The sequence below is a fragment of the Paenibacillus uliginis N3/975 genome, assembly GCF_900177425.1.
Taxonomy (GTDB): domain Bacteria; phylum Bacillota; class Bacilli; order Paenibacillales; family Paenibacillaceae; genus Paenibacillus_AQ; species Paenibacillus_AQ uliginis.
In genome coordinates, this window is record NZ_LT840184.1 from 4,588,361 (window position 1) to 4,646,031 (window position 57,671).

A 57,671-nucleotide genomic window follows, 5' to 3' on the forward strand; every position below is an offset into this window, starting at 1 on the left:
CCTTACACTGTTTAATAAAAAGGAGTGTTTCCCATCATGAACAGCTTTGACTTAACAGGCAAAACCGCATTGGTTACCGGAGCTGCCCGCGGGCTTGGTCAAGGTATTGCTACTGCTCTTGCCGCTGCAGGTGCAGATGTTGTTGCCGTATCCTACAGTTCGAGTGAAGAAACCTTACAAATCGTCCGGTCACATGGCAGACAAGGTGATGATATTATAGTTGACCTGAGTGATCATTCCAAGCTTCAGGAAACTTTTGATCAGGCACTTAAGCTTACAGGACATATTGATATTCTCGTTAATAACGCCGGCATCATTCGCCGGACACCGGCAAAAGATCATAGTGCTCAAGATTGGTTCGATGTTATTGACCTCAATCTGAACAGCGTATTTCTTCTGTCACAAATCGTCGGAAACCACATGATTGCCCGAGGCAGCGGAAAGATTATTAATATTTGCTCGATGCTATCTTATCAAGGTGGAATCAATGTACCGGGATATACTGCAAGTAAACACGGGGTTGCAGGTCTTACTAAAGCATTTGCTAACGAGTGGGCTGCAAGCGGTGTTCAAGTTAACGGTATCGCTCCAGGTTACATCGAAACCGAAAACACAGCGCCTATACGCCAAGATCCGGAACGGACACAGTCGATCACAGACCGTATTCCGGCTGGTCGATGGGGCACGCCGAAGGATATCGGAGGTCCTGCTGTCTTCCTGGCTTCTTCCGCATCCGATTACATAAACGGTCACGTCCTATGTGTCGATGGTGGCTGGATGGCCAGATAACCATTTCGGAAACCAGCATCCTTATATTTAAATAGTAATCATCTTATTCTTAAAAAATCCATCATCAATTATGTGACTTCATCTTAAAGCTTAATCCGCCCCGGTCTTCCGGCGCAGATTAAGCTTTTTTTGTTATGGGTTCCCCTCGATAGAACGAATACATCGCGATGTTTAGGATAACCTAATCCTTAACTATGGATCGGACTCAATCTGGAAAGGATGGATGAAATGGGTGGACGACATTATTCCATAAAAACATTGCTGGTTGTGATTATTCTATTGCTTGCACTTCCGGGGTGCGGTCAGAAAAGTTACGACAGAGTTCCAACCCCAAATATGGGTGTAGATCCGCTTCGGGTTAAAACCGGAGGCCTCCTGCAAAACGCAGCATTACGAGACACACTTCGTATCGGGACAGAAGGCAATTATCCCCCATTCAGCTATCATGGAACGGGCGGGCGGTTGACCGGCTTCGATGTCGAGATCGCTGAGGAAGTTGCCAGACACATGGAGATGAAAGCCGTCTTTGTGGAAGCTGAATGGAAGGACCTGCTATCGGGTTTAATAGAAGGGAAATATGACACCGTTTTTAACGAAGTAGCCGACAACAAGAACCGTCGTGCCTTATATGATTTCTCTAATGCGTATATGACCTCTACTCCAGTTCTGGTAGTGCGATCGAATGAGAAGAAAATCCGAACCTTCACTGATCTGAAGGGAAAGACGGCCGCCGTTGAAGCGGTCGGTGAGTATCAGCAGATCGCAGCCAAATATCAATCAAAAGCAGTAGTAACAAAAGATTTTACAGAGGCAGCTAACCTGCTTGTGAATCGTAAAGTGGATGCCGTTCTCACGGATAGTTTATCTATATTAAACCTGCGCCAGCAAACCCCGGATTTGCCTGTGAAGACGGCTGATTCCCTGAACTATGTTAACCAGGTGTGTGCTGTCTTTGTGAAAGGAAACTCCGACCTTGTGGCTGCGGTAGATAACGCGCTGGAGACCATGCAGGCGGATGGTAGCTACTTGACTATATGGAAGAAATATTTCGGTGATTCTCCGTCAACACAAAGGAATTATTGACCGTGAGAAATAGGTCTCAGCAATAAAAAGCCCTCCGGTTTATTCCGGAGGGCTGAATTATAAGTCCGTTTTCAGCTTTTTATCTCGCTTGCTTCTTCCGCCTTTTCATCGTTAGCCTGAGCTGCTTCTACAGCGCGCGGAATATTAACAGAGGCAAGAACCTCTTCACTAGTTGCACCCAATGTTATACCTGAGGGAAGTTTAAGATCAGCAACAGTTAGCTTATCGCCAATCTCCAGCCCGGAAACATCTGCTTCAATCGTTACCGGAAGGTCTCCTGGCATTCCTTCTACTTCAAGCTCTGTTTCCTGAATTTGCAAAATACCGCCACTTTTCGTACCTATGGCTTCTCCCTGATACTCCAGAGGAATTGTAACACGAACCGACTTGTTCATCGAAATATGTAGGAAATCGACGTGTATTACTTTTCCTCCACGTTTCTGAACATCTTTGATCAGAACGGGAACCGGGTCTGATCCTGGAATGTTAAGGTCAAACACTTCCGAACGTCCTGTCTGAAACAGTCTTGCTGTTTCTTTTAGATTAACGGACACCGGAATGCTTTCCGAGTCCGAGCCGTATACAACTCCGGGAAGCCCTCCATTTTGACGAATGCTGCGGCGTGCAGCCCGCGTAAATTCATTCCGAATTTCAGCTGCTAGTTGAACATTGTTTCCTTTTGACGACATGATTAACATCCTCCTTATTATGAAAACAAAGTCTAACTAATCATTACCCTATTTCCTTGGTAGTGAAACAATTATTTTTTCTTTGTAGACTTCTTCTTATCTCTAAAAAGGAGCCTTCCAGTTACCGGAAGGCTCCTTTTGCTTAGTTTAACTGGCTAAATCTGAAAGGGAACTCCCTTCTCCGCTTCCGCTAATCACCTTGATCTTCAACAACTTCTCCCCTGGAGGAAGCACGATAAAACGGTCTTGGTCCCACTCTCGCGCTTCCCAATCGTTCAAGCGGACAATACAACCGATCCGATTCACATCGGATGCCGCACGGATAATAGCTGTAACTCCTCCATCATCCTTTTGTGTAAAATCAATCTTACCATCCTTCACACCTGTACCCCATACCCATAAGTTCCATCCGTCATAGTTGTCATCTGCACGCTCATATTCCAATTCGATGGTGACAAGATTTTTTTTCGGCCGCTGCTTATCTGCACGTAGCACCATCATTGACAATCCCGGAACAGCAATCTCGGAAGTGTCGACTGTCATAAGAGTCTCTACTCCTGCTTTCTTCTCATTCACTACAACATTCCAGCCATATGGTGAAGCTGGCAGCTCCAATATGGTTTCGTTGCAACCTCCATTAACGATGACAACAATATCGCTCCAACTGTCTCCATTGGCATGATTATTCAGGTGGTAAGCCACCGTCTGACCGCCGCATTGAATAATCTCCATATGATTTTCAATCTGCTCACGGTTGCTCATCCTGAAAGCAGAATGTGTCCTTCGCAGTTCCAGCAGTCCTTTATAATATTGATAAACAGGAAGAAAACGCTCTTTGTTTATCCAACGAATGGCATTAACGACATCTCCACTCCGGTAGCTGTTATGATCGCCAAACTTGCTTCTCAGCAGTTCGTCACCTGCGTGAATAAGCGGAATTCCCTGAGATACAAGCACAATACTGTTGGCGAGCAAACTCCGGCGCACCGGCTCTGAGGTCATGATATCGTGATCCGAAACAGCGAAATAAGGCCGGCAATCGAACACTTTTTCCAAAATGTCCTCGCCATCTGCAGGAGCTCCGTTATTCATGTGAAGTAATCCCGCTTCATGTCCCTTCCCCATGGAGGTGAGGACCTTATCCCACAAATTTAAATTATCATGCACAGTCACGTAGTTGATTGTCTCAGAGGCATCGTGGGCAAAATCGTGGATCGATCCCATCATGCCTTCAGCCACAGCTCCCTCACACCAAGGTTCCCCGGTAGCAAACCCTTTGCCACCTCCGTCATTGTCACCTTTAATCGCATGACGATAGTTATCGTTAAACACGGCGAAACCTTTCCCCCGCTGTGTTCCCTTGACCGTCTTATTAGGCAGCGGGCTATCTCCTCCCGTCCAAGGCTCTCCATAAATTAAAATAGACGGATTTACCTCACGGCGAAGCTCTTCTACGATCTCATAAATGGTCGTCGTGTCTATTAGAGCCATGAGATCAAACCGGAAGCCGTCCATGTGATATTCCTCAGCCCAATAGCGCAGTGAGTCTTTAATATATTTTCGTACCATCGGCTTTTCAGTCGCCAACTCATTACCTACTCCCGACCCGTTTGACAGGCCCCCGCTCCCATTTTGACGGTAGAAGTATCCGGGAACAACCGGTTCGAACGGTCCATCATCCACTGTATAGGTATGGTTGAACACCACATCCATAATGACTCTAATACCCTTCTTGTGAAATGCCTGTATCATTTCTTTACATTCTCGGATACGAACCTCCGGCTTTGTCGGATCGGTTGAATAAGAGCCCTCCGGTACGTTGTAATTTTGCGGATCATAACCCCAGTTGTATTCTGTTCCCTCAAGCTCATTAACCGTCTTAAAATCAAATATGGGCAGCAAATGCACATGCGTTACGCCCAGCTCAGCAAGATGGTCAATCCCCAAGCTGTTACCATATTCATCACTTAAACCCGTTTCTGTAAACGCCTTGTACTTCCCTCTATATTTCATACCGGAATCCGGTGACATGGAAAAATCCCTTACATGCAGTTCATACAGCACTGCATCTGTCGGCTGTATCAATGGAAGTCGCTTATCGAGATCCCAGTCCTTCGGACGGCAGACTTCTGGATCAACGATCGCTCCACGGTACCCATTTGCTGACACTGCCGTCGCATACGGATCTACAGCAAACCGGTATTCACCATAATCCTGTTCTATTTTGTAAAGATAGTATTTGCCCGACATATCTCCGGCAATAATGAAAGTCCAAATCCCCTCATCTCCACGGGTCATCCGGTTTTCTTGTCCGCCATCATGATTCGTGACTGCTCCGGATTCATCATAATTCCCGGCATCCTCATACAATACAAGGAATACCGTGCGGGCTGTAGGTGCCCACAAGCTGAAGAAGCTTTGATTCTTTCCATAAGTTACTCCAAGTTTTATATCCGTAATAGGATTGATCATGTCCATACTCATCATTATCACCGTCACTTTTAAAGTAGATTCATTTAATAGTATTGGCGCCTGATTCATAAGACAGACCTCTTTAGGCTGATAAATCGCTTACACTTTCAGTTTATGCTAGGCGGCACCATTCGGTTTGGGTTTCAGTCTACAATTAAAAAGAGCACCCGTCTATAAAAGACGGATGCTATGAAATACCCTTGATAAGATTTCAGAAACCTTGATCATTCATATAACTTGTTCATTGCTTATTTAGCAGTTACTTGTCTCACGAGCTCAACAACTTCTTCCGCTGTGCGCATATCCAGCGCTTTTACCGCAAGTTCTTGCATTTCTGCACGAGACAGGCGGGAAATCTGGCTGCGCGCCGGAAGGATCGAGGTTGCACTCATGCTGAACTCATCCAGACCTAGACCGAGCAGCAGTGGAATCGCAATCGCATCCCCTGCCATCTCACCGCACATGCCAGCCCAGCGGCCTTCACGGTGAGCAGCATCAATAACCATTTTCACAAGACGAAGAATAGCTGGATTGTACGGCTGGTACAGATAGGATACCCGTTCATTCATCCGGTCGGCAGCCATGGTGTACTGAATCAGATCATTGGTTCCGATACTGAAGAAGTCCACTTCCTTCGCGAACTGATCAGCCATAACAGCCGTGGATGGAATCTCCACCATGATGCCCAGCTGAATGTTCTCCGAAACAGCCGTACCTTCAGAGATCAGCTTGCTCTTTTCTTCTTCCAGAAGAGCTTTCGCTTCGCGGAATTCACCCAGTGTAGCAATCATCGGGAACATGATCCGCAAGTTGCCATGAACACTTGCCCGAAGCAGTGCCCGAAGCTGGGTTCTGAATATATCCTGACGCTCCAGACATAGACGTACAGCCCGGAATCCAAGGAACGGATTCATCTCTTTTGGCAGATCCAGATAAGGCAGCTCTTTGTCGCCGCCGATATCTAGCGTACGGACAACGACAGGCTTTCCTTCCATCTTCTCAAGTACTGTCTTGTAGGCATTGTACTGAATTTCTTCGGAAGGCAATTTGTCGCGTCCCATATACAGAAACTCCGTACGATAGAGACCTACAGCTTCGCCACCGTTATCCAGAACGCCGGCTACATCATTTGGCGTACCGATGTTAGCGGCAAGCTCAACATGAACTCCGTCTTTCGAAACCGTAGGCTCATTGCGAAGCTTTCTCCACTCTTCAACCTGCTTCGCATAAGACTCCTGTTTGCTGCGATATTCCGCAACCATTGCCTCGGAAGGGTTAATCAGTACATTCCCCTCAAGTCCGTCAACGATGATCAGATCACCGTTTTTCACCAAGGAAAGAACGTTCTTCGTTCCAACGACTGCAGGTATCTCGAGTGAGCGGGCCATGATTGCCGAGTGTGAAGTGCGTCCGCCAATGTTTGTTGTGAAACCCTTGACATATTTACGGTTCAGCTGTGCAGTATCTGATGGTGTCAAGTCTTCAGCAATGACAATAACTTCTTCATTAATCTCAGACGGACTTACATAGTTCAGTCCAAGCAAATGCTTAAGTATACGCTTAGTTACATCACGCATATCAGCTGCACGCTCTTGCAGATAAGCACTCTTCATGTTTTCAAACATCTTAATAAATTGCTCAGCTGTTTCATTCAGTGCGTATTCTGCAGTAACCGATTCAGCGGCAATTTTATCTTTAACCGGAGTGATAAGCTCTGGATCGTCCAGGATCAGAAGGTGAGATTCGAAAATCTCAGCCTTCTTCTCACCCAGCTCTTGACGGGTCCGTTCCTTGATTGCTTCCAGCTCAGTACGGGATTTATCCAGCGCGGCATCCAGCTTCGCAATCTCACCGTTAACGTTCTCCGCCTTTTGAGTTGTTACGGTGTAATCCGGATGCTCCAAGGTAAATGCACGGGCAATGGCAATACCTGCCGATGCCGCGATTCCCTTAATATTATTCATTGAGTTCGCCCAGCCCTTCGTTAATCATAACGTCCGAAAGTGCGGACAGCGCGTCGTTCTCACTTGCTCCTTCCGAGATCAGCGTAAGTGTATCGCCTTGCTCCAGTCCCAGAGACAGAACCCCTAGAATTGATTTTAAAGTTACTTTTTTACCATTAGCCTCAGCAAAAGATTCTGTATCCTTAAATTTATTAGCTGTGTTCACCAATGCTGTAGCTGGGCGTGCGTGGATTCCATCCTCGTCGATAATTCTGAAAGTTTTTTGCATGTTTTTCATCCCTCTTTCTTCATTTTTAAATAATTACCCAAATAAACTATTTAATCGTAATGATATTGGGTTCACCTGATTTAACGACACCTGTTTTATTGAGCGTCACCGACACTCCCTCAGGAAGATTGGAGAAGATGATCGGAGAAATAATCGATTTAGCATGCTCTTTCACATACTCCAGATCTACTTCCATAATCGGCTGACCAGCCGACACAAGGTCGCCTTCGTTAACGAGCACTTTAAAGCCTTGTCCCTTTAACTTAACCGTATTTACACCAATATGAACAAGCACTTCTTTACCGCCGTCCGACATGATGCCAATCGCATGTTTGCTTGGGAACACATTGAATACTTTACCGTAAACCGGCGATGAAATCATTCCATCATGTGGCAGTACTACAAATCCGTCACCCGTCATCCGTTCAGAGAATACCGGATCAGGCACGTTGGAAATATCCATCAATTCCCCGTTAACCGGAGCAACGATATCTTCCATGATAACAGCATCGCCATCCTGTGCTGCCAGCTGTTCCACAACAGCTGGTTCCTCCTTGGCTGTGGTCGCAGAAGGCGCAGGCGTAATACCTGACATGATGTCTTGAATTTGCGATTTAATCGTATCCGAACGGGTACCAAAAATCGCTTGAATGTTATTGCCTACTTCCAGTACACCAGAAGCGCCCAACTTTTTCAAATGAGCTTTATCCACATTCCCCTTATCCTTTACTTCGACACGGAGACGTGTGATACAAGCATCGAGATGCGCAATGTTCGGTTGTCCGCCAAGTGCGTTCAGGATATTGTAAGGCAATTCATCCTTACTGCCTCCACCTGATTCACTGTGCTCTTCCTGCTCGGTGACTTCCTCACGACCAGGTGTCTTCAGATTGAACCTGCGGATGACAAAACGGAAGCCGAAGTAGTAGATCACGGCCATAACCAAACCAACGATGATAACATTCCACCATGGTGTACGGTTTGGAATAACCCCAAAGATCATATAGTCGATCAAACCACCCGAGAAAGTCATACCAATCTTTGTGTTCAGAATGTGCATGGTCATAAAAGACAGACCAGCAAACACAGCGTGAACCGCAAACAGAAGCGGTGCTAAAAAGAGGAATGAAAATTCGAGCGGCTCTGTGATCCCTGTCAGGAAAGAAGTCAGAGCTGCGGAGCCCATAATACCCGCAACATATTTCTTGTGTTCTGGTCTGGCCTCGTGGTAAATCGCAAGTGCTGCAGCCGGAAGACCGAACATCATAAACGGAAACTTACCAGTCATGAAAGTACCTGCGGTAAATTCAACACCATCTCGGAGCTGGGCCATAAAAATATTCTGGTCCCCACGTACTAATTGTCCAGCCTGGTTTACGTATTCACCGAACTCAAACCAGAACGGAGAATAGAAGATGTGATGCAACCCGAACGGAATCAATCCACGCTCCACAACGCCGAACACAAACGCAGATAGTGTTAAATTCTGCTCCAGCATGAAGTGGGAAGCGGAATTCAATCCCATTTGGATTGGCGGCCAGATTACCGTCATCAGCAAGCCCAGTAATACCGAAGTAGCTGCTGTCATGATCGGTACGAACCGCTTACCCGCAAAGAAGCCCAGGTAGGATGGCAGTTCGATTTTGAAAAATCTGTTGTACATGCTGGCTGCTAATATACCGACAAGGATACCGCCGAATACTCCGGTTGCCAGTGTTGGAATACCGAGCACGCTTGCATAAGCATTATCGGTACCGATCATGGACGGAGTAACACCGATCACCGTTCCCATGGTCACGTTCATGACAAGATAACCGATAATTGCGGCGAGACCCGCAACCCCTTCACCCCCAGCCAATCCGATGGCTACACCGACGGCAAACAGCAGTGACAAGTTCGTAAATACGATCTGTCCGGCGTTCATCATTACGGTTGCAACAGATTGAACCCAGTCTGCATCGAGCCATGGCGCATATTGGAGGAAGTCTGGATTGACCAGCATATTGCCCAGTCCAAGCAGCAGCCCCGCCGCTGGCAGGATGGCAACTGGTAGCATGAGAGCCTTACCAACTCTCTGCAAAACGCCAAAAAACCGTTTAAACATAAAATTTCTCCTTCCATCTAGTTGTCGAATCAAAGGTGTGGAGACAAAACTTCAAACCAAAAAAAGGCATAAGCATACACCAGGATTCGGTTAATTCTAATTCTTTATGGGTTAGATTACCCATAAAGGAGTAGAAACAACCAAAAATGACCTGTTATATACTCATGCCTGATCGAATCAGTTACACGTTGATTTGTAGTTCTGTTAGTTTACTGTCCGTATTGTAACACCCATAATGTCAGGTTTCAAGTCCATTAGACACACCTCACAAAATATTCACCAATTATTCACCTTGCTCTTTTCTTTGAGCAAGTCTCTGCAGATGAATACTCAAATACCCCGCTTCTGCCGGATAGATCGGTTTTTTCAGACGCTGTTCCATCATCTTGGTTAGCTTCCAGGCGAGAGCATACATTTCAGGATATTCTCGCTTGAGGAGGCTGTCGAGCCCACCCGCTTCTTCGACAGATTCTCCACGCCGTATTCTCTCCAAAGCAAAACGCAGATGAGTAATCAATCTGGAATAATCAAGAGAATCCCGAGGGATGACATATTCCAGCTTATGTTCAACCATCTGTACGAGATCAGATACAAGTTCGGAGTACTTCCTCACCTCTGAGATATGCTGATTTGTCAGTGCTCCGTGAAAGTGAAGAGCAATGAAGCCAACCTCATCTTGCCCAAGATCCACACCAAGCCGCTTCTTAATGGTCTGCACCGCATATTCAGCCATCTCAAATTCTTTAGGATATAATTCCTTTGTCTCATACAAAAAAGGATTATGTATTAGAAGACCTTGTGCATGGCGTTTAATAGCAAATGCAATATGATCGGTCAAAGCAATGTGTATATGCTCGTTCAGCGGCCCACTGCCAGATTTCGTGGCATGGAGGATAATATCATTCATGGCTTCAATTAACTGTTCATCAATCTGGGGTACCAGCTGTTTATACTGCTCCTGTTCCTCAGGTTTGGTCAGAATAAACATCTTCTCTACGGCTGAGAGCGGTATCATATCATTCGTCTTACGGTTAAAACCGATCCCTTTGCCGATTACAACAACCTCATCATGTTGAGGATGTTTTGCTATGATTACATTATTATTCAATACTTTAGCCACTCGTAAGCTGCTCACATCCGCACCTCATTTGATAACACATATATCTCGCTAATTCTAACAGATAACTGCCGATTCAGCAAAAACAAGTGTCTTCCATTTTTCTGGAGGTGGCACGATTGGAAACGATATCGAAAAACGGACAGCTCCATAGTCAGAGCCGTCCGCTGATGATCATTGTTCTTCTTTAGCTGCGCCCACTTCCATCGTTACCCGCTCTGGTTCAATTGCAACCGGCTTCTGGGCCGGAGCCGCAGGACGTTTCGTCAAGCTTTGAATCAACTGCTCGACATCGATTCCCGATACACTTTTCAGCATTTCAGGAGCGGTCGACATCAGTTCTGTTACATAATTGCTCACACGAGCCGCTCCTTCGCCCTTACCGGTATCAACAACCGTCAGTTTATCAATGGAAGCAATTGGCTGGGCGATTTTGCCGGCAAGCTCAGGCAGCATCTTGACAATAATGTCGAGCACAGCCGCTTCTCCAAATTTTTGGAATGCTTCAGCCAGCTTTTCTTTTGCATCTGCTTCTGCCAAACCGCGCAGACGGATAACTTCTGCTTCCGCTGTACCTTTGGCGCGTTCGGCATCTGCCACTGCTTGACCTTCCAACCGTTTCTGCTCAGCAGAAGCTCTGGCCTGAGTCTCGATAGAATATTGTAAGGCATCAGCTTCACGCATTTTGCGTGCTTTATCCGCCTCCGCAGCCTGCTCAACCGCGTAGCGGTCAGCGTCGGCTTTTTTCTTCACTTCCGCATCATACTGCTTCTGACGAACCACAATTTCTTTGTCCTGAAGATCGATTTCCCGCTCTTTTCGGACGAGTTCCACCTTCATTTGCTCTTCCACCATCGTCTGTTTGGCTCTGGCTTCTTGAATATGGTATGCCTGGTCGGCTTCCGCTTTCGCGGTATCCTGATCCCTCTTAAAGGAGGCTACTTTCAGTTCTTTCTCTTTAGCCGCCTCGGCAATGTTCGTATCGCGCAGCAGTTCGGCCTTCTGTCCTTCTTCTTCTGCACGTGCTTTTTGAATACGAGCATCCCGAACTGCCTCAGCTTCGGCGATTTCCGCATCACGTTTTACCGTTGCGATCCGCGGCTTACCAAGCGCCTCCAGGTAACCATGCTTATCGCGTACATCCTTGATGGTAAAGGATACAATTTGCAGGCCCATTTTTTTCAGATCGCGGGCAGCCACGCCCTGCACTTCCTGAGCAAATTTATCTCGGTTACGATATACTTCCTCGACAGTCATCGAACCGAGGATGGCACGCAGATGACCTTCCAGCACCTCCTGGGCTTCACCCTTCAGCGCTTCAATCGGTTTACCTAGGAACTGCTCGGCTGCTGTCGCCACATCTTCAATGGAGCTTCCAATCTTGATAATCGCCACCCCATCCGCCAAAACCGGAACACCTTGCTCCGTATAAACCTCTGGCGTCATGACATCAAGCTTGTGGGATAAAAGTGAAACAAATTCCGATTTCTGAAATACTGGTAAAATAAAAGCACCGCCGCCGCGGACGATTTTGATTCTACGCCCGGACTCATCTTCTGAAATATTTTTACTGCCAAGAAACGACCCGGTTACGATCATCGCTTCATCCGGACTAACCGTTTTGTAACGGGCCCAAAAAGCCAGACCCAATACGATAATGACCCCTACAACAATGGACGGTATGACCAAATACTCAGGAATGTTCATAATCATCTCCCTTTCGCTCTTCCAGCTCAGATACTCTCAGGATACCATCGGCCACTTCCACGACAACTACCCGGACCCCGGCAACCAGCGGCGTTTTGTCAAAACTGGAGGCAATATGTAGTGTATTGCCTGCGCCTACTCTCACCATAACTTCACCATAACCTTCAGCTGGCAACGGAATCGTAACTTCCCCGATTCTTCCAGCCAACTCCTTTATGGAAAAGCCAGTAGAGTTTTCACTGTTCTCCATCGGCCGCACATAACCGAAATACACTGCGATCGATAACAGAATAGCAACAAGCAAAGATATGACCACCTGCGGCATTGAGGACAGGTCGGTGTACTTTACCAGCATGATGCCTGTACCTCCAAAAACAGTGATTCCCGCTGCCAGTACTACTGGCTTAAAGAAATCAACGGACAGAAAATCCAGCACCCCGTCCATCGCTCCACTTAGAACATCTCCAAGCAGCACCGTCACAACGGCAAACAATACCCCACCGATCAGACATCCCCAAAACAGCGCCTCCATTTTGACTGCCTCCTTCAGAATCCCTCACTGTATATAACAAGTAATACGGAATAAAGTTAACTTCGTTTCAAATATTTACCTAGCTTTACATGATTCTCACTTTATTCTTATTCGATTTATAGCAACAAAAAACCTGCTCATGTTGAATGAACAGGTTTTCCAATATTTAAGTACTAAAGTGACATTTTATATATTTCTACCGCATCTTCCCGCTGCAGCTTGCGGAAATTTCCAAACGGACCAAAGCGTACTGCTTTATCTGCCATCACTTCAATATCACTTCCGTCGATATCATAATCAGCCAATGTGCTTGGTGCCCCGATAGATGTCCAGAAGTCACGGAGAGCCTGAATTCCCTCGAGACCTGCTTCCTTATCTGTTTTACCTGCTTCATCAACACCGAATACATTTACAGCCAGACGTTTGAAACGCTCTGGATTGACATCGATATTATAAGTCATCCAATTCGGGAACAGAATCGCAAGACCTCCACCATGAGGAATATCGTATACCGCAGATACGGCATGCTCGATGTTATGAGTGGCCCAGTCGCCTCTGAGGCCCATACTGATCATATCGTTCAGTGCCATCGTTCCGCAGTACATAATCGTCTCACGGAGTTCGAAGTTCTCTAAATCATCAATAAGTTTAGGTGCCGTTTCGATAACTGTCCGGAGAATTGTCTCACAGAAGCCATCCTGAATCGGAGTATTGGTATCCAGGTGAAAATAGTGCTCGAGTACATGAGACATGATATCCACCATACCGTATACCGTCTGGTCTTTCGGCAAGGAAAACGTATGTACCGGGTCAAGGATGGAGAACGCTGGGTATGCCAGTTTGCTGCCCCAGCCCATCTTTTCCTTCGTTGCTTCATTGGTAATGACCGAACCACCGTTCATTTCCGAGCCGGTAGCTGCCATCGTCAACACTGTGCCAAGAGGAAGGGCATTCTGAGGGACCGCCTTACGCTCCACAAAATCCCACATATCGCCTTCGTATTTTGCACCGACAGCAATTGCCTTGGAGCAGTCCAGAACACTTCCCCCGCCGACAGCGAGAATCAGATCAATATGATGCTTGCGGCATAACTCTACGCCCTGGTGAACTGTCGACAGGCGCGGATTGGGTTCGACTCCGCTTAGTTCAGTGACTTCGGCTCCGCACTCTCCAAGCAGAGATACCACTTGGTCATACAACCCACTGCGTTTAATGCTGCCTCCACCATACACGAGAAGTACTTTTTGCCCGTATTTCGGTACTTCTGTCTTTAGAGTACTCAGTTTTCCTTTACCAAAAAACAATTTGGTCGGATTATAAAATTCAAAAGGTCCCATGCCATTTCAACCTCCAATAACTTAATCTTGTAATGAAATAACGATTTAATTATACTCTCCTGTTCTTTCAAAACCAAACAGCCGCAGTTCCGGACAGGAACTGCGGCTGGTCACCATTTCGTTATATCATTATTCGGTAAGTCATACCGCTGAATATCCCGTACTTTCGAGGAAGCGACAGAATGCCTCACGGCCCTCGGCTGTATGCTTATAGACACCGGCCTGTTCAAGTATAGTCGTGAAAATACCGCCAACCTCGCTTCGGATCAAATCCACGGCTTCACCTTTAGTTATTGTTGCTCCCGTTCGCTCCTTCAACTGTTCGATCCAGTCACGGTGAATCGCAAGTGCGTGTCCCTCCGACTGTACCGCTTCATACAGCGCATCATCTCCTGACAAAATATCCGAAATCTGATCCAACTCCACCTTAAGACGTCCAGGCAGTATCGCCAGACCCATGACTTCAATCAGGCCGATATTCTCTTTCTTGATATGATGCATTTCGCGATGCGGGTGAAATATCCCCTCTGGATACTCATCGTTCGTCCGGTTGTTACGGAGCACCAGATCCATCTCGTATATGCCCTCAGCATTCCGGCGCGCAATCGGAGTCACCGTGTTGTGACGGACCCATTGACCATCCACCTTGCTGTCCGCCTCGATATCCGCAGAGGGATCACTGTAACTTTTCCATGATTCATAAATATGATTTGCACATTCAAGCAGCATACCCGAGTCCTTCGAGGATAAACGGATGACTGACATCGGCCAGTTGACAATACTGACTGATACATCCGGATAGACCTCATTTTTGAATTCGGCTACTTTTGGAGCATTTTGAATCGGGAATGTGTGCCGTCCGCCTTGGAAATGATCATGTGTCAGGATGGATCCGCCAACAATCGGAAGATCCGCGTTTGAGCCAAGGAAATAATGAGGATACGCATTCACAAAACCGAGTAAGCGTGCAAGCGTATCTTTTGTTAATTTCATCGGAACATGATCATGCTGGAACACAATACAATGCTCGTTATAGTACACATAAGGAGAGTATTGAAAAAACCACTTCTCCTTGTTCAGTTCCAGCGGAATCACTCTCAGATTTTGCCGAGCCGGATGATTTACCCGCCCTGCATAACCAACATTTTCACGACATAGCTGACATTTCGGATATACAGGTGGAGGAAGCAGCTTTGCCATAGCGATTTCTTTTGGACTCTTTTCCGGTTTGGACAGGTTGATCGTAATTTCGATGTCCCCATACGCACTCGGATGCTTCCAATACTCGTTCTTGGCCACCCGGTCCATCCGGATATAGTTGGAGTCGATACACAGCTTGTAAAAATCGTTCGTTGCCGCTTCGATACCTTGAATCTGCTCCGTCTGGCTGAATGCACGAACTACCTCCGAAGGACGGGCCATCAAGCGTCCCATCATTTTGGCATCCAGCAAATCACGGTACGTGTCCGTATTTTCAGCAATCATCCCATTTGCAGCAGCATAGTCGATCAAGATATCCAGCTGCGACTGCGGGCCGTCAAGGATCTCCTCGTTCACCTGTCCATTGTAAGGCTCGCTGAATCCCAAGTCTTCCAGAAGTAGATTGCGGCTATAATCGTAATCTGCTTCCTTGATTAACCCCTTGCGCAAGGCAAACAACACAAGACGTTCTATCGCGTGCAGAGCATCTTCCATTTCGGGAGTTCTTGCTGTCAGGTTTTCCATCGTCAGTCCCCCTTAGTTGCCGCTATACCCGTGCGGGTGGCTGTTATGCCATCTCCAGGCGCTTTCAATGATATCCTCCAGCTTGTTGTAGGAAGGATTCCATCCAAGAATACTGCGGGCCTTCTCGGACGAGGCAACTAGAACAGCCGGATCACCGGCACGACGGGCTTCCATCACAACCGGAATGTCACGTCCTGTTACCTGTTTCGACGTTTCGATGACTTCCTTTACCGAGAAGCCGAGCCCATTACCCAGATTGAACACGTTGCTGTCCTCACCGCGGCGCAGGTAATCGACTGCACGGATATGTGCGTCAGCCAGGTCACTTACATGGATATAGTCTCGGATGCAGGTGCCATCGGCCGTAGGATAATCCTCACCAAATACGGAAATGTGATCACGCTGTTTCAAAGCCGTCTGAAGCACAAGCGGAATTAGATGACTTTCCGGACGATGATCCTCGCCAATTTTGCCGCTAGCATGGGACCCTGCCGCATTGAAATAACGCAAAGATACGTACTTAATGCCCAGCACCTTATCAAACCAGGACATCATTCTCTCCATCATCAGCTTCGTTTCGCCATATACATTCGTCGGCTGGGTGCGGTCCTTTTCTTCAATAGGCACCTTCTCCGGCTCACCATACGTCGCAGCTGTGGACGAAAATACGATTTTGCGTACACCGGCCTCATTCATTGCTTCCAGCAGGCATAGTGCACCGTTAACGTTGTTGTCATAATATTTCACGGGGTCCTTCATACTCTCGCCGACAAGAGAACTGGCCGCAAAATGAATAACAGCATCAATTTTATTCTCGGCGAACAGCGCTTTCAACAACGACTTGTCGCGCAAATCCCCCTCATAGAGCTTTCCACCCAGAAGAGCTTCCCGATGCCCTGTTTCCAGACTGTCGATCACAACAACTTCCTCACCGCGCTCCAGCAGCTCAGCCACAGTATGAGACCCGATATATCCGGCACCGCCGGTAACTAAAATCGCCATATTACTACGCCTCCTTTACTTCATGTACACCTTGACCAACGCCGCACACATAGAACTCGGGTTTGAGCCCCGTTCTGACTTCATAGTGGTGTGTGACTTCCTCGATTACCTTCTCGACATGATTCTCATGCACCAATGCCACGGTACAACCGCCGAAACCGGCACCGGTCATCCGTGCTCCTAGAGTACCTTCCTGACGCTGGAATTCTTCCACCATCGCGTCCAGTTCATCTCCAGTTACTTCATACAAATAGCGCAAAGAATCGTGAGACTGATTCATATATTGTCCGAATGCCTCAAGATCGTTGTTCTTCAGTGATTCAACCGAATCAAGGACCCGCTGATTCTCTTCCACTACATGCTTGGCACGGCGTCTTACGGTTTCGTCCAGAATGCTGTCCTGCAAGGTAACGAACTGGTCAGGATTCAGCTGAGCCAAGTATTGAAGGGAAGGAACTTCCTTTTGCAAAATTTCCAGCGCCTGATCGCATTCACCGCGGCGTTCGTTATACTTAGAGTCCACCAGTCCTCTTCGTTTGTTCGTATTGGCAATCACAATTTTGTAGGACCCTGTCTCAAAAGGCACCAATTCGTAATCCAGCGTATCGCACATCAGCAAAATAGCGTGGTCTTTACGCCCATTAGCCACCGCAAATTGGTCCATGATCCCCGAATTGACGCCAACAAACAGGTTCTCCGCCTTCTGGGACAACTTCGCAATTTCAACAGTGTCTGTTTTATGCCCTTCCATCGACATCAGAGCATAAGCGGTTACAACCTCAATAGAAGCCGAAGAGGAAAGTCCAGCTCCGTTTGGAATATCACCGTGATACAGCAGGTCATAACCTTTGGTCAGTTTATAACCGAGTTTATCCAGTTCAAGAATGACGCCTACCGGATAGTCGGTCCACTGGCCGCTTTTCCCGCCAAAAGCATCTTTCATGGAGAGGGTTACTTCGTAAGGTATATTCGTGGAAGCCAATGAAATATGCTGATCGTCACGATCCCGGATAATCAGCGTTGTCCCGAATTCGAGAGCTGCTGGAAGTACATACCCTCCGTTATAATCCAGATGCTCGCCAATCAGGTTTACGCGTCCCGGTGCATTAAACACCCGAAGCGGATGCCTGCCTTCACCGTATTTTTCTAAAAATATCTTTATTAGCTGTTGTGTATTCATCCGTTAATCACTCCATCCTGTACGTATGGTAGTACCGATATCCATAGTATAAAAGATTAAGGTGAAGAGGGTAATGCAGTCTTGTGTGATACATATGGATAAATGTGACCTTACGTTGTAAACTACAAGTAGTTGTGACCATCTTCTCTTAACGATTTACCCAATGAAAAAAGGAGGTCTCTCCATGAAAAAAAAGGAAAGTTATTCCGTATCCTCCAATCCGGTTCAAGCGGAGTTTGGCAAGCTGAATGTGCTTTTTGCTGGTGAAAGCCAGACCAAGCCCGAACATGCTTTAGGCCCGAAAATATATGACTACTACTTACTGCACGCCATTGTATCCGGACACGGAACATTCCGCACGGAAACCGATGTTTATGAGCTTGGACCCGGTGACTGTTTTCTTATCCACCCCGGTCAACTCGTCAGTTATGTGTCATGTCACTCTGATCCATGGAAATATCTATGGGTCGCTTTCACTGGAGAAACAGGTCATTCTCTGGTGGAGTCTGCCGGTTTCCTCCCAGGTTGCCCAGTCCTGAACACAACCAATGAAAGCGAAAACAGCAAGGTTCCTGAATATATTCACCATATTCAAGAACATTTTCATATGAAACAAGAAAGTGCGCATACAGCCGCGGTCGGCTTCCTGCACCTCATTTGGGCCGAGATCATGAACTGCTCCACTCAACCTTCCCGGCTAACAGTGGTAGAGCCGCAGGTGCAACGAACGGTCAAGCAGATGATTAACTATATGACTTCCCAGTATGCACACCCTGTCTCTATCGAGCAAATGTGCGTAAGTCTCGGATATAACCGTGCATATTTATCACGAATTTTCAAAAAAGAAACAGGCATATCACCTGTGACATACCTGTTAAAATTAAGGATCGATCAAGCCAAGCGGTTGCTTCGCGAGCGCCCTGAGCTTTCGGTTGAACAGATTTCCTCCTCGGTCGGCCTAACCGATCCGCTATATTTTTCGAGACAGTTCAAACGCTTCTGCGGACAATCCCCCACCAGTTACCGTAAAGAGATGACCGGTATCTAGAAAGGGATCACGACATACAAAATAAGAGATGCCCCAAAAGATTTAAAGATCTTTGGCTTCCCCTATTATTCGTTGTAAGACACTACGAGTACGAATTCGTTCCTACAATCGCTCTTGCCCCCGAATCTCCTGAAATCATGAAACATGGTTGAAATTCGGGGACAAAGGCGACCGCTGCCGCTTCTCCGGAATCGATTCGTCCTCTCCGTTGCTTCATGCATACTTCATTTTGACTCAAGTGCAGCCAATTATCCTTCGTTTTCCGTTTTTAAGATCGTCTCAATGCGATCAAGTTCTTCCTTCGAGAATTCCAGGTTGTTTAGTGTTGCTACATTATCCTCGATCTGACTGACTTTGCTCGCTCCGATCAGGGCGGAGGTCACTCGTTTACCTCGCAAAACCCATGCCAAAGCGAACTGAGCCAGACTTTGACCGCGAGCCGCAGCCATTTGATTCAGTGCGCGAATCTTGCGCAACACTTCTGGTGTAATGTTGTTCTCGTTCAGGAATACAGACGGACTCGCTGCCCGGGAATCGTTCGGAATGCCATTCAGATACTTGTTTGTTAACAACCCCTGTTGCAGTGGAGTGAATGCAATAGTCCCTACACCGTTCTCTTCAAGCACATCAAGCAGACCGTTCTCTACCCAGCGGTTCAGCATGGAGTAGCTTGGTTGGTGAATCAACAGCGGTGTGCCCAGACTTTTCAGAATAGCGATAGCTTCCTCTGTTTTCTCAGGCGTGTAGTTCGATATGCCGACATATAGCGCCTTTCCCGATCGAACGATATGGTCGAGCGCCATCATCGTCTCTTCCAGAGGGGTATCTGGATCCATCCGATGAGAGTAGAAAATATCAACATAATCCAGCCCCATCCGCTTTAAGCTTTGGTCCAGACTGGAAATCATATATTTGCGTGAACCCCACTCTCCGTAAGGTCCCGGCCACATATAATAACCTGCTTTTGATGAAATAATCAGTTCATCACGGTAAGGTTTCAGATCACGGGACAGCACTTTGCCAAACGTCTCTTCTGCCGATCCGGCTGGCGGTCCATAATTGTTCGCTAAGTCAAAATGGGTAATCCCGAGGTCGAATGCCCGCGTAATCATATTTCGTCCGTTCTCGTATGCATCAATGCCGCCAAAATTGTGCCACAGTCCAAGGGAAATGGCTGGAAGCTTTAACCCTGATCGCCCGCAGCGGTTATATTTCATACCTTCATAGCGGTCTTCACTTGCTACATATGTCATTTGCGATCCCTGCCTCTCCAAATTTCCATAAATACTACTTTTTTAAAAAATATTAGCTCATATGGGTGTCTTTGACAAGAAACAGATTGAAATCAATTACAACAATGAGCTAGTGAACAGCTCCCCAATGAATTTCTTCACTGATGCCGCTAACTATGTACTTTTGCGAAGCAGATCATTAATCTGTGTCATGACCTGACCGATACGGTCTGTGATGAGCAGGCCGGCCCGATGATCATAAGGGGTCGGGTCTGCATTGAGTAGAGCTGTCTTACTACCGTGAAAATAACTCACAAGCCCGGCAGCCGGATGCACCGTGAGCGATGTACCGCCGATAATGAGTAAATCCGCCGTAGATATTTCCTGCACGGCACGCATCAGAATTTGCTGGTTTAATTCTTCTTCATATAAGACAACATCCGGTTTAATCATGCCGCCGCAATCCGGACAAAGCGGAACCGTCTCCTGAATATCCATAACATCTTTCAGCGAATAAAACCGTGAGCAGTCCATGCAGTAATTTCGATGAATGGAGCCGTGCAACTCAAGCACTTCCGTGCTTCCGGCTGTCTGATGCAAACCGTCAATATTTTGTGTAATGACGGCCTTAAGCTTACCTTCCTGCTCAAGTCTAGCCAGCAGCTTGTGGCAGCCGTTGGGCTTTGCATGAGGATGCAACATTTTACTGCGGTAAAAGTCAAAAAACACCTCGGGATGATTCATAAAAAACGTATGGCTGAGCATTTCCTCCGGAGGATACGGAGAATGGTGCTCTGTTTGATACAGCCCTGCGGCTGACCGAAAATCCGGAATTCCACTTTCTGTTGATGTTCCGGCTCCCCCAAAAAAGACGATATAATCACTTGCTTCTATCCAAGTAGCCAACCTTTCGATCTTTTCCCTGTTCTCCAATCCATACACCTCCGTACAGCGCCATAAAATAACGAATCTAATAAACTACCTTCATTTCATTATAATCGGAGATGACGACCTCGGCATCTATAAGATGATTGCCTTCGCCATCTCCTTGATAAAGCCCGACAGCCAGTGCAGCACCAGCTTGCCTTGCCATCTGCATGTCTCCGTTACTATCTCCAATAATAACGGCTTCACCTGGCTCTAATCCAAGCATTCTGCATGCCTTTTCTGCCATTTCAGGGTGTGGTTTACCGTTCTCAACTTGATCCCGGCCGATTACTACTGAGAAATAAGAGCGGATTCCCATCCATTCCAAATGCTCTAGTGCCGCTGCGGTCGTATCCGAAGTAACCACTGCCATTTCTAAGGAAGCGTTCCTGCAAGACTCCAAAAATGTCTCCAGTCCCGGCATAGGAAACGCCGGTTTATGCTGGCGTATTTGGTACATCGCATTTTTCGTAATCTGGTTCACTTGTATGATGGCTTCATTCCATGGCATTCCCGCAGCGTACAGCTGCCAAGCCAGAATTCCGCTCGTTTCCTCCACAGTTCCCATCGCAAGCGGCCCTTGAACATCGTAATCCGATACAGTGCCTCCGGAAACATGTGACGTTCCGAGCACCTTCTCTTTAGGTACGGTAAAACAGGCTCCCATAAGCTCCAGACGTTCTTCCATGAAGCGTAGAACATAATCAGCCCAGCCTCCCCAGAGAGCCATAAAATGAAGCAAAGTACCATCCTTGTCGAACAATACCCCCCGGCACGGGGATGAATGTCCATTCACCTGAATAAGCGGCAAGCAGAATCCCTCCCTTTCATTCGATGATACTCTTTCTATATTGAAATGTCTCCTTTTTCTTCCTTTCTATTACTCCTTTCGAACACGTACTCTACTGCATATGGATATTCAATGCTTTGACACATTTGAAAACGCTGCAGCGTCATGCTTTGTGATTATTATCACCTATTAAAAACCTTAAACGGAGTAATTTTAAATTGTAGCTTAACGTGAATTATCAAGACATACAAGCAATATATAAAGGCCCAGCATAATTCAAAAAAGATAGGGCCATGGAGGGAAACCATGAACCGCACCATTGAACAGAAAGGTGAAACCTTCTTTCTAAACCTGCGTTTTATTCTTATCGTCACTGTGTTTGTCGGTAATGCCATTGAACCTTTAATTAGCCGGATGGACAGTCTTCACACATTGTACCTGTGGATTTTTTCATTTCATATGCCTTTGTTTGTTCTCGTTACCGGTTACTTTGCAAAAAGTTCACTGATGGGTAAGACCGGTCGAAAAGTGATACTCCAAATCGCTATACAATATGTTATTTTCCAAAGTTTATATTCTTTACTGGATGCTGTCTTCTTCCATGTAGATGATATACATCGCTCCTTCTTTGCGCCTTACCTCCTGCTGTGGTTTCTATTCAGCCATGCATGCTGGCGTTTATTGCTATTATCCATGGGCAAATTAACGGCAGGGCAGCAGCTTTTCTTCGCAGCAGTACTCGGCGTAATTGCCGGATACTTGCCGGTAGATGGTGTCTGGTTGAGTGTCAGCCGTACGTTTGTTTTCTTTCCATTCTTTTTAGTAGGGTATCATTTTTCATTCGAAACATTCGCTCTGCGCTTTAAACCATGGATTAAAGGTATCGCAGCCACGATCTCGCTCCTCCTGTTTATTGGGTTTAGCGTTTGGGGAAGCAATCTTCCAGCAGGATGGCTTTATGGGAGCATGACCTATGCAGAGCTTGGCCAAGACGTGTGGTATGCTGGCCTGTTCCGGATTGCGGTTTACGCTTTACAACTGACTGCTTCCGCCGCATTCCTCTCCTGGGTTCCTATGACAATGGGGCGCATTACCGATCTTGGCCGCCGCACGTTGTATGTGTTCTTGCTGCACGGTTTCATTATCCGGCTGATGGACTTTTCCGGTCTCCATGAATCCATCTCGCATTTTGGAGGAGCAATGCTGCTTATCGCTGCTGCCATACTGTGCACGGTCCTTCTTGCCCAGCCCGGCTTTAAACGCTTGTTCCATCCCGTCATTGAACCGTCAGTAGACGGAATTCTTCGTCTAGAAAATGTGGCAATACGACGTTTTTTTGTAAGATAACACCATAAGTTTTTCCAATATTCCATATCATTTAGGGGGTATCCTGCAGGTCGGTTGACCTAGGATGCCCCCTTTCTCTGGTGTACGGTGCTACGTGCACGACCACTTCCAATAACATACACACCCCCCACGTTCTCCCGTCTACTACCGCCAACTTATAACACTTAGCAGAATAGGCCAACGAGATGTTTCTGGCTGACCTACGTTAAATCGATTCCGCAGCCAACAGATGAAAGACGTGCTTGAGTATCTCTTCACGGCCTTACTCCAAATGCTTACCGAACATGGTTACATCAAGTCGAACCAATACTTCCAGTAAGGCCTCCCCCTCTTCCTTTCTACTAAAATCGAGTAGAAAAACATGCCTTTTTGTGATAGACTCATTTAAACCGAAACGTTCATTACTGGTACCCGGCTGCTTTGCCGGTGAACCGCGATAAAGCACTAGTAAAATCTAATATAAATGATCTGGGGGGAAACCGACATCATGACAGCAAAAAAAATGCGTTCAGACATGATTAAAAAAGGTTTTGATCGGGCACCGCATCGCAGTCTGCTGCGTGCCGCCGGCGTGAAGGAAGAAGATTTTGGCAAACCGTTTATCGCCGTGTGCAACTCTTATATCGATATTGTTCCAGGCCATGTGCATCTTCAGGAATTCGGTAAGATCGTTAAAGAAGCCATCCGTGAAGCTGGCGGCGTTCCGTTCGAGTTCAATACAATCGGTGTTGACGATGGAATTGCCATGGGTCACATCGGCATGCGTTATTCACTGCCGAGCCGCGAAATTATTGCGGATTCCTTGGAAACCGTCGTTTCTGCCCACTGGTTTGACGGTATGGTATGTATCCCGAACTGTGACAAAATCACACCAGGTATGCTTATGGGCGCACTTCGTGTTAACATTCCAACCATCGTTGTCAGCGGCGGTCCAATGAAAGCCGGTGTTGACAGCAAAGGTCGCAAACTGTCTTTGACTTCCGTATTTGAAGGCGTTGGTGCCCATCAGGTCGGCAAAATTAACGATAGCGAGCTTCTTGAACTGGAACAATACGGTTGTCCGACATGCGGTTCATGCTCCGGTATGTTCACGGCTAACTCCATGAACTGTCTTTCCGAGGCGCTAGGCCTTGCTCTTCCGGGGAATGGTACAATTCTTGCCGTTGCTGACGAGCGCAGAGAATTCGTTAAACAATCAGCTCGCCAACTGATGGAGCTTATCAAGCTGGATCTCAAACCGCGTGATATTGTAACCCGTGAAGCCATTGACAATGCATTTGCACTGGATATGGCGATGGGTGGCTCGACCAATACCGTTCTTCATACTCTTGCCCTTGCCCACGAAGCAGGTATTGATTACCCGCTGGAGCGGATTAACGAAGTGGCAGACCGTGTACCTCATATTTCGAAGCTGGCCCCTGCATCCGATTATTTCATTGAGGATGTACACAGTGCTGGCGGCGTGAGTGCGGTTCTCCATGAACTGCTCAAAAAGCCTGGAGCCCTGTTTGGTGACTGCATTACGGTATCAGGCAAAACACTTGCCGAGAATGTGGCAGGATGTGAAATCCAGGATACCAATGTTATTCATCCGATCGACCAGCCTTATTCCGAACGCGGAGGCCTTGCTGTCTTGTACGGTAACCTTGCTCCGGAAGGCTCCATCATCAAAGTCGGTGCGGTTGACCCTTCTGTTGGCGGCTACCATAAAGGCCCTGCCATCTGCTTTAACTCTCAAGAGGAAGCTCTTGAAGGCATTGCAAACGGCAAAGTGAAGGAAGGCAACGTCGTTGTTATTCGCTACGAAGGTCCTAAAGGCGGACCGGGCATGCCAGAAATGCTTGCACCGACCTCTCAGATTGCAGGTATGGGTCTTGGAGCCAAAGTCGGTCTCATTACCGATGGACGCTTCTCTGGAGCTTCCCGCGGCATCAGTATCGGCCATATCTCTCCAGAGGCAGCTGAAGGTGGACCTATCGCTTTCGTTGAAGACGGCGACATCATTGTGCTGGATCTGAACAACCGTATCATTCAGCTTGAAGTCAGCGACGAAGAAATGGCTGAGCGACGCACCCACTGGAAAGAGTTTGAGCCTAAAGTGAAGACAGGCTATCTTGCCCGTTATTCCAAGCTCGTAACGAACGCAAGCTCCGGCGGCGTCCTGAAAATCTAATAATTACGAGAACTAACATATAAAACCCGCCTCTTGAAATTTCAAGGGCGGGTTTTAGTTAGGATGATAGACCTTGTGATGCACTGCCTATGGGCAGATCACTTAATTCATGTTCCTCCGCGCTGTCCTGCTTGGGTGAGCGGTACGAACGGCTGCCTTTTTCTGCATAACGGTTAATTAACACATCCACCGGCATCATGAGCAACTTGGGTTCCATCTTTTTACTTCCTTCCTTCAGGCGGGATTGCCCTCTAGGATGAATAATACTCAGCAAAATTTTAAGATATATGCGCGCTGAACTTGCAAACAGCCCCTGCGGCAGATCCTGGACATGAAAACCGAACTGTTCCGGTCCGCGAGAAATCATTGTCACTCCGTATAAACCTTTGATATCCATATACTCCGGCCGTTCTAGCACCATGTTGGCCAGCGTAGGGAGATCCTTTTGCATCGCTCTGATCATTTGAATAGCAAGCTGCATTTCCGAACGGGACCGACTTCCGATATGAAACAACTTCTTGTTGTCAAAGTGAAGTTCTAGCACCTGATCGCCTTTTTCTAGACGGGTGCCGTCATCCATCGTTACCGCCTTGCCTTGATAGGAAATAGGCCGGAAATGAAGCATGGGATCTTTCGGCGTTACAGTCTCAAGCTGGAACAATACATGAAATACTTTTTCCCACAATAGCCATAGCGAAACCACCATACGCTTCATGATCGAGAGTTTAGCTTTTTGCAATTTTTTCTCGCTATTAATCATCGTGTCTATCCGTATACTTTTCAGATTTCTACGTTGTGCTTCTTCCAGCACCTGCTCTAATGCAATCAGCATATTCATAGGAGCATCTGGATTCGCTCCCACTGTAGTTCCGCAATCATGTAGGAGCATGACTTCCCCAGGCTTCAGCTTCCGGAGAATACGTTTTACCAGTTTATTAGAGCCGGTCTTGCTGCGCCAATCTCCAAACATAGCCGACCATAATACGATCCGATAGCCGCTGTTTTTGGCAAAGTCAAACAAATTCACAATACCCCACGGCGGTCGATAAAAGGTTGGACGCTCACCCGTTACACTGTAAATGATGTCATCGGTCCGTTTAAGCTGCATTCGTACTGTTTTGGGCCGCATTAGCCAATTGCTCTTATGAATATAGTTGTGAATTCCAATCAGATGGCCTTCTTCATGAATTTGTTTTACCACATCCGGATGACTCTCCGCATGGGAGCCAACCAGAAAAAAGGTCGCCTTCATATCATAACGCTTCAAAAGATCGAGCAACTGAGGCGTATATACGGGATCCGGCCCATCATCAAACGTCAGAGCGAAATCCTGCTTCCCCGTACCCCTGCGAAATACTCGAAAACCAAAAATCCGGGTAATAAGCCCGGGAATAAAGGCATAAAAAGATGAAAGATAAAACAACCAAAGCAGTAATGTCTGCATGCCAACTCCCCGCTTCTCTTTTCTTTTTACTTTGGCAATACACTATTTATTATTTTATCATAGCCGATAAAGAAATAGGCGTTTTTTTCACAAATCGTGTACAATAGAAACATTATTAAAGTATAAAGGAGCCGATAATTTACTATGCTTCCCCTCTACAAAAAATATTGGAGGACCTTCTTCGATATAGCAATGATCGTGCTGACGGTGTACCTGATTATGTACGTGTTCAGCAAGCTATACCAGATTGCCGCTCCTGTCTTTTTATCCTTCCTGGTATTTTTGCTCATCGAGCCGATAGCCCGGTTCCTGCATCGTCGTGGTTTGCCCAAGACATTTGCAGCAGCGATTTCCGTACTTCTGTTTCTCCTTATTATATTCGGCGTTCTGTTTGGTGCAGGAGCAATTATCGTTTCGCAAGTGATGAATTTGCAGGAAAATCTCCCGCTTCATACCCGCACCCTTCAAGAGCACTTCTCATCTATAATGAATTATTTACAAAACAAGTTGGACGCACTTCCACCAGACATGGTGGCGCGAATGAATGGATACTTCAAAGATATTACCAACTTTGCTCAAAGTGCAGCAGAATCATTTTTCCGTTATAGTGTCGGATTTATGGGTTCTTTCACTACCTTTATTGCCAACTTCGGTGTTGCGATTATCCTCGCCTTTTTCCTTAGTTCCGAAATTGGCAGTTGGCGTAAGTTTGCAAAAGAAAAGACACCAAAGACTATTAAAACAGCTTTTCACTTTTTGAAGGATAATGTATTTTCAGCCATTGGAGCTTATTTGAAGGCACAATTAAAGCTGATTTCGATCACATTTGTTCTCGTATACATAGGCTTGCTTATCCTTGGTACCGGCAACGCATTTTCACTGGCGCTCATGAGTGCAATTTTTGATATACTTCCACTGTTAGGCGTGCCGGTTATCTTCATACCGTGGATTATTTATCTCTTTATTGTCGGTAAGGTAGGCCTTGCCATTAGTTTGACTATCCTCTTGGCTATTGTGATGGTAACCCGTCAGCTGCTTGAACCAAAAATAACAGGTCAATCCCTCGGTGTATCTTCAGCGTTTCTAATGCTGTCGTTCATGATTATTTCGATCTCTATTTTCGGAATGGCGGGTCTGATTCTTTCACCAATCCTGATGATTCTGCTCAAAGAGCTGCTGCAGCAAGGTTATCTTCAACAATGGATTAGACTACCAAAAGAAGAATTCGATGTGTCACCGTTTGAGATGAAAAATCCGCAAACTGCTCATTCTTCAGAAGTCTCAAAAGAAGACAATAAATCCATGACCTGACCAAACAGCTTTGTCGCTTGATGCTTGCTGTGCGGACTCACATTCTCCACCAGCACTGCTACCGCATAACGCGGATGTTTTATAGGGCCGTATCCCACGAACCATTGGTTGTTCCGGGGACGGCCTTTTACTATGGTCTCAGCCGTACCAGACTTACCCCCTAGCTGCCAACTCGAATGTTTAAGCGAGCGTCCCGTTCCATTTCGAACTACGTCTTCCATCCAAGTCAGAAGTGTTCGGGCGGTTTCCCGGGAAATTGTTCCTTCAACCGAAGACCGCTTCATAGGCTCCAAGGTTTGAAGATGCTGACCGTTCGCGTATGATATATGATGGACAATCCGAGGCGAAATCACGTCCCCATCGTTCAGCAGCGTTACGACCAAATTAGCAGCCTGCAGTGGTGTAACCAATGTATCCCTTTGCCCAATCGCTGTCTGTACACGAGCACCAGAATCCAAAGGATCTGTAGAGGCTGCAAAAACAGTCCCACTCTCCTCGTGGTCTAGCGGCTTCAGTAGAGGAATGCCCAGTACACTCCTCTGTGCCTGCCAGCCTACAGTCCGGCCAAGTCCAAGCTGTAATGCCGTATCCTGTATTTGTCCAGAGGTCAGGCGTTCAGCCAATTCGGCAAATACCACATTACAGGATTCCGCAAACCCCTGACGAAGGTTGAGGGTTCCGTGGCCTCCCTCTTTCCAGCAGGATAAGCCGTATTTTCCAAATTCACCATTACAGTGAAACGTTTCTTTACTCGAGGTTAAACCGGAATCCAGTGCAGCTGCAGCGGTAACAATTTTGAAGATCGACCCGGGCACCGCTCCCTTTAACGCTTTGTTCTCCCACTCTCCCTGCTCAGGATGTATCTGTTCCGGATTATAAAAGGGCCTAGAGACCATCGCCAGAACATCGCTATTCCGGACATCCAGTACGACTACAGCTCCTTCCTTCATACCTGCCTGTTCTGTCAGCTGCTCAATGCCCTTCTGAAGCTTGGCATCAACCGTTGTCGTAATCCGTAGCGGATAATAGGGGTTATCTCCCGCTTTCACCATCGGCTTCATCTCTTGTATGACTTGATTTCGACCATCTACGGGGAAATAAACGACTGTAGGTCCTGTTCCCTGTAGAAGAGCATCCAGCGTCCTTTCCAGCCCGCTTGTTCCCTTTACCCCTTCATAATCACGGAAGAATAAGTTCTCTTTACGCTGACCTGAAATAAAGCCTAACCACTGCATCCCCGTCTCCCTGTCTCCATACCTTTGTTCATACGGAAGTACCCGAATAGCAGATAATTTCAATTCCTTAATGGCTTCAATCTGAGATGAATTCAGTGCAAGAGGAATGTAAGTCCCTTGAGCATGCCATAGTATTGGCTCTTTCAAGGCGAACCATACTTCTCTTAAATGTTTATCTTCCGTATTCAGTATATGAGCCAACTTCAACAATGAATCATCGGATATATCATCATTTTCATTCTCGATAGGAAAAAGGACGGCAGACCAGATCAACTTACCGGTCAACGGAAGACCGTTCCGATCGGTAAAATGTCCCCGCCCGGTATCCAGCACAATGCCCCGCTCACGCTGAAGCATTGATGTTTCAAGCAGAGTATGCCGACTGCCAGGAGGCTTATGATTTTTCATGACGAATTGTACCCATGCCAGCCGACAAACCAGTAGAACCATCAGCACTGCTAGTGTCAACCATCCATAAAATATACGTTTTTGCCGGTTAACCCGCATGTTTGTCCCTCCTGATGATCCTTTTATATCATCATTCCCCCTCAATCATTATCACAATCGTTTGCAGCGGCACCTAAACAAAAAAACTTGGATCTCCCGCAAAGAGATCCAAGTTTTTGTCATATTTACAGTGTAAATCGGGAGAGTGTAGCTTTCAACTCGCTTGATACATTCTCCAGTTTGCCAGACAGATTTACGAGCTGGTTACTCACACTCTGCTGCTCATTGCTCAAGGATGCAACCTCTTCAGAAGTTGCTGATGATTCTTCAGCAACAGCGCTTACGTTGCCCATCGCTTCAGAGAGTACGATTTGTGACTGATTGAGGCCTTCAATGGAATCCGTAACAGAATCGAGTCGTTCGATGAACTCACCCATCTGCTGCTGGACGGAGACGAATATATCATTCGTTTCTTTAACCGAATCCATTTGAGCTTTAAACAGCGGATTCGCATCCAGAAGAACTTGTACCGTTTCATTCATTTCTGTCATGATACGATCTGTGATCTGGCTGACCATATCAATCGATTGCCTGGATTGATCCGCAAGCTGCCGGATTTCATCCGCTACAACCATGAATCCACGGCCAGCAGCACCTGCACGTGCAGCTTCAATCGTAGCATTCAGTGATAAAATATTCGTCTGTTTTGTAATGTTCTGCAGTACATCCAGAACTTTTACAACTGAAGAAGTTGTTTCCTTCAATCCATCAACCTTGCGCATCATGTTACGGGTCATATCTTCTGTCTGGTGTGTTTTCTCCAGCAAATGATTCAGATGTTTCGTACCATGTTCACTTGATCTCTCAACATGACGGGCGGATTTGCCCATCTCGTCATTCGCCGTGACAACGATCTCCATCTGTCTTGAGATGTTGCCTGTAAGGTCGCTTCCGCGCTCAGCCTCTACAGCTAAACTGCTTGCTCCATTAGCAATCTCCTCAGTAGCCACTGCAATTTCCTTGGCTGACAGGGCGGTCTTCTTGGAAGCATCAGTCAGTTCTACTGCTGTATTTAGCACGTCCTGAGCTGTATTGTTGGTCTGCTGAACTAGTTGTGTAATTTGCTCCATCATATCATTAAAGCTGGCAGAAAGCTGACCGATCTCATCATTCGAACGATGATTCGTACGAACGTTTAGATTACCCTTGGCGCCTTCTTTCATAAGCAGGTTAAGCTTACCGAGTGGACGCGCAATCATACGAACCATCCATATCCCAATCAATATGGCTATAAGAGCATCGGCTAGCGCCGCCCACATCGTAATGGTCAGAATACCTTCTGCATCTTTCGTAAGTTCTTCGGTCTGAATCGTACCGACGAGTCTCCAATCATTGACTTCCAGTGTATTGTATACAGCCAATACGTCGTTAGCATTAACATCATGAGCACTAAGACTTCCGGTCTTCTTGTCCGCAGGCTCATTCTTCATAAATGTCATAAGGGACTCCGTGCCGCTCAATTTTTCATCGTTAGCCGATATGATCTTGCCATCTCTTGAAACGAGCTGCAGCTGTCCTTCTGTACCGAGATTAATGTTTTGCAGATGCTCGTTGATAACCGATTCCGCAAGCTCAATTATAAAAATATACGAGTCATTCAGGTTGTTCATTGAACCTAAAGAACGGGCAATACTGAAATATGGAGTCCCCTCGTCTGTTCTGGTTGGCAACCAAAGAGTCTTTGTACCTTTTTCAAGTTCTGCGACCCATGGCTCTTTAAGCATACCGTTTACATCATTCCTCGTACCTCCTGCAGCGATGACGGAGTTCTTCTTAGGCGGAATAATGTAAATCGCCTTAATATATCCATCGGAAGTAATCTGGTTGGTTAATTTGTCACGGATATCTTTTTGGGTAGAGAACATGTCGTAGTCACTTAATTTATTTGAATTATAGGACGTCAAAAGCTTTTGCAGCTCTTTATCATAAAAAATTTGTCTTCCCAGATTCTCATACTTCTCCAGAATAATGTCTATTTTTTCTGAAGTCTGAATAATCGTCTGCTGGTTGGAATTAGCCGCATTTTTCTCAATCGTATCCTTAGCTTTCATGTACGACAGTAAGCCGAGGACTACAACAAACATAACAATTGCGATAAAGAAAATCAAAAATAAACGTATGCCGACCGAGTTAGCAGGATTAACCCGCATCTGCTTGGCAGTCTGAACCAATCTAGCCAACTTGGATCTTCCTGAACGATCCCCCTTCGATCCGGAAGTAACAGTCTTATTGTTCTTCTGATCTTTCACCTTCTTCTCTTTTTTTGGCTTTCTATCTTGCTGTTCAACCTCTCCCATTTGCTGTTCACCTACCACTATCAATTTTAGAATATGAGGCAAAAACAATACACTACTTCTTATTTCGACAGTTGGGTAGCATTTCCTTTGGCTTTTCACACAAAAATAATTCAAACGTCCTAGTTTTTTTGTCATAAAAAAAAGAATCCGACACCTGACGAGGTACCGGATTCCTGTTATTGTAAGATATTTGTACCTATTTCACAAATTGACTCATCATTTACGTTTGCGCATCATATCAAAACTTTTTACCGGATGATCCACTTTCATGCGTATCAGCTGCAAAGGATGGCGGGCTGCATCCAGCTCATTACCTTCTTCATCGGTAATCGTACCGACAACTTGTTTAAAGAAGGTCCCTTCCGGACCAAAAAACTCAATTTCCTGGCCTGGTTTAAAATGATTCCGCTGCTGAATCAGTGCTGTGCCGTTCACTGAATCATAATCCATAACAAGTCCTGCAAAATCATAAGGCGCCGCTTTTTCTTCCGGTTCATATATATGATCCTCATGGTCCGGAGTATCGTAGAAGAAGCCGGTGTTTAGCGGTCGGTTGGCCGCTTTATTGAGCTCTTCTATCCACTCAGGCTTCAGCACATAATTTTCTGGATCAGCCATATACGAATCAATAGCTTGTCGATAAACATTTACAACCGTTGCTACATAATGAATCGACTTCATGCGTCCTTCAATCTTGAAGCTGTCTATCCCTACTTCGATCAAGTCGGGAATGTGCCCCAGCATACACAGATCCTTGGACCCCATCGTAAACGCATTATCCTCCGGTTGGAATAGCGGGATCTGTGTTACGCCCGGTTTGAAAGAGGAAGGTGCAGGAACTATCTGATCCAATGCCGCCTGCTCTTCAGATACCCAATCCTCACGTCCATCCTCAAATAAATCATATTTCCAACGGCACGACTGACAGCAGCCGCCCCGATTGGAGTCCCGGTCCGTAAAATGATTGGACAGAACGCAGCGGCCGGAAAAAGAAGAGCACATCGCTCCATGAACAAAAGCTTCGATTTCAATATCTACATGATTTTTAATCTCGGCTATTTCCTCAAGACTCGTTTCTCGGCCAAGAACTACACGCGGAAGTCCTTCTTCCTTCCAGAACTTTACCGCCTGCCAATTCAGCGTCGACTGCTGTGTGCTCAGGTGAACCTCGAGATCCGGCGCAATACGCTGGGCAATCTCAATGATCGCAGGATCAGCCGCGATTATGGCGAAAACCCCAGTCTCATTCAGACTACGCAAGTACTCCTCGATTCCTTCGATATCTTCATTATGGACATACATGTTGGTCGCAACGATTACCTTTGCACCATACTTTTTGGCGAATTCAACGCCTTCTTTCATTTCCTCAAAACTGAAATTGTCGGCATTTGAGCGCAGGCCGTATTTTTGTCCGCCGATATAAACTGCATCCGCTCCGTAGTGGACTGCAAATTTTAATTTTTCCAGATTACCCGCCGGTGCGAGAAGCTCCGGCTTGTCCAAACGATAACGCTTGCCCTTGTAAGTTGGCTGAACCATAGCTGCCATCTTTTGTTCACTCCTTGTTTTTACAGACTGAACTAAAGAAGTTCATTCTATTTAACTGAAATCTTATTAATAAACTTGTTCTTTATAAAAGAATCCAAAAGAAAGTTCCCGTTCAGGATCTTGAAGCTCCTTGATCCCGTCCATCCACTCCTCGTGAAAAGCATACGAACCTGAATCTGCCTCATACAGATCAATGGCTTTGCGGTATGCACGAAGCACTGCTTCGTTATAGTGACGCGGTTTGAGCAATGTTTCCACTTTGAAACTGTCAATACCAGCTTCCATCAGCAGATGAAGATCCTCCAAGATACATATATCATCCGAGCTCATAATGTGTGTGCCGTTCATATCCTCATAAATCGGGAATTTCTCATCGGCACGCTCTGCTTCAATAAGAAACAACCCGCGTTCCTTGCCCATACTGCCTTCCGTCACCGGCCGCCCTTGATGGGACATGTAGCTGTTGACCAACCGGCGCTTGGAGTGGTAGATGTTTGTCATTCCGTGAACCTGGACTTGAGCTTCAATCTCCAGATTCGGCTTCATTTCTGTAATTTCATCCATGTTTAATTCCCGGGCCAAGATGACGCGGGCTGCCCCTCTGCGCCCCCAATAGTTCGAGGTCGAATAGTTGGTTGATGTCATTTCAGCATTCCAGTGAAGCTTTACGCCAGGAGCAAAGGAATTGACTGCCAATAATACAGAAGGATCATTAAATTCTACCGCATCCACCCCGATCTCACCCAGAGCTTTAACATATTCTGAGAGCTCCTGGAGCAGATCATTGGTCATTAAGTTGTTCAGACTTACATAGATTTTACCGCTGACGGCGTGTACCATCTCAGCAGCTTTATGGATTTCCTCCAGTGTCATACTTCCCGGCAATCTCATACCAAAGCGGTCATCTCCAACTAATATGGCATCCGCTCCGGCTTGCAGATAAGCTTCCACATCCTCCAGAGTTCCCGCGGCTGCCAGAAGCTCAGGTTTAATACCCATTACAATTTCCCCCTAATGCTATTGTGCCATTTTCTTGCTCTTTTCGATGTTATTCAAATGTTCCCTGTAGGTTTTGGCGAACAAATGCTCCTGTGTGCCATCCTTTTTGGTCACATAAAATAAATAATCCGACTTCTCCGGCTTAAGCGCCGCCTCAATCGAAGCCAAGCTTGGATTTGAGATGGGTCCCGGCGGAAGTCCTTTATTTCGGTAAGTGTTATAAGGGCTATCTACTTCCAGATCCTTATACAGCAGTCGTTCCTTAGGCTTATCCAGGAGATATTGCACAGTTGCGTCAATCTCAAGCTTCATATCCTGCTCAAGACGGTTATATATTACACCTGCCACCAATGCACGTTCCTTCTCCGCCACGACCTCACGTTCTACCAAGGAGGCGACAGTAAGCAACTCATGAACCGTCAGCCCTCGCTGCTTCAATAACTCTTGCCAGTCGGGTATTTCATCTAGTCTCTTCTCCAACTGGCTAAGCATCACTTGGAGAATTTCCTGCTCTGTACTGTCTTTAGGCAGCTCATAGGTTGCCGGAAACAAATATCCCTCCAAATGATGTCTCAATTCCTCATCTTTTGGAATTTCATTTACGATGGTCCCATCCCAACCCGAAGTCTGATCAGTCAACTTTACAAATTCCTTCGCGTCCAAACCACTCTGGCTGGATATGGTCTCAGCCATCTGAAGCACTGTGTATCCTTCCGGAATCGTAAAGCGCATCATCTCCTCAGGCTTCACCTCTCCGTTATTCAGCATCGATATCAGCTGATCATAGGTTGCCCCAGGTTTTGTCTCATATATACCGGCCATAAACCGGCTGCCTTCATCTTTCAGCTTCAAATAACCTTTAAAAAGAAGAGCGTCTTTAATAAGTCCCTTCTCCTCCAGCAGTTCAGCGATTCGAACTGTGCTCATACCGGATTCAATCGTAAACTCAACGGGTGTATCGGAGCTTGCGACCGGCTTCATGCCGTTCCAAGCGTAAAACAATGCCCCGCCGGCAATGATGATCAACACCAATACCGTGACGGCCAGTTTTTTCATATGTTCATCTCCTCACAACCAAAAAGGGCGGACTGGTCCGCCCTTTCCAGAACTTCATTTGAAATTAATACTTCTTGAGGAAGAAGAGGAAATCACAATCAATCTTCGTCTTCTTCCGGGAATGTAAGTTCATCATACAGCTCGGAGACATTCTCCCATTCATCATCATCATCAATGGTGGCCAGCTCCAGGCTTCCGTCTTGCGCCGTAACAATACGAAGCACTTCATACTCCTCATGTTGACGGTCTGGCTGTACCAAAATGGCATATCCTTGACCATTTACTTCGAATTCAGCGGCAACATCATATACGGTTGTGTTTCCCTTCTCATCCTGAAGTTCAACACTTTCACCGAATGCTTCCTTCAACGCTTGGGTCCATACCACTTGTTCAGCAGAAAAATCAGTCATTTCCATTGCTCCCGTCAAGCTCGTCTACGAGCGTGTTAAACGTTTCTTCAACAATGCTCCATTCCTCGTCATCCTCAATCATATACAACTTCAGGTCGTCACCGTCTTCCTCGTAACGGAAAGCGTAAACCTCATCGGTCTCATCATCTTCCGTTTCCATGGGAACCACCATCATATATTTCGCATCGGAGCCGTCAACCTCAAATTTCATGATGACTTCGAATTCCTCTTCATTGCCTTCATCATCAGGAATATAAATAATTTCCGGTTCCTCTTCCATTCCAATATGCTCATTCGCCATCTGTTATCACCCTCACCTTTACCTTTTAGAATCCAAGTAGTTTTGCAAAATCAAGCTTGCAGCCATCTTATCTACGACCTGCTTGCGCTTCTTTCGGCTGACATCGGCTTCCAACAGAGTCCGTTCAGCGGATACTGTAGAAAGCCGTTCATCCCAAAGGTGAACGGGTAAGCACAGGGACTCTCGCAGTAGTTCTGCGAATTCCATGCAGATTTCTCCTCGGGGACCGATCGTGCCGTTCATATTTTTGGGCAGACCGACCACAATCTCAGTGACCTCATGTTCTTTCACAAGGGCAGTGATCCGTTCTAATTCAATGCCCTCCCGGCGACGTTCAATGACTTCCAGCCCTTGAGCTGTCCAACCGAACACATCGCTGAGAGCTACACCAATTCGACGGTCCCCGTAATCCAATCCCATGATCTTCATCCTTGCACTCCTAACGGTGACTGGCTAGGTAGAACCGGACCAGTTCTTCAATCAATTCATCTCGTTCTTTCTTCCGGATCAAACTTCTCGCATTGTTGTGCCGAGGTATATAAGCGGGATCCCCAGACAACAGATAGCCGACGATTTGATTGATCGGGTTATATTCCTTTTCAACCAATGAGTCGTATACCGATAAAATAATGTCCCGGGCGGAAGCCTCCTTCTCATCACCTTTTACATTGAACTTGACAGTCTTATCCATGGAGTCCATGTGTGACACCTCGCTTCTTCGAAGAACATGTTAAACCATGCTTCGTCGAATAAATATTTACCAGCTTGATCTATTTCTATCATAACATATTCCTTAACCTGTAAGGAAACCTGATTCCAAATAATTAAAGGCAAAAACGTTAAACTTACACACTTTGGGAAACTAACTCTTCAGCACGCTTCAGTGCCTCCTTGATTTTGGAAGCATCCTTACCGCCTGCCTGAGCCATATCCGGACGACCTCCACCGCCTCCGCCACAGACGGACGCTACTTCTTTGACAAGTTTACCGGCATGTAGACCTTTTTTCACAAGGTCTTGAGGTACAGCTACCACAAAATTCACTTTATCTCCGGACACAGCGCCAAGTACGATAACAGCTTCAGGCAGCTTTCCTTTAAGTTCATCAGCAACCGTACGAAGAGCGTCCATGCTGCCAACCTGCACTTCAGCAGCCAAAAGCTGTGTATTACCTGCCGTTACGACACGGTCTGTAAGCTGACCTGCTTCGATTGCACTCAGCTTGCCTTGAAGGGATTCATTCTCACGGCCGAGATCCTTCACCTGTTGGTTCAGCGCTTCGATCCGTTTAGGGACATCGTTTAGATTGCTCTTGAGCAGGCCTGCGGAATGTCTAAGCAAATCCAGTTGGCCTTCCATAAACTCATAGGCAAAACGGCCTGTCACAGCCTCAATCCGGCGTACCCCCGACCCAATGCCGCTCTCGCCGAGCAATTTAAAAATACCGATCTGAGAAGTGTTGTCCACATGGCAGCCGCCACAAAGCTCAAGACTGTAATCTCCTACCTGAACGACCCGTACAATGTCTCCATATTTTTCACCGAAAAGCGCCATAGCACCCATGGCTTTTGCTTCATCAATCGATTTGTTTTCAATGACAACAGCTGTCCCTTTCCAAATCTGCTCGTTAACACGCTGCTCGATCCGGGATAGCTCCTCCGGTGTAATGCTTCCGAAATGAGAGAAGTCAAACCGCAGACGCTGAGGCTCAACAAGAGAGCCTGCCTGATTCACATGCTCGCCAAGCACTTCTTTCAGCGCCTTATGGAGAAGGTGAGTAGCCGTATGGTTCTTGATAATATCAAGACGTTTCTCGCGGTCTACTTCAGCTTTTACGATTTCGTTCGATTTTAATTCACCGGACTCCACCGTTACAAGATGAACATGCTGTCCGTGCGGCGCTTTGAACAAACCTTCAACTCTCGCCCTCACACCATCACTCTGTAGTACCCCCTGGTCGCTAACCTGTCCGCCGCTCTCCGCATAGAACGGAGTGGAATCCAAAATAACCTGACCCGACTGGCCCTCACCAATGTGATCAACAAATCCGCCGTCGACAACAATGGCTAGCACTTTCGATTGTTGAACGGTGTCATTATATCCAACAAATTCACTTTTAACCGTGTAATCGGAGAGCACACCGCCCTGCACCTTCATACTTTCCGTTTCATGGCGTGCTTCTCTGGCACGATCCCGTTGCTCTTTCATCGCGGCGTCAAAACCGTCACGGTCAACAGTAAGCCCGTGTTCTGATGCATAATCCTCTGTCAGGTCGAATGGGAATCCGTATGTGTCATACAGTTTAAACGCATCGGTGCCGCTGATCTCTGTTTTGCCTTGCTCCTTAGCTTGGGAGCTTATATTCGCCAAAATATTCAATCCATCAGATAACGTCTTGTGGAACTGCTCCTCTTCTGTAGCGATTACCTTTTCAATAAACTCACGCTTATCCAGCACTTCTGGATAGTATACGCCCATGATGTCGCCAACCGTTTTAGTCAATGTGTACATAAAAGGCTTATCAAGACCGATGACCTTTCCATAGCGGACAGCGCGGCGGAGCAGACGGCGGATAACATAACCACGTCCCTCATTGGAAGGCATTACACCGTCACCCACAGCGAACGCAACCGTACGAATGTGGTCAGCAATGACTTTCAGGGCAAGGTCATATTCTGGATTTTCATTGTATTTAATCCCGGCAAGCGCAGCCGTTTCCTGAATCAAAGGCTGGAATAGGTCGGTATCGAAATTTGACTCCACGTTCTGCAGAATCGATGCGAACCGCTCCAAACCAGCACCAGTATCAATATTTTTGTTCGGCAGCGGCGTATAACTGCCATCTTTGTTATGGTTAAATTGGGAGAACACAAGGTTCCATACTTCAAGATAACGTTCGTTCTCTCCACCTGGGTAAAGTTCTGGATCCGAAAAATCATTTCCGTAAGCTTCGCCGCGGTCATAAAAAATTTCCGTACAAGGTCCGCAAGGGCCCTCACCGATATCCCAAAAATTATCTTCCAGCTTAATGATACGGCTCTCTGGCAGGCCGATTTTCTCATTCCATAGCTTGAAGGCTTCTTCATCTTCAGGATACACGGTCACCGATAGGAGCTCCGGGTCAAAACCGATCCATTTTTTGTCCGTCAGGAACTCCCAAGCCCAGGTGATGACTTCTTCCTTAAAGTAGTCCCCGATCGAGAAGTTACCCAGCATTTCAAAAAAAGTTTGGTGACGGCGCGTTTTTCCGATATTTTCAATATCATTGGTACGAATACATTTCTGAGAGTTCGCCAACCGAGGATTGTCCGGCTTCACCCGTCCATCGAAATAAGGTTTAAGCGGTGCCATTCCGGCATTGATCCACAGCAAAGATGGGTCATTATGTGGAACAAGGGATGCACTCGGCTCAATCTTATGGCCTTTTTCTGTAAAGAACTCCAACCATTTGGAGCGGATTTCACTAGCTTTCATTATCATAGCCTCCAGTTTCAATATTGTTCGGTCTTACTGTTAGTACAGTCCGAACACAAAAAAAGCCCCTGAATAAATATCAGGGACGATTGTCTCGCGGTACCACCCTGGTTATCACCTGTTTATGCTGTCAAACACGAAAATGTATCGTCCTTGACTCATCAGGTAATCGCCTTGTATCGACTTGATAACGGGCGCCACCCGGTGAGTTTGTCTCACACTCGGAAATCAGCTTTTCGGCTCGCGACGCTTTCAGGTTCTCACAGCCACCCGGAAATGTAATTCCGAAGGAACCTGTTCTCTGGGAAAGAAGCACCAGCCTACTTTATTTCCTCATCGATTTCAAATCATATGGACTCTAATATTTTCAAGTATATCGATGCCTAAACTATCTGTCAATGCATGTCAGAGTCAAGTAAATCAGCCACTTTTACGTCTTACGTAATATGCGAAAAAATGCTGCAGTAATACCTTCATTACCGCGAAAACAGGAACCGCCAGAATGAGGCCTACCGTACCGGCGACCTGGCCGCCAACAAGGAGGGCAAAAATGATCAAGAGCGGATGCAGATGTAGTTTGCGTCCGACCACCTGAGGAGAAATGACGTTGCTCTCCAGCAGCTGGCAGATCAAGTTTACTGTCGCGACAAGAAGCACCATTTTCCAAGATATCGTTGAAGCCATCAAAAGTGCAGGCGCCGCTCCCAGAAATGGACCCAGGTAAGGCACAATATTAAATATGGCAACAATGCTGGCGAACAGAAGCGCATAAGGCATGCCAATCACCATATAACCGATATATGCGAACACCCCAATGATAAGGCAGACTAGAAATTGTCCACGAACATAATTGCCGAGCGCGGTGTCAATTTCCTTAATCAGAGTAACGATGGATTTCCTCCGGCTGCGGGGCAGATAGGATACTGCCGTCCGCTGGAACACCTCAAAGTCTTTTAATATGTAAAAGATCAGAAAAGGAATGATAAACACATTAAACAACATGTTGATCGTAGTCCCGATATTGTCCATAAAGCCCGATATCCCGTCAGCCAGCCGCGTTTCCATATGAAAAAACCAGCTGTTCATTCCCGTTCGGATACCAGGAGGAAGCAGCTTGCTATCCAGATTCGTCATCAAACTTTGGGCATGCATCGTAAACTCAGGCAGATGTTCATTAAGTTCTTCGAGCTGCCGGATCAGCATCGGAATCATATTGATCAGAATAACGGCTAAACAGGTCAGGAAAACAGCATATATTAGAAGTACAGCGATGCTCCTCGGAACCTTGCGATCCGACAGCATGCATACGATAGGATTCAGCACATAAGATATGATCATAGCCACCAAAAACGGGGCCAGCACCGCCTTCAAAAAACGGTAAATGTCCAGAAACAACGGCCGCAGGAGCCATACAAAGTAGAGGGCGATAAGTCCGAGCAGCAGCCAGATCAAGAAACGGAACCACTTATTCGCCGTCAGTTGTTCCACAGGGCAATCTCTCCTTTCGGACTAACTTACCCTGTAAGTATATGTACGAGCTCCCTAAATTAATCTTACATTCTTGCGCAAACACAGCTTATACCGTCTTGAATTCAAAAAAGACTCTCGTCCCGCCAGTCGGCAGGAAGCGAGAGTCTCTTACATTGCTCACTTATATGTACGCAAAATTAGTTCGATGCGTGCATATGTGAAGGGAAATCTTGCTGGAATTCTTCACCGAAAAACAAATCATCCAGCGAGCTAAGCGTGCCGTCTTCCTCAACCTGGTAGACAGACATCTTCTCTCCATTGACTGTCAGTTCGATAAAGCAGCCCCAACAGTAAAATTGATGGGAACCAATCTTCCCAATATCCTTAGAACTACAATTTGGACATTTCATCCTATCCTCACCCTATCCGTTCACAGAATTAATGGCTTTTTCCAGACGCTGTTCGCTCATCGGAGGCACCATGACAGCATTTTCTCCGATCGCCATTTCCGTTGTACAAGGCAGCCATTTGCGACCTTCAATCAAATCTGATACAAAACCGTCGGAAATTTCCAATCCTAGTATTGTATTGCCCTGTTCTTGCTCAAAATAAACATCAGAGATGCGTCCGAGCAAAACGCCGTCCTCTGTCAGTACCTGCATCTCTTTCAATTTCCGCCGGCCCAAAAGGTACGTAAACGGTATATCATCGGCGCCCGTTTTTTGAACAGCCTTTTCACTTCGGATCATTACAGCGTCTTCTCCATAAGCTGCAATATCTGCCCATGAGACGGTTTTCACATGAGAGGAAAAAAGTGCTTTGCCTTCGAGCTCCAGCCCGGTGATTAACCAATTTTTATCTAGTATAAAATCGTGGATTTTGCCAATTTCCTTGCCACTCTCCACGTCGAATACAGCCAGTCCAATCATTTCTTGGAGTTTCATGATGCACGGACACCTCCTCACCCTATAATCATTTGGAAAACGGACTTCGGTTATAACGCAATTCCCTGTTGAACCGTGACCGTCTTCAAAGGATGAAATGGAAGAACTCATACCCCCTAATCCATGAAGGAGAAATCCCTTAGCATTTATTTACGCAGCCGTTTTAGGATGGTTCCAATTTTTTGAGCTGTATACTCCATTTCTTGAGTAGTATTACCCAAACCAAAACTAAAACGAATCGCGGAACGCAAAACATTTTCAGAAAGCTTCATTGCCTGGAGTACATGGGATATTTCCAGAGAACCTGAAGTGCAGGCAGAGCCGCTAGCTGCAGCAATTCCTTCCATATCCAAGTTCATCAGCAACGTCTCTGTACTGATTTCAGGGAAGCTGATATTTAAAATTTGAGGCATATAAAATTCAGGGTGTCCATTCACAACAAAGGCATCCTGTCCGATTTCATGACGAAGTCCTTCAATAAGCGTCTCACGCAATTTGATATAATGAGCTCTCCGCTCATCCAGTCCTTGTACGGCCAATTGCACAGCTTTTGCAAACCCGGCTATACCGGCCATATTTTCAGTTCCAGCCCGCCGTTTTTTCTCCTGAAGTCCTCCGAACAGCCTTGGGGATAACGGAGTACCCCGTTTCACTACAAGAGCACCGATCCCTTGGGGACCATTAATCTTATGGGCGGAGAAGCTCCAGAGATCCACGGGAAATTCCTTACAGGAAATAAACTCGGAGCCCAGTGCTTGAACAGCGTCCGTGTGAAAAAGTATTCCTTTGCTGTGAGCAAGCTCACCAATCTCCCGGATCGGTTGAACGGTTCCCACTTCATTGTTGCCAAACATAATCGTAATCAGGACAGTATTGCCCTGAATTGCCCTGGCAATCTCCTCCACGGAAACGCGACCTTCACTGTCTACAGGCACGTAAGTGACTTCACAGCCTCTCTTCTCAAGCTCTTCACAAGTATGAAGCACCGCATGGTGCTCAATCGCAGATGTAATAACATGTTTGCCCTGAAGCCCAAGTCCTTCCAGAGTACCAAAAATCGCCAGATTATCACTCTCTGTTCCGCCAGCCGTAAACACCAGCTCGTCCGGGAAACACCCCAAAAGGGCCGCAATCTCATCCCGCGACCCGCTAACCTTTCTTTTAGCTTCTCTCCCGTAGGAATGAACACTAGAAGCATTGCCATATTGGCTTGTCATAACGCGCATCATCTCTTCCGCTACTTCCGGATGAACCGGCGATGAAGCGGCGTGGTCTAAATATATGGATTTCATATCTCTTCACCTAAATGTAGAACATCTTGGTTGTATTTTCGCTGGCTTTCGTCATTATTCATTCACCTTGTTTTCTGCGGATTTTTTCGTACCATATCCTATATAAGTCACGTGCTCTTTCGCGGTGTTTCGCCGACTTTGTGATTTTTTACGTGATTTTTATGTTGAGACAACCCACAGCAAGCCTGCTGCTGATAGGTACAAACGTTGTATCATTTAGTATATTATTTTATACCCTTTCTTACAACGAAAATAAACCTGTCGGCTTTTGAACTGACAGGTTTATTGGGTTAATAAAATGTCCAATAATCTATATTACTACCTTTATCTCTCGGTAGCTGTGGAACGTCCTCACTATCCTTCATGACAACTATGCTCTGAGTTGTGTTCTCGTCTTGCCAAAGGAGGTATCCTTTCCCTTCTAACGTTTTTAACCCTTGAGTAATGTCTTGGACTGAACGCCCCGTCATTTGCTCAATCAATTTCATTGTAGGCATTATCCGACGATGAGCAGGATAATTGACCAGGATCCGAAGTAGCTTGCGTTCTAGATCAGGAAGCATTACGGCCACCCCCTGCCGGTCTTGTAGCAAGAATGTTATCTAACCTAAATACTCTTGGTGCATTAGATGTTAAGCACCTTGCCCTCACTCGCCCATCCTTAACCCCAAGTACTTCAATTCGCCGCTGTGTGATCTTTCCATTACGATCTATATAGATTATTTCGACGATTCTACCGATGTATTTATCCACCATGTTCGCCTCCAAAATAAGAACGTTTGTTTGTGTTATAACCAAGGATCAGTTCTTGTAACAAGTAAAAATTCATAAAAAAAGCCCGGAGTTTCCTCCGAGCCCCAAGTCTCTATGCTGTTTTTTTACTCAATTCCTTTTTACCCAAGATACCCATGAATCCGCCGATTATAAAGAGAATTCCAGATAGTATGTAGAAGAATGAGATACTGATAAAACCTGCAATACCGCTAATCACCATCAACACGCCAGCAACTTTCGGTTTTGGCTTGGACATTGCCGCTCCGACGATACCAAGAATACTAAACAACATAGCTGAAACACCTAGGCCAAAAATGCTAGAAGTTCCGTCAGATGAGAAAGCCGCGTCCACTCCCCCAACAAAAATAGCGAATATCGCTGCAATAATACCGAAAATACCTGCAATTAGACCCATAGCAAACATGTTTCTTCCCCCTTAATATTGGTACAATTGTACTATACAGCAAATTCCTATATATTCCAAGCAATTAATCTCGTGTATCTATAAAAGGGATTACTAAGATGTATATAGAAATTTGAATGATTATGTATGTGAGGTGTTTGCATTATGAATGAACTAAAGATAGCCAAGCAGAAGCAGCAGTCTGTAACGATCCGCTTGAATAACGGAGAAGTATTACAGTGAATACCGGAGGCAATCACGGATCGGGTGAAGCTGAGGAATGATAATGAAGTGGTTTATATACCTCTTACGGATATAGATCATGTGAGCCGGTTGATACAGTTACGATAATGAAAAAATAGTTGGTTAAGAATATTTTATCCTTTCGACATATAAAACTATATTTCAACAAAAATTGATACCCAGCATTATACAAATTATTACTATATAATCCAAAACTCCTATATACTTAAAATATTGGTCATGTTATGTTTTAATCAGGTTGGCCGACCTGTACTGATATTTCTACCACATCTTGATATTTCATAAATCACATTAAATAGGATCTACTATGGATTCTATTATAATTGGGAGGTTTTGAAATATGAAAAGGTTGAAAAAGTTCTCAGTATCCGTCGCATTAACTGCTTGTATAATGGCCTTTGGAGCAAGTTCAGCATCTGCAGCTACCGGCTGGGCTGACACACCGCAAACAGCGGCAGTAATGTACTCAAGCGTTATACAAAACCCTTACTACAGTTCAACAATGTATTTGGACAGTATGTCTGATAACGACTACTACGTGGTTGATAACACACAAGGTTCATCTGAAATCACGTACACTGTTATAGCAACTCCACCAGCTAATTTCGATATTGTTATGGGTATTATTAAGATGAATGCAAACGATGAAATCTTGTCCATCAGCATGGATAATTATAATGGAAAAGGATACCCGGAAGCGACTAGTTGGAACGCTAAGCCAGGTGAAAAAGTTTACTTCAGAATAATGGATAACGGCATAAACAATTATAACGAACCTTACACAATCCAGTTTACAAAAACGAATTAATTTAATTAAGCGAAGACCCTACCAGAAATGATGGTAGGGTCTTTCTTTATGTTCTTTATTTACCTCTTGAAGATATAGATTATTTAAGCCGGTTGATACAATTACGATAAAACAAAAGACCCTTAATCGATAGGGTCTTTTTTGTATTCAATCAAGTCTGAAATACTGCTGATCTCTAAAGCAAGCATAACCTTCTCCAAATTTTCGGGAGACCAGTGCTTCGATTTGTTCTTGACCATATCATCAACGGTGTTCCAGCGTATCCCGGTCATTTCGCTTAATTGCCGAGTGTTAATACGCTTTTCACTCATGTGTTCTTCCAATTTTAGATACAACATTTTACTCACCTCATATTTAATATACCCCAACACATAAAAAACATCAACGATATTAGTTAATTATTTCAACTATTTTAGTTGATGATCAACGATATTCGTTGTATAATAAGAGTATAAGGAGGTGAAAGAAAAAATGCGAAAGACGAGAAAAGAAGAACGACGCGATGAACGGACTGTAAAGATCATGCTAATGACTGCAATCATCAGCTTGATTGTCTCGATCATCACCCTCATCACCGCTCTGGTTCGCTAATCAGACGACCCGGAAGGGAGCCCCACAAGGGGCTTTCTAAAGGGTTGGTGAAATCTAAGATGTCGTTCTTCTTTCCTTAATCATATCACAAAGGAGCTGATCATATTAACGCATCCAAAATGAACCGATTAACTTTGTGGATTTCCGTTGTATCGATCGTAATCAGCTTAATTACAATAGGTATAGTTATTACAGCATGGTAAACAAAATAGACCCTGCCTGCATTAGCCGGTAGGGTCTTGGTTTATAAGAAAAAACGGATCTTTAACGAGGCTCCCTTTCCACTTTTAGGTGACTCCATAATAACTCCTAAATACATAATAGGCCTAAATATAGTACATTTATCTGTCCACACTGACTTTTAAGGATCAGAATAAATTAGTTTTTCATCGAAAAGTTCAATCCGAGTATATAAAAATCCGAATCTAAATTGTTCTATAATAAATTCAAATGCGGTATCAAAGGAATCTAAAACTGAAGATTCGTATTCATCCATGGCATGTCCATCAAAAACAAAAACTGCATTGGGAGATAAGCTTTTTCTGTATTCGTTTTGTGGATCAGGTATTACTCCTTTTTTATTTTCATCTTCAGTAAATTGGCGAAATGTTCTTATGTAATATCCAAGTAAATTATAATGTGTTCCAGAATTGTAGAAGCTGTCGACGTTAGGTGCTTTGAATAAGTAATTACTTATATAATCAAATAAAACATTATCTGTATGTTGATATCCAAGTTCAGAGACACCATATCCAACAATCAAACCACCAGTAAATAAATGTCCATAGTCGAAATCCATTTCAAAGTCAGACACATCATTCCGAGTGCCACCTATATTGAATATAGTGAACCTAGTTTCACCTCTATTCAATATGTAGTCATCTTGCTGTTGTTTTAAAAGACGTGGCGCACCTTTAAAGGGTAATCTCGGGTTAAAGTTCTTATTCTTCGAAACTAAGCCATAACCCAGTAAACTTTCGTCTTGTTTGAAGTATAATGAATATAAATAATCTTCTTTAATATAGTCAGTTCTTGTGATTATGTATGTATTGGCTTTAGAGTCTGTCCATCTTAGAATGTTTTCTCTTTCTGGTACCCCCATTAGACCTTCAACATATTTTCTAGAATAGCCAACTTTAATTTTCTCAATTTTATCTTCATAAGTTCTTTCTCTAATAAATGAAATATCCATAATATAAGGCTTGAAAATTTGGAGTAATCCAACACCTAGTATTGCAATTATTATTGATACTAGATTTAATATTTTTGATTTTTTTAACCATAGCCATTTCAACATAGGTATAACTATTTCTATCAAAATAAAGCAATATATATAATGTATGCGACTTAGGACCTTTCTTATTAACTCCATCTCCTATTAAATATATTTCGTTAAGTAAAGATAGAAGAGCCTTTCGCTTTAATCAAAAGGCCCCTCGCCATTTATCAAGTTAATCTATTGTCTCTATATTATTCGCTCTGGGACAATTATCGAAGAGAAATACCTTACACGGTCAGAATTATCCGAATTTCTGAAAGCGGCCATAAACCATGGTAAGCCCCAAGATAAGGAGATTTTTTATCTGCTAGCCTTTAGTGGGATGAGATCCGGAGAATTATGCTCTCTGAACGAGCACACCGATTTAGATTTCGAAAATAACAATGTCAGAATCACCAAAACGATGGATAGTGATAATATGAGAAATTATCTTCTTACGCCTCCTAAGACGACAGGCTCTATACGAACGGTTTCTGTAGACCCCATGGTGATGCAGATGCTACAGGTACATAATGTTCGAATGAATAAGCTAAAAAATGAACAAAAACTTTTATATCCAGGTTATCACGATAAAGGGTTCCTTTTCCGCAATGATGACGGATATCCATTTAACGCTCAAGCGATTCGTCTTCGGATGAAAGCTATTTTAAAAATCACAGATATAAAGAAAAAAGCGACTCCGCATATATTTGGACACACCCACGTTAGCATGCTCGCTGAGGCTGGCGTTGACCTAAAAACAATCATGGATCGTGTCGGCCACGATAATGAAAAAACAACCCTGCAGATTTATACGCATGTAACTGAAAAGATGAAACAAGATGCAGATCAAAAAATTCAAAATCATTTTGCCGATATCCTCAAAATTGACGTTAAGCCAGAGTAGTCTGCAGAAAATGTGATTTTTTCGTGATTTTATCAAGGGATATCACAAAAATAAAAATCAGATATCCCTTGATACACATGGGTTAATTGATCGATCAGCCGATTTTAAACTTAAATGTAGAACATGTAATTGTCCGCAGCGGACTGTTCCTGGTAGTTGATCAGATTATCAAGGGTAGTGGAATCAAGCACCTCAGCGATGCTATCGCGGATTCGCAGCCATAGATCGCGTTTGGCCGGATCATCTTCTTCCGTGAAATCTACAGGAGAAATCGGACCCTCCAGTACACGTATCACATCACCCGCTGTAATACTAACAGGCTCGCGAGATAGAATATATCCGCCATAGGCACCACGAATACTCTTTACCAAGCCCGCATTACGAAGCGGAGCAATTAACTGCTCCAAATAATGCTCGGACAATTGATTTTTCTCAGCTATGCTTTTAAGGGAAGTCGGCCCTTCGCCAAATCTGGCAGCCAGCTCCATCATAATCGTTAATCCGTACCTTCCTTTAGTTGAAATCTTCAAAGGTGACACCTCTCTCGAAATTAGTATATATGATATTTCTCATCTGTTTTGTTGGTTTGAGGCGGAAAATGGGCTGTAATTTTACGTTATGTCATATAATCTCTCTATTCCGATCAATCCCCTGTGCATATGGTAACATAAGCACAGCCCCTATGGGTAATAATCCATGGTTATTTTTTAAAAATGTTCTCCTTAGGTGGACAAAACCGGGCGTGTGAAGTAAGCCTGGTTGTGATAAAATACGTCCATGGGCACAATTCAATACGAAAATGGTGATAACGATGTCAAAAGATAAACAAAACACCCGTATCGTTGTCGGCATGTCCGGGGGAGTCGATTCCTCCGTAACAGCACTGCTGCTGAAACAGCAGGGTTATGAAGTGATCGGCATCTTTATGAAAAACTGGGACGACACCGATGAACTCGGCTACTGCACGGCCGAAGCGGACGCGGAAGATGTCCGCCGTGTATGTGAGCAACTCGATATCCCTTACTATACCGTCAATTTTGAAAAGGAATACTTTGATAAAGTATTTTCCTATTTTCTTGATGAATATAAGGCCGGTAGAACACCGAATCCGGATGTCATGTGCAACCGGGAAATTAAATTCGGTGAATTCTTAAACAAAGCTATGGATCTAGGGGCCGATTATGTTGCCACAGGACACTATGCACGTGTTGTTGAGGAAGACGGGAAATTCCATCTCCTTCGCGGAGTAGATAACAACAAAGACCAAACTTATTTCCTGAATGCACTGAATCAGGAGCAGCTATCCAAAGCGATGTTTCCGATCGGCCATCTGCCTAAGCCGGAAGTACGCCGTCTCGCTGAGGAAGCCGGTCTTTATACCGCCAAGAAGAAGGACAGCACCGGCGTTTGCTTTATCGGCGAGCGTAATTTCAAAGAATTCCTAGGCCACTATCTACCGGCACAGGGCGGAGATATGGTGGATGTTGTTACGGGTGAAGTCAAAGGCCGTCACGACGGCTTAATGTATTATACCCTGGGACAGCGCCAAGGACTCGGCATTGGTGGTTCAGGTTCCGGTGAGCCATGGTTTGTTGCCGATAAAGATTTGAAATCCAATGTACTGTATGTTGTACAAGGAGATCATCCGAGTCTGTATTCCACTGGCTTAATCGCTTCCGGAATCAACTGGATTGCGGGTAAGGAAGCTATGCCCAATGATTCCTTCACCTGCGTAGCGAAATTCCGCTACCGTCAACCGGATCAGCAGGTTACCGTAACTCCAAGAGAAGACGGAACACTTCATGTAGCTTTCCATCAACCACAAAAAGCCATTACACCCGGACAAGCCGTTGTGTTTTATCAAGGTGAGGAATGCCTTGGCGGCGGAACGATCGAATATGCAGAGAAAGTACCCTATTAAGCGTAAACGGCTTTGCCGTTATTGACAGGCAAAATGCAAGAAACGTTCAGCTATTGCTGGCCGGTCTCGGCGTAATTGTTTGCTCGCTCGGTTTTGGGGCGGCCATATTGATGTCCTACAGCTAAGCCCAGCTTATGTCGCTGCGCACCTGCTACAATTGGCAGAACGCTGGCGCGCGTCTTATAGCGACAAGTCTGAAGGAAAAAAATGCCTTTATCAAGACGCAATAACGTTAACATGGATGGCGGTTGTTTCCTTGGGTATACCAAGAAAACAACCGCTATTTTTTTGCTGACCGAAAAAAATACGCAAAATTGGCACCAAACGGCAGTGAAAAGTATGGTTTTGGCAGTTGTAAATATGAAACCAAATGGAGCCATAACGTCGGTAGGAGAAATTTTCATCCGCAAAATTCTGCTGACGAATTCCGTTTCGTCCGGGGCATGCGGGCTGCAGTTGTTGTTCTTTCCCGGGTATGTCGCCAAATGGACTGGATTGGACAGTAGAACCGGCTTGGTCGAAACTGGGGTTTTCCTGCTCGTATTCGTCGCATTTCTCGTTTGAACCGCATTCAGGAGCATTGTTTCTCCTGCAGCCGTGCTTGTCAACTCAAAACCGAGGCATGCCGGGAACGCCAACGAAAGATAAGCGAATCGCTCACCTGTCCCGACTATTGACTGTGGCTGACTCTGGGGTTCTAGCAACTGTAGATATTCATGACTTAAACCACGAATGCGCTCATTGAAATAAGCTCTTAATTTATAATCGTAAATTTTAGAAAAATCCGAGTAACCCTGCCTCAAACCCAGTTCGTATACTTTGGCCCGTGCATTTGCATCCGGCTTCCTTCAGATTCCGCCTCACGACGGACACCCTTGCCCTTAGCTACGGTAGGCGCTCGCCAGCCCCCTTTCGGGACTTTCACCCTAAAGATGACGCCCATGCTGGGCGTACATTGAAAAAGCTCACGTGCAATAATGACACGTGAGCTGTGGCTGTAGATTCACCGGGTCTACTTGATGAATTATCATAAATATCGAGAAATGATGCGAACTAATTTCGAAGGCAGCTCATTTAGATTGGTAATATCCAGAAATCTCTCACCTCCATAGATCTGACTAATGACATCTTTGTCTTGACCGATGGCTGCTGCCAGAAATTTTATACCTTTTCTTTCGTATTCGGCTATCGTCTGCTGCATGTCTTGAATGGCAAGACTTCCGGTATAGTCTTCCATGGCTTTGGGCTGACCGTCGCTTATGCTCATTAACAGCTTGGTTTGTTTCGGGGAAGCAGCTAACCGTTCTGCCATAATTCTTAGAACCATTCCATCCCGATTATTGCTTCTAGCCCGAATTCCCATCAGCCTGAACCGATCACGGAAATCCGTTTTGTCATAATCGGCATAAGCGAAGATGGACATCTGTTCCAATCGGGAAACATCAGCAGTATCCCCATAGATTAGAATCGGAATATTGCATATTTGGCAAAATTCATAGACCGCGATGACTGCACGCTTAGCCGCTTCCAACCTTCCGAAACCAGCCATCGATGCTGATTCATCCACCCTTAAACCGACCACAAGACCAGGGGATTCCGTCGGGGGACGTTTCTTGGCAAAATACCTGAAATCACGGTAGGCCACACTGTCTGCCTGAAATTTAGAACCATAGTAATGGTTCCTGGCAAATTCCGCGGTTACCTCATGCTGTAACAGCGGCAGCGTTTTTCTGGCTATTTCGCGTACGACGGGCATAAGCTCCCTACTCAGACTCAAATATTCCTCCTGATGGTTCGGATCGTATTCAGGACGATGAACGATCAGCTTAACAGCCTGATGAATAGAATCGGACACGATTTCCCTAGAGACCTTATTCAGCTTTTTGCGGAAGTCCCTTTCCTTTTGCTTCTCCTCCTCCGACATGGGTTCCAGATTGGCGATATGATACCTCGGTGATCCGTTCTCGCCCGAATCCGTACTCTCCATATCCGCGTAATCATCTGAATGGATGGATGTGCTGTCGTCGCTTTCAGCGGACTTTTTTAACAGGGTACCATCTTCCTCAGCTTGCTTATCATGAATCGAATCCATGTCTATACTACTTTCCCCTGTTGTGATCTCCACTGCATCTAAATTTCGTTTTTTTTTAATTCAACCGGGACTTCATCTAAAATTTCTAACAAACCTTGGTCTTTAAACGCATCTTCCAGCAGTTTGATTTCTTCCGAATCGGTTGTTATCTTGTAGATCACTTTATGATAAAGGGATTCTCTTGCAGAAGCCCCCTGAGCAACGGCATCCGCCCAATAGAAATAGGAACGCATACCGGCCACACCTTTAATGGCATTTGCCCGGGCTGTTTGGTCCAATAGAATAATGATGTTTGCCAGAACGTCCAGCATTTCATCATTTCCGTAGCCGATTTTGGCCATTGCGCGCTCAATCATAATCTCCTTAGTCGGCAGATCCATCTTCTCCGTATGCTGAACCCTGTCACGCAGCGCCTCGTTAAGCGGTCGAGAACCCGCATAATTGCGGTTTGCCGTAATTACCGCTATAAAGTCCGGATGCCTGTGCACGATTTCCGTTGGAAGATTAAGACTGCCATCCAGCTCCAATGCAGAATTCAGTGCCATCAATACGGCAGCATCTCGAATCACGTTTGGTTCCTGAATTTCCAGCAGATAGCCTTTTTGAAAGGCCCTGACGATCTCGGAAGCGTAAAAACGATACTCAACAGCTTCATCCTGGGCGTTATCCGCAGCCAGTTTCAATAATTGTTTCATCTTTGCGGAAGCCATTTCCTGTGTAATCCCCAACGCTTCCATTAATATCGCAGTCGAGCTTTGAAAGCCATCACTCTCGTATAATGCTTTCAGGGCAGCTTGGTCTGCAGACTCCATATTCTTCATTCGATCAGGTGAAATAACCGGTAAAATGGCTCCGATGATATCCGATTTATCCATATCAGCAAAACAGGTCACTTTCGTATAGGGCAGCCTGAAGTTAGCAGACATGGCTTTGGCCAGTTGTGTTTTTCCGGAGCCGGCATCTCCCTCTAATAGGATATTGGCAATTTTCAATTCGCCGCGCTCCCAATTACGCTTGATTTCATTACAAATTCGCCGTTCTTCCTCGCTCACTTTATGCGTTAATGGCTTTTTCCAGACGAGATCTCTTTCATCATCAGTCAATTTTCTCGCAGGAGACAATACATATTGTTCATGGTCATTCAGGTCTTTCATGACCTCTCACCTCCAAACTCTGTCAACACAGTAGCAGGAGAATCGCTCCATCTCCCCGTTGACGGCTTCGTATCTTTCATTAATATCCCATTTCTTTTAATGTTCTTGATAATGTTCGCAGACGCTCTCCAATCATCTCACCGTTATCGCTCAATGCTTCGTTGAACTGCTTGATATCCTCATTAATCTCATTATTATCCGTACAAACGGCCACCGTCATGGCATTCCCTTGCAGTCCAATCCGGTCGAGCACAGGATTCTGCGGATCATATAAATGTTCGTATCTATAGGCCTCAGTAAAATGCGTCAAAGCACTGCAAAAGAGAATGGACAAATCCAGAATTCGATGGATAGGTATCTCTTCCGATTGTCCGGACCCTTGTTCCTCTGTGTTTCTCCATATTTTGGCGGCAACATTAGCCATACCTTCCCCGTTCCACTGGGTCAATCCCAAAGATAGAGCTTTTACATCTGTGTTGTTAGCGAATCGCCCATCCACATCCCCATAGTTTTCCGAAATAATAACAGGTTTATGATTCGTAGAAGCAGGTATTTTCATAGTTTCTCCTCTTTTCATTTATTGAATCCAAAACAACACTTCGACGAAAATAACAAACAAAATAAATATTTGTCTATTTATATTATAGACCAATATTTATTTTGTTGTAAATAGTTACGTCGTGGAAAGTGCTCCGTCCTACAAACGTATTCGAAAAAAACGCACAAGGTTGTTTGAATTTTGTAGACTAGCTGTAGTTGGTAACTTGATTAAAATCAATAAAAAAAGAAGTATTTCCATGTTAAGGAGATACTTCTTTAAATTAATTAAAACAATTTAGCCCTTTGATAAGCGGAGCTTACACACCCACAATGAAAGCAATCCCTTTTGGTGTTTTACTCGTTGGTGATTCGGTTAATGCCATATCCATCAACCTTTCTTATTTTTATGTTTTAGGAACTTTCTAAAATCAGATGTATATCCGGAAACGTTTTGAAATCCCCCGGTTATTGGCCCAGACAAAGATAGGGAAAAGGCGCCACCCGTTTGAAGAAAAACCCCTGTAATCGTAACTTGTCCATTAAGTAGCAAGGTTGCTGTGATGAGATCGAGACTCCGGAGTACAGAGCTCCATTTATTCTTATTAGTTCGTCTGTTCAATCAGCATCACAGCCTCCTCCTGTATGGTACAAAGAGTTAGTTGGTTTATGTTATGCAAAAACTATGAATCATGTTCTAGACTAAAAAACTAGCGAAAATAACTATATGAGGTCCCATTGGAACGCACCTTATTTCACAAGTGTAAATGCGCTTATTCCAACACCAACATCGAAGCTGGAGAAAAACGTTGCATTTTTTTTTGCGCATCAAATTGATGTTGACATGGATATCCTCCGTAAACGCGTCAAACGCAGGCTGTAGATGGTTCTCGCTCTCCGGCGTAGTTACGGGGCCGGGATATCGTTGTCGGAAGATTGACCCTGGTTTCAGAAGGCAGCCGATTCAATTCATCGACTGCCTCTAGTATTTACTGATTCTCAGCTATAAATTAATGAAATTGTGCAGCATGCAGTCTGGCGAAGATCCCGTCCTGATTGATTAATTCTTGATGGTTGCCTTCTTCTGCGATGCCTTCGTTCGTTACGACATAGATACGATCCGCTTTCTTAATCGTAGATAAACGATGGGCGATAATGATTGTCGTCCGATTTACTGCTAATTCAGACAACGCCTCCTGAATGATCATCTCCGTCTCGGTATCCAGCGCAGAAGTGGCTTCATCCAGGATCAAGATCGTCGGATTCTTTAAGAACGTTCTGGCGATGGAAATCCTTTGTTTCTGTCCACCAGATAGCTTCAACCCTCTCTCACCGATCTGAGTATCGAGTCCATCCGGCAGTTGCCTGATCATCTCGGTTAAGTTGGCTTTATGCGCAGCTTCCAGGATTTCTTCTTCAGTCGCGCTTAGCTTGCCATAAGCAATATTCTCCCTTAACGTACCCGTAAATAAGAAAACATCCTGCTGTACGATTCCGATCTGTGCACGCAAAGATTCTTTGGTCATCTCGCGCACATCGATCCCGTCTATAGTAAGGCTTCCCCCAGTTACGTCATAGAATCTCGGAATCAGCTGCGAGATCGTGGTTTTTCCAGCCCCGGAAGGTCCGACGAAGGCTACGGTTTCCCCTGCATTTACTTCGAAAGATATGGAATCCAGCACGTTCTGTTTATCATTGTAAGCGAAGCTGACGTTATCGAACCGGATATCGCCCCGCAGGGAGGATACAGCCTTGGCGTTTTTGGCATTTTGCACATCCGGCTCGAGGTCCATCATTTCCGTGAACCGTTTGAAGCCGGCCATTCCTTTCGGATACATCTCCATCAGCGCCGCGATCTTATCGACGGGCTTAAAGAGAATGTTGACGTATAAGATGAAGGCGACCAGTTCCCCATTCGTAAGCGTTCCTTGGTATACCATCCATGCGCCATAGATCAATACGAGCAACGTTATTAAACGCGTGAGAATGTAGACGCCTGACAAACTGAATGACATGACCTTGTAACCTTGAAGCTTGGCCGATCTGAACTTAAGATTGTTTTTGGTGAACAGTGAAACCTCGTGCTTTTCGTTCGTAAAAGATTGCACAACTCGAACACCAGATACGCTGTCTTCCACGCGTGCGTTAACTTCCGCCACTTCCGCATACATTCTCTTCCAAGCTTTATTCATCCTCATATTCGTGAACAGAATCAATATTAACAGGAACGGGAAGATGAAGATTGAGATCAGAGCCAATTGAACATTAATTTGCAGCATGATGAAGAAGGTACCAAAGAATGTCATAATGGCAATGAATAAATCCTCCGGACCATGATGCGCCAATTCGCCGATATCCATCAGGTCGTTCGTAATCCGGCTCATCAGATGCCCTGTCTTGCGATCGTTATAGAACTTGAAGGATTGACGCTGATACTGCTGAAATAGCTCTTGTCTCATATCGGTCTCGATATTAAGGCCAAGCTTGTGCCCCCAATAATTGACGATATACTGCATGAACGAGCTTAGTATGTAAAAGAGCAGCAGACTGATACTGACCGTTATGATCATCGACCAATTCCCGGTGGGTAAAAGCTTATCGATAAAAGATTGAACAGCTACGGGAAACGCCAATTCCAGGATCGCGACGAAGACGGCGCAAGTAAAATCAATAATAAATAACCTTCGATGCGGACGATAATACGAGAAAAACCTTCTAAGCATTCTTTTCCTCTCTCCTAAACATACATTTTCTTAACATGGTAGACGTGACGCAGTGTTGTTACGCTCCTTCCCCTTAGGGCATCTATATTGTATTGAATCATAGGCAGAATAAATTACAATACCATTTTATATTAATGATAATGATTGTCATTATCAAGATGAAATTGCGAAATTTTCAACTAACTCCCTATGGCGACTTCTTTTCTGTGAAATCTATACGGCAGCCAGTTATTACGATAAAAGCAATTACATTTGAGACCACAATTTTCGCCCTCTCTATTATGTCTAGTCCATAATGGAATACAATTCGTTATAATGTTACCATATGTTACCTCCATGTTTTGTTCCAAAATAGCTCCTTGTCAAAAGGACTTAACTTCATTGGAATTAGCCAAAATCGGACTCACATTCGCCGTAATCGGAGACGTCATCATATATCGCAATTCTTAAAGCCCAAGAGGAAGAA

General features: G+C 45.3%; 50 protein-coding genes. 10 read left to right on the forward strand and 40 right to left on the reverse strand.

Annotated features, from left to right (window positions below):
- Window positions 1–36: 36 nt before the first annotated feature.
- Both kduD and B9N86_RS21665 read left to right on the forward strand, forming a co-directional pair.
- Window positions 37–789, forward strand: coding sequence for a 2-dehydro-3-deoxy-D-gluconate 5-dehydrogenase KduD (gene kduD, locus B9N86_RS21660; RefSeq protein ID WP_280174950.1), 753 nt, complete (start codon window positions 37–39; stop codon window positions 787–789).
- A gap of 228 nt (window positions 790–1,017) precedes the next feature.
- Complete coding sequence (locus B9N86_RS21665) at window positions 1,018–1,872, forward strand: transporter substrate-binding domain-containing protein (RefSeq protein WP_208915208.1); 855 nt, start codon at window positions 1,018–1,020, stop codon at window positions 1,870–1,872.
- A 71-nt stretch (window positions 1,873–1,943) separates the two neighbouring features.
- On the opposite strand, the gene B9N86_RS21670 is transcribed toward B9N86_RS21665, so the two are convergent.
- The 12 genes from B9N86_RS21670 to B9N86_RS21725 all read right to left on the reverse strand — a co-directional run bounded on the left by B9N86_RS21670 (window position 1,944) and on the right by B9N86_RS21725 (window position 17,969).
- Window positions 1,944–2,561: a 50S ribosomal protein L25 gene (locus B9N86_RS21670; RefSeq protein ID WP_208915209.1), complete on the reverse strand. Its 618-nt coding sequence runs from the start codon at window positions 2,559–2,561 to the stop codon at window positions 1,944–1,946.
- 147 nt (window positions 2,562–2,708) lie between these two features.
- Entirely contained in the window at window positions 2,709–5,102 is a 2,394-nt protein-coding gene (pulA, locus tag B9N86_RS21675; protein WP_244562792.1) for a type I pullulanase, read from the reverse strand.
- Window positions 5,103–5,281: 179 nt separating this feature from the next.
- Entirely contained in the window at window positions 5,282–6,997 is a 1,716-nt protein-coding gene (gene ptsP, locus B9N86_RS21680; RefSeq protein ID WP_208915210.1) for a phosphoenolpyruvate--protein phosphotransferase, read from the reverse strand.
- Window positions 6,990–7,265 (reverse strand): HPr family phosphocarrier protein, encoded by a 276-nt coding sequence (locus B9N86_RS21685; RefSeq protein WP_208915211.1) that lies wholly within the window; start codon window positions 7,263–7,265, stop codon window positions 6,990–6,992. Before B9N86_RS21685 ends, ptsP begins: the two co-directional genes overlap by 8 nt.
- A gap of 46 nt (window positions 7,266–7,311) precedes the next feature.
- Entirely contained in the window at window positions 7,312–9,369 is a 2,058-nt protein-coding gene (gene ptsG, locus B9N86_RS21690) for a glucose-specific PTS transporter subunit IIBC (protein WP_208915212.1), read from the reverse strand.
- A gap of 283 nt (window positions 9,370–9,652) precedes the next feature.
- Window positions 9,653–10,504, reverse strand: a complete 852-nt coding sequence (glcT, locus tag B9N86_RS21695; RefSeq protein WP_208915213.1) for a glucose PTS transporter transcription antiterminator GlcT — start codon at window positions 10,502–10,504, stop codon at window positions 9,653–9,655.
- A gap of 156 nt (window positions 10,505–10,660) precedes the next feature.
- Window positions 10,661–12,199: a flotillin lipid rafts scaffold protein FloT gene (locus tag B9N86_RS21700; protein ID WP_208915214.1), complete on the reverse strand. Its 1,539-nt coding sequence runs from the start codon at window positions 12,197–12,199 to the stop codon at window positions 10,661–10,663.
- Window positions 12,180–12,725 (reverse strand): NfeD family membrane protein, encoded by a 546-nt coding sequence (locus tag B9N86_RS21705; protein ID WP_208915215.1) that lies wholly within the window; start codon window positions 12,723–12,725, stop codon window positions 12,180–12,182. Before B9N86_RS21705 ends, B9N86_RS21700 begins: the two co-directional genes overlap by 20 nt.
- Window positions 12,726–12,898: 173 nt before the next feature.
- Complete coding sequence (locus B9N86_RS21710) at window positions 12,899–14,062, reverse strand: iron-containing alcohol dehydrogenase (protein WP_208915216.1); 1,164 nt, start codon at window positions 14,060–14,062, stop codon at window positions 12,899–12,901.
- Between the two features lie 141 nt (window positions 14,063–14,203).
- Window positions 14,204–15,787, reverse strand: a complete 1,584-nt coding sequence (locus tag B9N86_RS21715; RefSeq protein WP_208915217.1) for a UDP-glucose--hexose-1-phosphate uridylyltransferase — start codon at window positions 15,785–15,787, stop codon at window positions 14,204–14,206.
- 12 nt (window positions 15,788–15,799) lie between these two features.
- Window positions 15,800–16,789, reverse strand: coding sequence for a UDP-glucose 4-epimerase GalE (gene galE, locus B9N86_RS21720; protein WP_208915218.1), 990 nt, complete (start codon window positions 16,787–16,789; stop codon window positions 15,800–15,802).
- Between the two features lie 4 nt (window positions 16,790–16,793).
- Window positions 16,794–17,969 (reverse strand): galactokinase, encoded by a 1,176-nt coding sequence (locus B9N86_RS21725; RefSeq protein WP_208915219.1) that lies wholly within the window; start codon window positions 17,967–17,969, stop codon window positions 16,794–16,796.
- Window positions 17,970–18,153: 184 nt separating this feature from the next.
- Here B9N86_RS21725 and B9N86_RS21730 point away from each other — a divergent pair, with 184 nt between their 5' ends.
- The gene (locus tag B9N86_RS21730; protein ID WP_208915220.1) at window positions 18,154–19,017 is read left to right on the forward strand and encodes an AraC family transcriptional regulator; all 864 of its coding nucleotides are present in this window, start codon (window positions 18,154–18,156) and stop codon (window positions 19,015–19,017) included.
- Window positions 19,018–19,099: 82 nt separating this feature from the next.
- On the opposite strand, the gene B9N86_RS30705 is transcribed toward B9N86_RS21730, so the two are convergent.
- From B9N86_RS30705 to B9N86_RS21745, 4 genes are all read right to left on the reverse strand, one after another.
- The gene (locus B9N86_RS30705; RefSeq protein ID WP_280174951.1) at window positions 19,100–19,234 is read right to left on the reverse strand and encodes a hypothetical protein; all 135 of its coding nucleotides are present in this window, start codon (window positions 19,232–19,234) and stop codon (window positions 19,100–19,102) included.
- A gap of 31 nt (window positions 19,235–19,265) precedes the next feature.
- Window positions 19,266–20,270 (reverse strand): L-glyceraldehyde 3-phosphate reductase, encoded by a 1,005-nt coding sequence (gene mgrA, locus B9N86_RS21735; RefSeq protein ID WP_208915221.1) that lies wholly within the window; start codon window positions 20,268–20,270, stop codon window positions 19,266–19,268.
- A gap of 153 nt (window positions 20,271–20,423) precedes the next feature.
- Window positions 20,424–21,182: an NAD-dependent protein deacylase gene (locus B9N86_RS21740; protein WP_208915222.1), complete on the reverse strand. Its 759-nt coding sequence runs from the start codon at window positions 21,180–21,182 to the stop codon at window positions 20,424–20,426.
- Window positions 21,183–21,219: 37 nt separating this feature from the next.
- Window positions 21,220–21,987 carry an HAD family hydrolase gene (locus B9N86_RS21745; protein WP_208915223.1) on the reverse strand — a complete coding sequence of 256 codons (768 nt, stop codon included), beginning with the start codon at window positions 21,985–21,987 and terminating at the stop codon, window positions 21,220–21,222.
- Window positions 21,988–22,272: 285 nt separating this feature from the next.
- Here B9N86_RS21745 and B9N86_RS21750 point away from each other — a divergent pair, with 285 nt between their 5' ends.
- A complete protein-coding gene (locus tag B9N86_RS21750) occupies window positions 22,273–23,313 on the forward strand; it encodes an acyltransferase family protein (protein WP_208915224.1) in 1,041 nt (346 codons plus the stop codon).
- Window positions 23,314–23,800: 487 nt separating this feature from the next.
- Window positions 23,801–25,486: a dihydroxy-acid dehydratase gene (gene ilvD, locus B9N86_RS21755; RefSeq protein ID WP_208915225.1), complete on the forward strand. Its 1,686-nt coding sequence runs from the start codon at window positions 23,801–23,803 to the stop codon at window positions 25,484–25,486.
- A gap of 58 nt (window positions 25,487–25,544) precedes the next feature.
- Here ilvD and B9N86_RS21760 read toward each other — a convergent pair whose 3' ends face one another.
- Complete coding sequence (locus B9N86_RS21760; RefSeq protein WP_208915226.1) at window positions 25,545–26,930, reverse strand: polysaccharide deacetylase family protein; 1,386 nt, start codon at window positions 26,928–26,930, stop codon at window positions 25,545–25,547.
- A 144-nt stretch (window positions 26,931–27,074) separates the two neighbouring features.
- Between B9N86_RS21760 and B9N86_RS21765 the strand changes: the two genes are divergently transcribed.
- A complete protein-coding gene (locus tag B9N86_RS21765) occupies window positions 27,075–28,241 on the forward strand; it encodes an AI-2E family transporter (protein ID WP_208915227.1) in 1,167 nt (388 codons plus the stop codon).
- Here B9N86_RS21765 and B9N86_RS21770 read toward each other — a convergent pair.
- From B9N86_RS21770 to B9N86_RS21845, 16 genes are all read right to left on the reverse strand, one after another.
- On the reverse strand, window positions 28,196–29,983 hold the full coding sequence (locus B9N86_RS21770; protein ID WP_208915228.1) for a peptidoglycan D,D-transpeptidase FtsI family protein: 1,788 nt from the start codon (window positions 29,981–29,983) through the stop codon (window positions 28,196–28,198). The two genes, B9N86_RS21765 and B9N86_RS21770, sit on opposite strands and share 46 nt — an antisense overlap.
- A gap of 125 nt (window positions 29,984–30,108) precedes the next feature.
- Entirely contained in the window at window positions 30,109–32,280 is a 2,172-nt protein-coding gene (locus B9N86_RS21775) for a methyl-accepting chemotaxis protein (RefSeq protein ID WP_208915229.1), read from the reverse strand.
- 216 nt (window positions 32,281–32,496) lie between these two features.
- On the reverse strand, window positions 32,497–33,828 hold the full coding sequence (locus B9N86_RS21780) for a peptidase U32 family protein (protein WP_208915230.1): 1,332 nt from the start codon (window positions 33,826–33,828) through the stop codon (window positions 32,497–32,499).
- A 66-nt stretch (window positions 33,829–33,894) separates the two neighbouring features.
- Window positions 33,895–34,827 carry a peptidase U32 family protein gene (locus B9N86_RS21785; RefSeq protein WP_208915231.1) on the reverse strand — a complete coding sequence of 311 codons (933 nt, stop codon included), beginning with the start codon at window positions 34,825–34,827 and terminating at the stop codon, window positions 33,895–33,897.
- 18 nt (window positions 34,828–34,845) lie between these two features.
- Window positions 34,846–35,883: an endolytic transglycosylase MltG gene (gene mltG / locus B9N86_RS21790; RefSeq protein ID WP_208915232.1), complete on the reverse strand. Its 1,038-nt coding sequence runs from the start codon at window positions 35,881–35,883 to the stop codon at window positions 34,846–34,848.
- A 98-nt stretch (window positions 35,884–35,981) separates the two neighbouring features.
- On the reverse strand, window positions 35,982–36,293 hold the full coding sequence (locus tag B9N86_RS21795) for a DUF1292 domain-containing protein (protein ID WP_208915233.1): 312 nt from the start codon (window positions 36,291–36,293) through the stop codon (window positions 35,982–35,984).
- Window positions 36,286–36,594: a DUF1292 domain-containing protein gene (locus tag B9N86_RS21800; RefSeq protein ID WP_208915234.1), complete on the reverse strand. Its 309-nt coding sequence runs from the start codon at window positions 36,592–36,594 to the stop codon at window positions 36,286–36,288. Before B9N86_RS21800 ends, B9N86_RS21795 begins: the two co-directional genes overlap by 8 nt.
- An 18-nt stretch (window positions 36,595–36,612) precedes the next feature.
- Window positions 36,613–37,023: a Holliday junction resolvase RuvX gene (gene ruvX / locus B9N86_RS21805; protein ID WP_208915235.1), complete on the reverse strand. Its 411-nt coding sequence runs from the start codon at window positions 37,021–37,023 to the stop codon at window positions 36,613–36,615.
- A 10-nt stretch (window positions 37,024–37,033) separates the two neighbouring features.
- On the reverse strand, window positions 37,034–37,294 hold the full coding sequence (locus B9N86_RS21810) for an IreB family regulatory phosphoprotein (protein WP_054958106.1): 261 nt from the start codon (window positions 37,292–37,294) through the stop codon (window positions 37,034–37,036).
- Window positions 37,295–37,439: 145 nt separating this feature from the next.
- Window positions 37,440–40,067: an alanine--tRNA ligase gene (alaS, locus tag B9N86_RS21815; RefSeq protein ID WP_208915236.1), complete on the reverse strand. Its 2,628-nt coding sequence runs from the start codon at window positions 40,065–40,067 to the stop codon at window positions 37,440–37,442.
- 420 nt (window positions 40,068–40,487) lie between these two features.
- A complete protein-coding gene (locus tag B9N86_RS21820; RefSeq protein WP_208915237.1) occupies window positions 40,488–41,555 on the reverse strand; it encodes an AI-2E family transporter in 1,068 nt (355 codons plus the stop codon).
- Window positions 41,556–41,734: 179 nt separating this feature from the next.
- Window positions 41,735–41,947, reverse strand: a complete 213-nt coding sequence (locus tag B9N86_RS21825; RefSeq protein ID WP_208915238.1) for a hypothetical protein — start codon at window positions 41,945–41,947, stop codon at window positions 41,735–41,737.
- A 12-nt stretch (window positions 41,948–41,959) separates the two neighbouring features.
- Window positions 41,960–42,481, reverse strand: coding sequence for a PRC-barrel domain-containing protein (locus B9N86_RS21830; protein ID WP_208915239.1), 522 nt, complete (start codon window positions 42,479–42,481; stop codon window positions 41,960–41,962).
- A 146-nt stretch (window positions 42,482–42,627) separates the two neighbouring features.
- The gene (locus B9N86_RS21835; RefSeq protein WP_208915240.1) at window positions 42,628–43,773 is read right to left on the reverse strand and encodes a cysteine desulfurase family protein; all 1,146 of its coding nucleotides are present in this window, start codon (window positions 43,771–43,773) and stop codon (window positions 42,628–42,630) included.
- A 290-nt stretch (window positions 43,774–44,063) separates the two neighbouring features.
- Window positions 44,064–44,336: a LexA family transcriptional regulator gene (locus B9N86_RS21840; RefSeq protein ID WP_208915241.1), complete on the reverse strand. Its 273-nt coding sequence runs from the start codon at window positions 44,334–44,336 to the stop codon at window positions 44,064–44,066.
- Between the two features lie 302 nt (window positions 44,337–44,638).
- The gene (locus tag B9N86_RS21845; RefSeq protein WP_208915242.1) at window positions 44,639–44,971 is read right to left on the reverse strand and encodes a DUF4064 domain-containing protein; all 333 of its coding nucleotides are present in this window, start codon (window positions 44,969–44,971) and stop codon (window positions 44,639–44,641) included.
- A 583-nt stretch (window positions 44,972–45,554) separates the two neighbouring features.
- On the opposite strand from B9N86_RS21845, the gene B9N86_RS21850 reads away from it, so the two are divergent.
- Window positions 45,555–46,022 (forward strand): hypothetical protein, encoded by a 468-nt coding sequence (locus B9N86_RS21850; RefSeq protein WP_208915243.1) that lies wholly within the window; start codon window positions 45,555–45,557, stop codon window positions 46,020–46,022.
- A 122-nt stretch (window positions 46,023–46,144) separates the two neighbouring features.
- On the opposite strand, the gene B9N86_RS21855 is transcribed toward B9N86_RS21850, so the two are convergent.
- Both B9N86_RS21855 and B9N86_RS21860 read right to left on the reverse strand, forming a co-directional pair.
- On the reverse strand, window positions 46,145–46,360 hold the full coding sequence (locus tag B9N86_RS21855) for a helix-turn-helix domain-containing protein (protein WP_208915244.1): 216 nt from the start codon (window positions 46,358–46,360) through the stop codon (window positions 46,145–46,147).
- 614 nt (window positions 46,361–46,974) lie between these two features.
- Window positions 46,975–47,910: an ETEC_3214 domain-containing protein gene (locus B9N86_RS21860; RefSeq protein WP_208915245.1), complete on the reverse strand. Its 936-nt coding sequence runs from the start codon at window positions 47,908–47,910 to the stop codon at window positions 46,975–46,977.
- A 193-nt stretch (window positions 47,911–48,103) separates the two neighbouring features.
- On the opposite strand from B9N86_RS21860, the gene B9N86_RS21865 reads away from it, so the two are divergent.
- Entirely contained in the window at window positions 48,104–48,778 is a 675-nt protein-coding gene (locus B9N86_RS21865) for a tyrosine-type recombinase/integrase (RefSeq protein WP_280175005.1), read from the forward strand.
- Between the two features lie 110 nt (window positions 48,779–48,888).
- Here the strand turns inward: B9N86_RS21865 and cymR are convergent, their stop codons facing one another.
- Window positions 48,889–49,308, reverse strand: a complete 420-nt coding sequence (gene cymR / locus B9N86_RS21870; protein ID WP_208915246.1) for a cysteine metabolism transcriptional regulator CymR — start codon at window positions 49,306–49,308, stop codon at window positions 48,889–48,891.
- 281 nt (window positions 49,309–49,589) lie between these two features.
- On the opposite strand from cymR, the gene mnmA reads away from it, so the two are divergent.
- Window positions 49,590–50,699, forward strand: a complete 1,110-nt coding sequence (gene mnmA / locus B9N86_RS21875; protein WP_208915247.1) for a tRNA 2-thiouridine(34) synthase MnmA — start codon at window positions 49,590–49,592, stop codon at window positions 50,697–50,699.
- A 207-nt stretch (window positions 50,700–50,906) separates the two neighbouring features.
- On the forward strand, window positions 50,907–51,263 hold the full coding sequence (locus B9N86_RS30475) for a hypothetical protein (RefSeq protein WP_244562795.1): 357 nt from the start codon (window positions 50,907–50,909) through the stop codon (window positions 51,261–51,263).
- 463 nt (window positions 51,264–51,726) lie between these two features.
- On the opposite strand, the gene B9N86_RS21885 is transcribed toward B9N86_RS30475, so the two are convergent.
- The 4 genes from B9N86_RS21885 to B9N86_RS21900 form a co-directional block, all read right to left on the reverse strand.
- Window positions 51,727–52,791, reverse strand: coding sequence for a vWA domain-containing protein (locus tag B9N86_RS21885; protein ID WP_208915248.1), 1,065 nt, complete (start codon window positions 52,789–52,791; stop codon window positions 51,727–51,729).
- A gap of 38 nt (window positions 52,792–52,829) precedes the next feature.
- Window positions 52,830–53,945 (reverse strand): AAA family ATPase, encoded by a 1,116-nt coding sequence (locus B9N86_RS21890; RefSeq protein WP_244562796.1) that lies wholly within the window; start codon window positions 53,943–53,945, stop codon window positions 52,830–52,832.
- 79 nt (window positions 53,946–54,024) lie between these two features.
- Window positions 54,025–54,504, reverse strand: coding sequence for a DUF6530 family protein (locus B9N86_RS21895; protein ID WP_208915249.1), 480 nt, complete (start codon window positions 54,502–54,504; stop codon window positions 54,025–54,027).
- Window positions 54,505–55,492: 988 nt separating this feature from the next.
- On the reverse strand, window positions 55,493–57,205 hold the full coding sequence (locus B9N86_RS21900; RefSeq protein WP_208915250.1) for an ABC transporter ATP-binding protein: 1,713 nt from the start codon (window positions 57,203–57,205) through the stop codon (window positions 55,493–55,495).
- Window positions 57,206–57,671 lie beyond the last annotated feature (466 nt).

What these genes read in the sequence shown, in the direction of transcription:
- kduD (WP_280174950.1), top strand. Translation starts at nt 37, where the DNA reads ATGAACAGCTTTGACTTAACAGGCAAAACCGCATTGGTTACCGGAGCT.
- B9N86_RS21665 (WP_208915208.1), top strand. Translation starts at nt 1,018, where the DNA reads ATGGGTGGACGACATTATTCCATAAAAACATTGCTGGTTGTGATTATT.
- B9N86_RS21670 (WP_208915209.1), bottom strand. Translation starts at nt 2,561, where the DNA reads ATGTCGTCAAAAGGAAACAATGTTCAACTAGCAGCTGAAATTCGGAAT.
- pulA (WP_244562792.1), bottom strand. Translation starts at nt 5,102, where the DNA reads ATGAATCAGGCGCCAATACTATTAAATGAATCTACTTTAAAAGTGACG.
- ptsP (WP_208915210.1), bottom strand. Translation starts at nt 6,997, where the DNA reads ATGAATAATATTAAGGGAATCGCGGCATCGGCAGGTATTGCCATTGCC.
- B9N86_RS21685 (WP_208915211.1), bottom strand. Translation starts at nt 7,265, where the DNA reads ATGCAAAAAACTTTCAGAATTATCGACGAGGATGGAATCCACGCACGC.
- ptsG (WP_208915212.1), bottom strand. Translation starts at nt 9,369, where the DNA reads ATGTTTAAACGGTTTTTTGGCGTTTTGCAGAGAGTTGGTAAGGCTCTC.
- B9N86_RS21700 (WP_208915214.1), bottom strand. Translation starts at nt 12,199, where the DNA reads ATGATTATGAACATTCCTGAGTATTTGGTCATACCGTCCATTGTTGTA.
- B9N86_RS21705 (WP_208915215.1), bottom strand. Translation starts at nt 12,725, where the DNA reads ATGGAGGCGCTGTTTTGGGGATGTCTGATCGGTGGGGTATTGTTTGCC.
- B9N86_RS21710 (WP_208915216.1), bottom strand. Translation starts at nt 14,062, where the DNA reads ATGGGACCTTTTGAATTTTATAATCCGACCAAATTGTTTTTTGGTAAA.
- B9N86_RS21715 (WP_208915217.1), bottom strand. Translation starts at nt 15,787, where the DNA reads ATGGAAAACCTGACAGCAAGAACTCCCGAAATGGAAGATGCTCTGCAC.
- galE (WP_208915218.1), bottom strand. Translation starts at nt 16,789, where the DNA reads ATGGCGATTTTAGTTACCGGCGGTGCCGGATATATCGGGTCTCATACT.
- B9N86_RS21725 (WP_208915219.1), bottom strand. Translation starts at nt 17,969, where the DNA reads ATGAATACACAACAGCTAATAAAGATATTTTTAGAAAAATACGGTGAA.
- B9N86_RS21730 (WP_208915220.1), top strand. Translation starts at nt 18,154, where the DNA reads ATGAAAAAAAAGGAAAGTTATTCCGTATCCTCCAATCCGGTTCAAGCG.
- B9N86_RS30705 (WP_280174951.1), bottom strand. Translation starts at nt 19,234, where the DNA reads ATGAAGCAACGGAGAGGACGAATCGATTCCGGAGAAGCGGCAGCGGTC.
- mgrA (WP_208915221.1), bottom strand. Translation starts at nt 20,270, where the DNA reads ATGACATATGTAGCAAGTGAAGACCGCTATGAAGGTATGAAATATAAC.
- B9N86_RS21750 (WP_208915224.1), top strand. Translation starts at nt 22,273, where the DNA reads ATGAACCGCACCATTGAACAGAAAGGTGAAACCTTCTTTCTAAACCTG.
- ilvD (WP_208915225.1), top strand. Translation starts at nt 23,801, where the DNA reads ATGACAGCAAAAAAAATGCGTTCAGACATGATTAAAAAAGGTTTTGAT.
- B9N86_RS21760 (WP_208915226.1), bottom strand. Translation starts at nt 26,930, where the DNA reads ATGCAGACATTACTGCTTTGGTTGTTTTATCTTTCATCTTTTTATGCC.
- B9N86_RS21765 (WP_208915227.1), top strand. Translation starts at nt 27,075, where the DNA reads ATGCTTCCCCTCTACAAAAAATATTGGAGGACCTTCTTCGATATAGCA.
- B9N86_RS21770 (WP_208915228.1), bottom strand. Translation starts at nt 29,983, where the DNA reads ATGCGGGTTAACCGGCAAAAACGTATATTTTATGGATGGTTGACACTA.
- B9N86_RS21775 (WP_208915229.1), bottom strand. Translation starts at nt 32,280, where the DNA reads ATGGGAGAGGTTGAACAGCAAGATAGAAAGCCAAAAAAAGAGAAGAAG.
- B9N86_RS21780 (WP_208915230.1), bottom strand. Translation starts at nt 33,828, where the DNA reads ATGGCAGCTATGGTTCAGCCAACTTACAAGGGCAAGCGTTATCGTTTG.
- B9N86_RS21785 (WP_208915231.1), bottom strand. Translation starts at nt 34,827, where the DNA reads ATGGGTATTAAACCTGAGCTTCTGGCAGCCGCGGGAACTCTGGAGGAT.
- mltG (WP_208915232.1), bottom strand. Translation starts at nt 35,883, where the DNA reads ATGAAAAAACTGGCCGTCACGGTATTGGTGTTGATCATCATTGCCGGC.
- B9N86_RS21795 (WP_208915233.1), bottom strand. Translation starts at nt 36,293, where the DNA reads ATGACTGATTTTTCTGCTGAACAAGTGGTATGGACCCAAGCGTTGAAG.
- B9N86_RS21800 (WP_208915234.1), bottom strand. Translation starts at nt 36,594, where the DNA reads ATGGCGAATGAGCATATTGGAATGGAAGAGGAACCGGAAATTATTTAT.
- ruvX (WP_208915235.1), bottom strand. Translation starts at nt 37,023, where the DNA reads ATGAAGATCATGGGATTGGATTACGGGGACCGTCGAATTGGTGTAGCT.
- B9N86_RS21810 (WP_054958106.1), bottom strand. Translation starts at nt 37,294, where the DNA reads ATGGACTCCATGGATAAGACTGTCAAGTTCAATGTAAAAGGTGATGAG.
- alaS (WP_208915236.1), bottom strand. Translation starts at nt 40,067, where the DNA reads ATGAAAGCTAGTGAAATCCGCTCCAAATGGTTGGAGTTCTTTACAGAA.
- B9N86_RS21825 (WP_208915238.1), bottom strand. Translation starts at nt 41,947, where the DNA reads ATGAAATGTCCAAATTGTAGTTCTAAGGATATTGGGAAGATTGGTTCC.
- B9N86_RS21830 (WP_208915239.1), bottom strand. Translation starts at nt 42,481, where the DNA reads ATGAAACTCCAAGAAATGATTGGACTGGCTGTATTCGACGTGGAGAGT.
- B9N86_RS21835 (WP_208915240.1), bottom strand. Translation starts at nt 43,773, where the DNA reads ATGAAATCCATATATTTAGACCACGCCGCTTCATCGCCGGTTCATCCG.
- B9N86_RS21840 (WP_208915241.1), bottom strand. Translation starts at nt 44,336, where the DNA reads ATGCTTCCTGATCTAGAACGCAAGCTACTTCGGATCCTGGTCAATTAT.
- B9N86_RS21845 (WP_208915242.1), bottom strand. Translation starts at nt 44,971, where the DNA reads ATGTTTGCTATGGGTCTAATTGCAGGTATTTTCGGTATTATTGCAGCG.
- B9N86_RS21850 (WP_208915243.1), top strand. Translation starts at nt 45,555, where the DNA reads ATGAAAAGGTTGAAAAAGTTCTCAGTATCCGTCGCATTAACTGCTTGT.
- B9N86_RS21855 (WP_208915244.1), bottom strand. Translation starts at nt 46,360, where the DNA reads ATGTTGTATCTAAAATTGGAAGAACACATGAGTGAAAAGCGTATTAAC.
- B9N86_RS21860 (WP_208915245.1), bottom strand. Translation starts at nt 47,910, where the DNA reads ATGTTGAAATGGCTATGGTTAAAAAAATCAAAAATATTAAATCTAGTA.
- mnmA (WP_208915247.1), top strand. Translation starts at nt 49,590, where the DNA reads ATGTCAAAAGATAAACAAAACACCCGTATCGTTGTCGGCATGTCCGGG.
- B9N86_RS30475 (WP_244562795.1), top strand. Translation starts at nt 50,907, where the DNA reads ATGCCTTTATCAAGACGCAATAACGTTAACATGGATGGCGGTTGTTTC.
- B9N86_RS21885 (WP_208915248.1), bottom strand. Translation starts at nt 52,791, where the DNA reads ATGGATTCGATTCATGATAAGCAAGCTGAGGAAGATGGTACCCTGTTA.
- B9N86_RS21890 (WP_244562796.1), bottom strand. Translation starts at nt 53,945, where the DNA reads ATGAAAGACCTGAATGACCATGAACAATATGTATTGTCTCCTGCGAGA.
- B9N86_RS21895 (WP_208915249.1), bottom strand. Translation starts at nt 54,504, where the DNA reads ATGAAAATACCTGCTTCTACGAATCATAAACCTGTTATTATTTCGGAA.
- B9N86_RS21900 (WP_208915250.1), bottom strand. Translation starts at nt 57,205, where the DNA reads ATGCTTAGAAGGTTTTTCTCGTATTATCGTCCGCATCGAAGGTTATTT.